General features: G+C 58.8%; 38 protein-coding genes and 1 riboswitch. Of the genes, 19 read left to right on the top strand and 19 right to left on the bottom strand.

Features of this window, described 5'->3' with window-relative positions:
- Positions 1-57 precede the first annotated feature (57 nt).
- Positions 58-252 carry a hypothetical protein gene (locus EYB53_RS17780; protein ID WP_135479755.1) on the top strand — a complete coding sequence of 65 codons (195 nt, stop codon included), beginning with the start codon at positions 58-60 and terminating at the stop codon, positions 250-252.
- Positions 253-633: 381 nt separating this feature from the next.
- On the opposite strand, the gene EYB53_RS17775 is transcribed toward EYB53_RS17780, so the two are convergent.
- From EYB53_RS17775 to EYB53_RS17765, 3 genes are all read right to left on the bottom strand, one after another.
- Positions 634-2826: an HD family phosphohydrolase gene (locus tag EYB53_RS17775; RefSeq protein ID WP_135479754.1), complete on the bottom strand. Its 2193-nt coding sequence runs from the start codon at positions 2824-2826 to the stop codon at positions 634-636.
- A gap of 84 nt (positions 2827-2910) precedes the next feature.
- Positions 2911-3462 carry a GatB/YqeY domain-containing protein gene (locus EYB53_RS17770; RefSeq protein ID WP_135479753.1) on the bottom strand — a complete coding sequence of 184 codons (552 nt, stop codon included), beginning with the start codon at positions 3460-3462 and terminating at the stop codon, positions 2911-2913.
- Positions 3463-3508: 46 nt separating this feature from the next.
- A complete protein-coding gene (locus EYB53_RS17765; RefSeq protein WP_135479752.1) occupies positions 3509-4141 on the bottom strand; it encodes a guanylate kinase in 633 nt (210 codons plus the stop codon).
- 81 nt (positions 4142-4222) lie between these two features.
- On the opposite strand from EYB53_RS17765, the gene EYB53_RS17760 reads away from it, so the two are divergent.
- Genes EYB53_RS17760 through EYB53_RS17750 form a run of 3 tightly spaced genes read left to right on the top strand, consistent with a single transcriptional unit; the run spans position 4223 to position 7211 of the window.
- On the top strand, positions 4223-6160 hold the full coding sequence (locus EYB53_RS17760; protein WP_135479751.1) for an Rqc2 family fibronectin-binding protein: 1938 nt from the start codon (positions 4223-4225) through the stop codon (positions 6158-6160).
- Positions 6160-6396 carry a hypothetical protein gene (locus EYB53_RS17755; protein ID WP_135479750.1) on the top strand — a complete coding sequence of 79 codons (237 nt, stop codon included), beginning with the start codon at positions 6160-6162 and terminating at the stop codon, positions 6394-6396. The genes EYB53_RS17760 and EYB53_RS17755 overlap by 1 nt, the downstream gene beginning before the upstream one ends.
- Before the next feature lie 5 nt (positions 6397-6401).
- Positions 6402-7211 (top strand): hypothetical protein, encoded by an 810-nt coding sequence (locus EYB53_RS17750; RefSeq protein ID WP_135479749.1) that lies wholly within the window; start codon positions 6402-6404, stop codon positions 7209-7211.
- On the opposite strand, the gene EYB53_RS17745 is transcribed toward EYB53_RS17750, so the two are convergent.
- The 3 genes from EYB53_RS17745 to EYB53_RS17735 form a co-directional block, all read right to left on the bottom strand.
- Complete coding sequence (locus EYB53_RS17745; protein ID WP_254151120.1) at positions 7206-8675, bottom strand: NAD-dependent succinate-semialdehyde dehydrogenase; 1470 nt, start codon at positions 8673-8675, stop codon at positions 7206-7208. The genes EYB53_RS17750 and EYB53_RS17745 overlap by 6 nt on opposite strands.
- A gap of 111 nt (positions 8676-8786) precedes the next feature.
- Positions 8787-9440, bottom strand: a complete 654-nt coding sequence (locus tag EYB53_RS17740) for a hypothetical protein (protein WP_135479748.1) — start codon at positions 9438-9440, stop codon at positions 8787-8789.
- 264 nt (positions 9441-9704) lie between these two features.
- Positions 9705-10466, bottom strand: coding sequence for an SDR family NAD(P)-dependent oxidoreductase (locus EYB53_RS17735; RefSeq protein WP_135479747.1), 762 nt, complete (start codon positions 10464-10466; stop codon positions 9705-9707).
- Between the two features lie 295 nt (positions 10467-10761).
- Here EYB53_RS17735 and proC point away from each other — a divergent pair, with 295 nt between their 5' ends.
- Positions 10762-11577, top strand: coding sequence for a pyrroline-5-carboxylate reductase (gene proC / locus EYB53_RS17730; protein WP_135479746.1), 816 nt, complete (start codon positions 10762-10764; stop codon positions 11575-11577).
- A gap of 65 nt (positions 11578-11642) precedes the next feature.
- On the opposite strand, the gene EYB53_RS17725 is transcribed toward proC, so the two are convergent.
- The 6 genes from EYB53_RS17725 to EYB53_RS17700 all read right to left on the bottom strand — a co-directional run bounded on the left by EYB53_RS17725 (position 11643) and on the right by EYB53_RS17700 (position 27316).
- On the bottom strand, positions 11643-12137 hold the full coding sequence (locus tag EYB53_RS17725) for an acyl-CoA carboxylase biotin carboxyl carrier protein subunit (RefSeq protein WP_135479745.1): 495 nt from the start codon (positions 12135-12137) through the stop codon (positions 11643-11645).
- A gap of 12 nt (positions 12138-12149) precedes the next feature.
- Positions 12150-13631 (bottom strand): acetyl-CoA carboxylase biotin carboxylase subunit, encoded by a 1482-nt coding sequence (locus tag EYB53_RS17720; protein WP_135479744.1) that lies wholly within the window; start codon positions 13629-13631, stop codon positions 12150-12152.
- A gap of 53 nt (positions 13632-13684) precedes the next feature.
- On the bottom strand, positions 13685-15223 hold the full coding sequence (locus EYB53_RS17715) for an acyl-CoA carboxylase subunit beta (protein WP_503827069.1): 1539 nt from the start codon (positions 15221-15223) through the stop codon (positions 13685-13687).
- A 12-nt stretch (positions 15224-15235) separates the two neighbouring features.
- A complete protein-coding gene (locus EYB53_RS17710) occupies positions 15236-16000 on the bottom strand; it encodes a 4'-phosphopantetheinyl transferase family protein (protein ID WP_135479743.1) in 765 nt (254 codons plus the stop codon).
- A gap of 69 nt (positions 16001-16069) precedes the next feature.
- On the bottom strand, positions 16070-25639 hold the full coding sequence (locus tag EYB53_RS17705; RefSeq protein ID WP_135479742.1) for a type I polyketide synthase: 9570 nt from the start codon (positions 25637-25639) through the stop codon (positions 16070-16072).
- Between the two features lie 39 nt (positions 25640-25678).
- Positions 25679-27316 carry an acyl-CoA dehydrogenase family protein gene (locus EYB53_RS17700; RefSeq protein WP_135479741.1) on the bottom strand — a complete coding sequence of 546 codons (1638 nt, stop codon included), beginning with the start codon at positions 27314-27316 and terminating at the stop codon, positions 25679-25681.
- 315 nt (positions 27317-27631) lie between these two features.
- Here EYB53_RS17700 and EYB53_RS17695 point away from each other — a divergent pair, with 315 nt between their 5' ends.
- The 10 genes from EYB53_RS17695 to EYB53_RS17650 all read left to right on the top strand — a co-directional run bounded on the left by EYB53_RS17695 (position 27632) and on the right by EYB53_RS17650 (position 39400).
- On the top strand, positions 27632-28804 hold the full coding sequence (locus tag EYB53_RS17695; RefSeq protein ID WP_135479740.1) for a Re/Si-specific NAD(P)(+) transhydrogenase subunit alpha: 1173 nt from the start codon (positions 27632-27634) through the stop codon (positions 28802-28804).
- An 85-nt stretch (positions 28805-28889) separates the two neighbouring features.
- Positions 28890-29171 carry an NAD(P) transhydrogenase subunit alpha part 2 gene (locus tag EYB53_RS17690; RefSeq protein WP_097651639.1) on the top strand — a complete coding sequence of 94 codons (282 nt, stop codon included), beginning with the start codon at positions 28890-28892 and terminating at the stop codon, positions 29169-29171.
- Between the two features lie 3 nt (positions 29172-29174).
- Positions 29175-30560 carry an NAD(P)(+) transhydrogenase (Re/Si-specific) subunit beta gene (locus tag EYB53_RS17685; RefSeq protein WP_135479739.1) on the top strand — a complete coding sequence of 462 codons (1386 nt, stop codon included), beginning with the start codon at positions 29175-29177 and terminating at the stop codon, positions 30558-30560.
- Positions 30561-30761: 201 nt separating this feature from the next.
- A complete protein-coding gene (locus EYB53_RS17680; RefSeq protein WP_135479738.1) occupies positions 30762-33308 on the top strand; it encodes an FAD-binding oxidoreductase in 2547 nt (848 codons plus the stop codon).
- Between the two features lie 172 nt (positions 33309-33480).
- Complete coding sequence (locus tag EYB53_RS17675; RefSeq protein WP_135479737.1) at positions 33481-34185, top strand: LuxR C-terminal-related transcriptional regulator; 705 nt, start codon at positions 33481-33483, stop codon at positions 34183-34185.
- A gap of 3 nt (positions 34186-34188) precedes the next feature.
- Positions 34189-35196 (top strand): DUF937 domain-containing protein, encoded by a 1008-nt coding sequence (locus EYB53_RS17670; protein ID WP_135479736.1) that lies wholly within the window; start codon positions 34189-34191, stop codon positions 35194-35196.
- 70 nt (positions 35197-35266) lie between these two features.
- Positions 35267-35755 carry a DUF1269 domain-containing protein gene (locus tag EYB53_RS17665; RefSeq protein WP_129670563.1) on the top strand — a complete coding sequence of 163 codons (489 nt, stop codon included), beginning with the start codon at positions 35267-35269 and terminating at the stop codon, positions 35753-35755.
- A 133-nt stretch (positions 35756-35888) separates the two neighbouring features.
- The gene (locus EYB53_RS17660) at positions 35889-36542 is read left to right on the top strand and encodes a hypothetical protein (protein WP_135479735.1); all 654 of its coding nucleotides are present in this window, start codon (positions 35889-35891) and stop codon (positions 36540-36542) included.
- Complete coding sequence (locus EYB53_RS17655) at positions 36542-37636, top strand: hypothetical protein (RefSeq protein WP_135479734.1); 1095 nt, start codon at positions 36542-36544, stop codon at positions 37634-37636. The genes EYB53_RS17660 and EYB53_RS17655 overlap by 1 nt, the downstream gene beginning before the upstream one ends.
- On the top strand, positions 37637-39400 hold the full coding sequence (locus EYB53_RS17650) for a hypothetical protein (protein WP_135479733.1): 1764 nt from the start codon (positions 37637-37639) through the stop codon (positions 39398-39400).
- A gap of 62 nt (positions 39401-39462) precedes the next feature.
- On the opposite strand, the gene EYB53_RS17645 is transcribed toward EYB53_RS17650, so the two are convergent.
- Together EYB53_RS17645 and EYB53_RS17640 are read right to left on the bottom strand one after the other, a co-directional pair.
- A complete protein-coding gene (locus tag EYB53_RS17645) occupies positions 39463-41664 on the bottom strand; it encodes a TRAP transporter permease (protein WP_135479732.1) in 2202 nt (733 codons plus the stop codon).
- A 105-nt stretch (positions 41665-41769) separates the two neighbouring features.
- Positions 41770-42873, bottom strand: a complete 1104-nt coding sequence (locus EYB53_RS17640) for a TAXI family TRAP transporter solute-binding subunit (protein ID WP_135479731.1) — start codon at positions 42871-42873, stop codon at positions 41770-41772.
- A gap of 495 nt (positions 42874-43368) precedes the next feature.
- Between EYB53_RS17640 and EYB53_RS17635 the strand changes: the two genes are divergently transcribed.
- The 3 genes from EYB53_RS17635 to metX all read left to right on the top strand — a co-directional run bounded on the left by EYB53_RS17635 (position 43369) and on the right by metX (position 47607).
- A complete protein-coding gene (locus tag EYB53_RS17635) occupies positions 43369-44676 on the top strand; it encodes an acyl-CoA dehydrogenase family protein (RefSeq protein ID WP_135479730.1) in 1308 nt (435 codons plus the stop codon).
- A gap of 132 nt (positions 44677-44808) precedes the next feature.
- Positions 44809-44976, top strand: a riboswitch (SAM riboswitch).
- 112 nt (positions 44977-45088) lie between these two features.
- A complete protein-coding gene (locus EYB53_RS17630) occupies positions 45089-46375 on the top strand; it encodes a homocysteine synthase (RefSeq protein ID WP_135479729.1) in 1287 nt (428 codons plus the stop codon).
- An 89-nt stretch (positions 46376-46464) separates the two neighbouring features.
- The gene (metX, locus tag EYB53_RS17625) at positions 46465-47607 is read left to right on the top strand and encodes a homoserine O-acetyltransferase MetX (protein WP_135479728.1); all 1143 of its coding nucleotides are present in this window, start codon (positions 46465-46467) and stop codon (positions 47605-47607) included.
- Positions 47608-47670: 63 nt separating this feature from the next.
- Here metX and EYB53_RS17620 read toward each other — a convergent pair whose 3' ends face one another.
- Complete coding sequence (locus EYB53_RS17620) at positions 47671-48405, bottom strand: RNA polymerase sigma factor (RefSeq protein ID WP_135479727.1); 735 nt, start codon at positions 48403-48405, stop codon at positions 47671-47673.
- Between the two features lie 147 nt (positions 48406-48552).
- Positions 48553-49512, bottom strand: a complete 960-nt coding sequence (locus EYB53_RS17615; protein ID WP_135479726.1) for a glycosyltransferase — start codon at positions 49510-49512, stop codon at positions 48553-48555.
- A gap of 98 nt (positions 49513-49610) precedes the next feature.
- On the opposite strand from EYB53_RS17615, the gene EYB53_RS17610 reads away from it, so the two are divergent.
- Positions 49611-50528 (top strand): YecA family protein, encoded by a 918-nt coding sequence (locus tag EYB53_RS17610; RefSeq protein ID WP_135479725.1) that lies wholly within the window; start codon positions 49611-49613, stop codon positions 50526-50528.
- Between the two features lie 56 nt (positions 50529-50584).
- On the opposite strand, the gene EYB53_RS17605 is transcribed toward EYB53_RS17610, so the two are convergent.
- The 3 genes from EYB53_RS17605 to mltG are packed head-to-tail and all read right to left on the bottom strand — an operon-like array spanning position 50585 to position 53289.
- Positions 50585-51331, bottom strand: a complete 747-nt coding sequence (locus EYB53_RS17605) for a prepilin peptidase (protein ID WP_135479724.1) — start codon at positions 51329-51331, stop codon at positions 50585-50587.
- A 2-nt stretch (positions 51332-51333) separates the two neighbouring features.
- Entirely contained in the window at positions 51334-52185 is an 852-nt protein-coding gene (gene aroE, locus EYB53_RS17600; RefSeq protein WP_135479723.1) for a shikimate dehydrogenase, read from the bottom strand.
- Positions 52186-52221: 36 nt separating this feature from the next.
- Positions 52222-53289 carry an endolytic transglycosylase MltG gene (mltG, locus tag EYB53_RS17595; protein WP_135479756.1) on the bottom strand — a complete coding sequence of 356 codons (1068 nt, stop codon included), beginning with the start codon at positions 53287-53289 and terminating at the stop codon, positions 52222-52224.
- Positions 53290-54395 lie beyond the last annotated feature (1106 nt).

Below are 54395 nucleotides of genomic sequence, written 5' to 3'. Positions count from 1 at the left end.
ACCACGAGCCTACCAGATTCTCCGAACCCTGTCTAGAAATAAGCGAACGGTAAGTACATGCATAGCATTATTGCCATTATTCCGCATAAAAATATGGGGGTGATGGGGCAGGGGCGATGGGGGCAGGGGCAGGGGGCAGGGGTGATGGGGGCAGGGGCAAGCCCTGCCCCTACGGTTTGGATCGATGACGGTGGTTCCGTAGGGGCAACCCTTGCGGTTGCCCTGCCCCTACGGTTTCGGATGATAATGTAGGGGCAGGGCTTGCCCCTGCCCTTCCCTACCCTGCCCGGCCCGGGACGACGACGCCTGCCCGGCCCGGGGTGATGGGGGCAGGGGCAGGGGCAAGCCCTGCCCCTACGGTTTCGACCAATGATGGTGGTTCCGTAGGGGCAACCCTTGCGGTTGCCCTGCCCCTACGGTTTGGAACGATGACGGTGGTTCCGTAGGGGCAACCCTTGCGGTTGCCCTGCCCCTACGGTTTCGGATGATAATGTAGGGGCAGGGCTTGCCTCTGCCCGGCCCGGCCCGGCCCCTGCCCGGCCCCTGCCCGGCCCTGCCCGGCCCCTGCCCGGCCCTGCCCGGCCCCCGCCCGGCCCCTGCCCGGCCCCGGCCCCGCCCTCCGCCGAGACGGTGCTACCGCCCCGTCTGCGGCGAATAATCGACGCGGGGATGGTAGATTGACTGCAAACTCGTCACGAACGCCTGCTTGATCAGGGTCAGATCGTGCATCGTCAGCGGGGCTAGATCAAGCTCGCCTTCACGCACCCGTGTCTCGATAATGCTCTTGACCAGTTCGTCCAGGGCCATTGCGCCATTCAGTCCACCCGAGACCTGGCCGTCACTGGTTCGCGATGGGGCCAGTTTGCCATTCTGTGCTTTCGAGCGCACGGTCGCCTCAACCGAGTCGGCTAACATCATGATCGCCTGTTCACGGGTGTGTGGGCGCGGTCCTGGATAACGAAAATCAGCTTCGTTGACGCTATCCTGTTGTTGCAGGGCTTGCTGGTAAAAATGGCGAATCACGCCAGTGCCATGGTGGGTCGCAATGAAATCCACGATCTGCGACGGCAACCCCTCGGCCTGCGCCATCTTCACCCCTTCGCGCACATGATCCACAATGATCTGCGCGCTCGTCATCGGGTCGAGATCGTTATGCACATTTTCGCGCCCCATCTGATTGTCGGTAAAGAAATAGGGCCTGATCGTCTTGCCGATGTCGTGATAATAGGCCCCTACGCGCAGCAAGAGCGCATCGGCCCCGACCGCCTCGGCGGCCGCTTCGGCCAGGTTGCCAACCGCAACACTGTGGTAGTAGGTGCCCGGTGCTTCCCGGATCAACTTGCGCAACAATGGCCGCGATGGGTGTGCCAGTTCCATCAATTGAAGAGGCGTAACCTGACCGGCGGCCCGGCTGACCAGGTTGAAGACCCCCAAGGCAAGGATCGTCGAGATCCCGCCATTCATTCCGGCAAAGAGCAACATTGGTATCAGGGCCGTTGAGATTGTTGCGCTCTGGAATGATGGACTGTCCATCAGCCAGAAGGCCAGGGTCATCCCAAAGGCCGTCATCGCGACACTCACACCTGCAATGAAGAAGGTCAAGATGCGATCTGCCGACCGCACCGCCAGCACCGCAACGACGCAGGTGGCAACAAGCGTGATCGCTAGCGGCAACGCATCCTGCTCCATCACCCCGATCACCGCCGCCATCAGCGCCGATGCCGTGATACTGATGCGCCCGCTAAAAACAACCGCGAAGATGATCGCCATGGTTGCCAGGGGAAAATAGTGCGGCCACGCTGGTACCAGGGGCAAGAGCAGGCGTGCGGCGATCAGGGTTGCGTTGATCAAGATGATCAAGACCACCAGCGAGCGTGGACGCATGGCAAGCGGCGCTTCGTAGATCACAGCGTAGGCCATGAATCCGGCCGCAAGCAGGGCCGAAAAGAGCCCTCGCCCTACAATATCGCTCCAACTGAGCGGACGTGGCATCGCGCCGGTGCGCTGCAGTTTCTCGATGATCTCGGGAGTGATAATTTCGCCGGTACTTACAATGCGCTCACCCGCCAGCACACGGACAGACTGCGGCGGTACGTTGTTAGAGACCTCTTCGCGGCGTTGCGCTGTGGCTGCTTCGTCAAGCGTACGGTTGACCCGCAGAAACGACTCGGTAAAGAAGGTCGCCAGATCGCGCTGTGTCGGCGAAAGATTCGTCGTGGCGAGCCAGTAGGTCAACCAGCGTTCACGCAATTGCAACAACGCCCGCTCGTCAATCGCAAAATCGTACCGCTCAATCGCCCGATCATAAAGGGCAAGGGTCTGCGTGCGCAGTTGATCCCACCGCACTTCATCGAGCGTCAGAATCACATCGGCCTGAGCCTCGCTGATCTCCAGGGCCGCATTGGGCATCTCGGCCAGCGTTGTCAGGCGCTGCGCCCGTGTTAGCGATGGGTCTTCACGAACACTCGTGATGGTATCGAGCAATACAACGAGATTCTGGCGCTGTTGCACCGGAATCTGCGGATCATAGACATAGATCAGGTTGTCAGGGCTGTTGGCGGCCTGTGCCTGACGCTCCGCCGTCAATACTTCACTGACATAACTCACTTCGTTGGGTGCCCAGATGCTGATCGGGCTCGGTACGCCAACCTCAAGTTGCCCATATTGTCCAGGTAAACTTACGGTGAGCGCGGCCCAGATGCCAAGCATCAACAGCAACCCTTCAAGCAACAGGGTTATCCGCAGACGTCTTGGCTCAGCCACGGTCTGACGTTGTGGTCGAACATGGGGAAGGCTGGCAAGCCAGCGTGGTCGCGTAGTATTCATATGCACAGAGCGCCGGCTCGGGGCCGCAGCCTCTTTCCGACGTATGTTGACTTCACGGTAGCGAAGTCGCAGGAGTGCGGTGACTTACCCGTTGGCGAGTAATTCACGCGCTACCTGGCTCAAGGCGCGTCCGTCGGCGCGCCCTTTGAAACGCTCCATCAGAGTCGGCATCAGTTTGCCCATTGCCGCCGGGCCACTCAGCCCCAATTCGGCAATCATGGCCGCAACTTCAGGCCGTAACTCTTCAACACTGAGCATACGGGGCAGATACGATTGCAAAATGGCAAGCTCAGCCTCTTCAACGGCTGCTAATTCCATGCGTCCAGCTTTTTGGTACATCTCGGCAGCTTCATAGCGCCGTTTGACCTCTTTGGTGAGCACGGCTTCTTGTTCTTCGGCGGTCAAGCTTGCGCGCCCCTGGGCATCAATTGCGGCCAGCGCCGCTTCACGGGCCACTGGATCGTGGGCGTGTTCTGCTTCAATGGCGCGCGCTGCGGTATCAAAACGCTGCTTCGCTGCCTCAAGTTGGGCACTCTGCAAGGCGGCCCGCGCACTGCGAATGGTCTCCACCCTGGTGCGCTCCCCCGCCTTCATCGCAACTTTCAAATCGGCTTCTAACCGCTCACTAATCATCATTGCTGCTTTCCTTTGCCCCCAGACCCCAGACCCTAGACCCCAGACCCTACAACGCTACCTGACGCGGAAAAACCCGTTGCTTTTCGGCGATCATAATCGAATGAATCTGATTCACGGCTTCATCGAGCTGATCTTCACGGTTGAGCACGACATAATCAAAGAGATCAAGGCGGGCCATTTCGTCTGCGGCAACCTCGAGTCGGTGCTCAAGCGCGGCAGGATCTTCGGTGCGCCGCAGCATCAACCGCCGCCGGAGTTCTTCCGGCGAGCCGGGGGCGAGAAAGATAAAGATCGCCTCGGGCGCAAGCGCTTTGATTGTCGCCGCGCCATCAACATTGATCCGTAACACGACATCACGCCCGCTTGCCATTGCTTCCCGAATCTCAAAACGCGGGATGCCTTTGTACTGCCCATAGACTTCTGCCCATTCGAGCAGTTCTTCGTTGGCGATCATCGCGCGAAAGCGTTCCTCACTCACAAAATGATAATCGTAGCCGTCAAGTTCGCCGGGTCGAATCGCCCGACTTGTGGCCGTAACGACAAAATGAAAGGGTAACCCTAGTTTCCGCATGCGCATTAAGACCGAGTCTTTGCCGACCCCCGATGGCCCCGAGATGACGATCAGCAATGGCTGGGGCGATGCTCCTGCCAGCAGTGGATTATAATGATGCTCGGTCATGGTTCTGTTCTCACGTTTGTGGTATCCTACTTCTGGGCCTCACGAGGGTGCGGCACGATCCAAGAGGAGCCAGGCGTAACGATGTATTTTGATGCGTTGACCCTTGCCGCAGTCGCCGAAGAGTTGCGAGCGACTATTCTGCATGGTCGTGTTCAGCGTGTCTTGCTGACTGGCCCGCTGAGCCTCGGGCTTGAGGTCTATGCCCATGGCCGTCGCTATCAGTTGCTTGCTTCAGCTCACCCGCAATTGGCCCGTGTCCATCTGGTCGAGGGGCGTCTGACCCGTGGTGTTCAGCAAGAGACACCACTCTTGCTCCTCTTGCGCAAGTATGTGCTCGGTGGGCGGATCACGGCCATTGAACAACCACCTCTCGAACGGGTGCTTCTCCTTAGTATAGTCAAAGCTGAGGAGATCCGCAACATTGATTTCTCCCCCGATAGCCCGTCGCCTGGGAGCGAGGGCGTCTCGCCCTCGGGGAACGTTCGAGCGCGGGACGTCCTCGCTCCCAGGGATGTTTCTCACCAGTTACCTGAGTCCTTGGATCTGCAACCTGATGATGACTTTGATGCGCTACCCGACTTTGATGATGAGACGGGTGAGGACGCCGAATTGGCGGCGTCGCCACGCCCGCGCCCTCGGCGCACCGGCAAGTTGCTGACCTGTGAGTTGATTATTGAGCCGCAGGATCGGCGCAGCAATATTCTCCTCGTTGACGATAATAATCTGATCCTCGACAGCATCAAGCGCGTGACGCCGCGGATGAGTAGCCGTGTGGTGATGCCCCGCCGTGTCTACGAGTTGCCACCGCCGCCCGACCGCCGCGATCCGACCCTTGCTACGGCGGCTGGCCTCGCTGCCCTCGCCGAGACCGGCCAATCGGATCTGGTTCGTGCCCTTGTTGCCGGGTATCGCGGTGTTTCGCCTCAGCTTGCACGTGAAGTCGTCTTCCGGGCGCTCGGACGTACCCAGGCGCGGCTTGATGAGCCGTTGCCCCACTATTTGCTCGCCGCTCGTTTACGTGAGATGATGGGGGAGGAAGCCGCCCCCTCGCTCGCCACTGGTCCCGAAGGGCCGGTTGCTTATGCCCCCTACACGTTGACCCACCTCAACCCGGTTGTGTCCATATCGTCGATCAGTGCGGCCCTCGAGCAGTTCTACGCCTCCCGCGAGGTCGTGACCGGGCATACGCAGCGCCGCGAGGCTCTCGTTCAAGCGCTTGGCACGACCCGTGACCGCCTGGCGCGCCGCCACGACCAGCTTGCAACTGAACTCGAACGTGCCCGCGAGCTCGATCAGTTGCGCTGGGAAGGCGAGATGATCTTTGCCTTTCTCCATAGCCTGCGCCCCGGTCAGACCAGCCTTGAGGTCGAAGGGCGGGTGATTAACCTTGATCCGCAGTGTTCGCCGGTTGAACAGGCCCGCGACCGCTTTCGCCAGTATGAGAAGGCCCGGAGCGCGGTCGCGGGCCTGCCTGAACGCCTTGCCGAGGCTGAAACCCAACTCACCGCGCTCGATCAACTGGTGGTGCTGCTCCAACTCAGCGATACCTATGAAGAGGTTGAACAGATCGCCCGCGAAGCCGAAGAGTTCGGTTTTATCCGTGAGCATCCCGATCCCACAACGTCCCGGCGACGCCAACGCCCTGCTACTACCCGCCCCTTGCACCTGGTCTCCAGTGATGGCTTTGATCTCTATATCGGGCGCAGCGCCCGCCAGAATGAGGAGGTGACCTTTCGGATCGGACGAAGCGACGATCTCTGGGTGCATGTGCGTACCCTGCATGGATCCCACGTGCTGGTGCGTTCGGGCGGCCGCGAAGTGCCTGAACCTACGTTGCACGAAGCAGCCTGCCTGGCCGCCTATTTCAGCCAGGCCCGCGATGAAGCCGCCGTTGAGGTTGACCTCTGTCGGCGGGCCCTTGTGCGCAAAATACCGGGTGGCCCGCCGGGTCTCGTGACCTATCGCGCCGAACGTACGCTGCGTGTTGCCCCCTGTAAGCCTAGTTTGGAGGCCTCATAATGGAAGCATCGTCTGGTGCAAATCCGTCGCGTTGGCAAAGAGAGATCAATAATATTCTTGAGGTTCAGATCGCACGGTACCCGTTTCTCGTGCAAATGCGTGCCTTGATGCGGCAACTTCAGGATGAACGGGCCAACTGGCCTGTCTTATTACCCCTCTTGTTCGTCTTCTTTGTGCTGGTTTATCGCAATGAACGCAAGAAGGTCAAGCGTCTTCTGCGTCACCTAGCTGAGTAGGATGTATGCGCTATCTGATCTTCGTCCTGGGCCTCGCCTTGCTGGGTGCCTGTGGTTCGCCAGGGGCACCTGCTGAACCGACTCCTACCCCCGCGCCTGTGAGTGTTGTTGCCAATCAGGGGGCCTATGCTGCCCTGGTTGATGAAGTCTTTAGTATGAACCTGCTGGTTGAGTTTTCGCGGCTCGATGCGTTCGAGCGCGATGCGGTCGAGGCCGTCGAGTTGACCCCTGCTTCGCCGCTGGTCGAGATCGTGAATGCTCAGACCTTCTCTCAGGCGATCGGCGGGTTGCGTTCGCGGCGCAATCTCACCCTCGACGTGCGTGCTCTTGCCCCTGGCGAGCATACCTTCACCGGGATGCTGATCCGCACCTCGACCCGTAGCTACGAGGTGCCTGTGGGCGAGTTGCGGGTCGAGATTCTGACGGGAGCGACGCCCGGCTTCTTCACGGTGTTTCAGACCCGTGGTGTCTTCGAAGAGCCGCAGCCACTTGTGACCACCCTGGTGAATCCGACGCGGACGACCTACCAGTTTCGTGGCATCATTCCGACCAATCCGGCTTTGAGCTACGGCCCCGAGGATCTCACACAGCTTGCCGCTGATGGAACGGCGACGCCCTTGCCGCCCGAAGGTCTGACCCTGGAACCTGGCGCACGCATCGAGATACGGCTTGACTGGACGCTCGACTTGCCCAGCGATGAGGGGCGCAGTGTGGAACTACGCCCCCTGGCTCTGCTCGAAGGCCCTGATGGGCCGGTCTATATTCCGATGGCGAATCTGGTCTTTCGCAACGCCCAGGCGGTGCGGCGTCTATAAGACCATCGAGACATATTTCTCTTCGAGATACTCGTCAATCCCACTCGGCCCGCCCTCGCGCCCAAGCCCGCTCTGCTTGAATCCGCCAAAAGGCGCTTGGGCGGTCGAGGGAATGGCATCGTTGATGCCGACGATGCCATACTCTAGCCCCTCGGCCATCCGCCAGGCCCGGCTGAGATCGCGGGTGTAGCAGTAGGCCGCCAGACCAAAGGGTGTTGCATTGGCATACCCAAGCACCTCGGCCTCGTCATCGAAGCCGATCAGTGGCGCTACCGGGCCAAAGGTCTCTTCACGGGCCACCAACATGGTTGGGGTCGCATGCGCCAGCACCGTTGGTGTCCAGAACTGCGTCTCGGGCGTAGCAGCGCTACCGCCAGTCAAGATCGAAGCGCCACCAGCCAGCGCATCGGCGACGTGGCGTTCGACTTTGGTGCGCGCCTGCTGATCAATGAGCGGCCCAATCACCGTCGCCGGGTCGAGCCCGTTGCCGACCTGCATCGCGGCCACCCTGGCCGTAAAGCGCTCGGCAAACGCCTCATAGATCGAGCGTTGCACAAAGATCCGATTGGCGCAGACACAGGTCTGACCGGCATTGCGAAATTTCGAGGCCAGCGCCCCGCTCACCGCCGCATCAAGATCCGCATCGGCAAAGACAATGAACGGCGCATTGCCCCCAAGCTCCAGCGAGAGGCGTTTGACGGTGGCGGCTGACTGTTGAATCAGCAGTTTGCCAACCTCGGTCGAGCCGGTGAAACTCACCTTGCGCACCCGCTCATCGTCAAAAATCGTCGTGCTGAAGGGCACCGGATCTTGGCACGTCACGATATTGCAGACCCCATCAGGCAACCCGGCCTGGCGCAAGATCCGCCCCAACTCAAGCGCCGAGAGCGGCGTCTGCTCGGCTGGCTTGATCACCGCTGTGCATCCTGCTGCCAGGGCAGGCCCGAGCTTGCGTGTAATCATCGCACTCGGGAAATTCCAGGGTGTAATCATCGCACAGACCCCAACGGGCTGCCGCAAGACAAGCAAGCGCTTGTTCGCGACACTTGCCGGGATCGTCATGCCATAGATACGCTCGGCTTCACCGGCAAACCAGGTCAAAAAACTCGCCGCATACGCAATCTCGCCACGTGCCTCGGCGAGCGGCTTGCCCTGCTCAAGTGTCATGACGGTTGCCAGGCGTTCCTGCTCTTCCAGCATCAGCCCCGCCGCCCGACGGAGGATCGCCGCCCGTGCCGGTGCAGGCACAATGGCCCAAGCGGGCAGGGCCGCCGCCGCTGCCTCAATTGCTGCCTGCACATCAGATGCATCCGCATCAGCCACCTCGGCAAGATGATCGCCCGTTGCCGGATTCGTTACCGTAAACCGACCACCACCGGTAGCCGGACGCCATCCTTCACCAATCAACAACCCATATGGCTCGTTCCCAAGCATGGTCTGGGCAAGCATACGTGCATCTGTCATCACTTTTCCTTATGGTATATTCTTGCTTGTGCTGGTGACAACGGGCAGCTAAGCTGCCCGTTGTCGCCAGCACAAGCGAGCTTGCTGGGGGCCGCCAGGCCCCCAGCAAGCTCACAACGACGCATCAGGATTGATGCGATAGCTATTAATCATCACATTCGTCACCTCAACATACTCGTCAAACCGTTCATCGGGGATCAGGGTTGTCAGAATCGAGATCTTATTGCCCCGTTGCTCAACGAAACTATTGCCCAACAAGAGAAACTTCTCACCCGAAGCCGCCGTCGCAACATAGGCCCAGGCTAACAAGATGCTTCCATCATTCTGTATTTCTGGCGTGTCAGCTTCAAATTCAGGCTGTCCACTAAAATTATTACTGAGAAATGCATCAAGAATACTCAATAATTCCTCTTCGTTATAGGCCGTCTCGTCCTCAAAGAGATTAATAATCACGCCGCCCTTGCGGGTCGTATCAGTCCAGGTCATAAAAAGCTCATCAGGCCTGCTCTGATCAATCAGGACCCAATTCGCGGGCACATCAAGCGAAAAGACGCCCGAGGGATGCTCGTAGGTGACAAGTTCGCCAAACTCAACGAAGAGCGGATCAGCCTCGGTCGTTGCCTCAAGGCTTTCTTGCTCAGAGAGGGTCACGGTCGGCTCTTCAAGCGGGGCGGGTGCCCCGTTCTGCCCAACCGCGCACGCGGCCAGCAGCATCGTTACCAGGAGAGACGCTACAAGCGTGAGCCGTCGTAGGAAGTTCGTCATGATCGTTCTTTCTATGCTTGTCTCTTCATGATCATGCTATTTTACCATTGACGACCCACAATACGCTTCGCTCGCCTGACCAAAAAAGCCAGCGTAGCTGGCTTTTTTGGTCAGGCATGGTTTCAGCATGGCGCGATCAGCTTGACCGTTTGGTAGCACCGGCTTCCAGCCAGTCAGGAAGCCCCACCGGCTGGAAGCCGGTGCTACCTTCGCTGCGAACGGTCAAGCTCGTTTGAAACATGCCTCAGTGAATGAAGCTGTATCTCAACGGGTACAAAGCATCCCGCCATCGACCACCAGCGTGGTGCCGTGGATGTAGCTTGCTTCGTCACTGCAGAGGAAGAGGATTGGCCCGGCAATATCTTCGGGTTGCCCAATGCGGCGTTTCGGAATGCGTTCGACAAAATAGCGTTCGCGCTCTTTGTCACCAAACATGCGCTGGGTCATATTGGTGACCACCATGCCTGGTGCGACCGCGTTGACATTAATATTGCGTCCTGCCACATCAACCGCAATGCCCTGGGTCATCAGCTTGGCTGCCCCTTTGCTTGCATTGTAGATGCTCTGCCCCATCGCGGCAATCTCGCCCATAATTGACGTGACATTGACAATTTTGCCATAGTCGTGCTCGAGCATAATCGGCAGCACCGCCCGGCAGAAGTAGAACGTGCCACGCAGGTTGATATCCATCACGCGGTCATACTCGTCATTCGACATCATCGGAAACGGGCTGAATTGCCCGGTACCGGCATTATTGACGAGAATATCAATCGTGCCAAAGTGCTCGCGGGTCTGCTGCACGCACCCCTCGACGGCAGCCTGGCTCCGTACATCAACCTGGAGTGCCAGACACTCGGCCCCAAGGGCAGCCAGTTCCTGGCGTGTCTCCTCCAGCCCCTCGACATTGCGATCGGCACAGATTGTCACCTTCGCTCCCTCACGGGCCAGACCGACCGCCGTTGCTCGCCCGATCCCCGATGATGCCCCCGTCACAATGGCGACTTTGTCTTGAAAGCGCTGTGTCATGCTTTTTCTCCGCAGCCAACCGGGTGTCCGCACATCCCCTGCAAGCTGGCTGTTTGCTGTACATATGAACAGACATCGTTGCTTATAGATAATAACATAGTCTCACTGATTGTGCTGTGCTGCACTGCACCAGTTGCCATTGCACGCAATCTGCGGTAGACTTCTCGCTGGTGTGATCCCAAGGCGCAGCTTTGCGCCTGTGCGTCAATAAGGGATTGCTTCGAGGGCAAAAGCGGGTGAACTGCCCGCGCTCCTGGGGTGAGGTTCGGGGCCACAGGCCCAGTGGAGAGAAAATATGCTTCATCACCTTCCAATTGCTGTGATCGGGCCTGGTGCGATGGGCGAGGCGGTTATTGGCGGTCTGTTGCGCCAGGAACTGGTCACCCCCGACCAGATTCTGGTCAGCCATCCGCGGGAAGAGCGACGCCGCGAACTGGCCGCGACCTATGGAGTGCATACCAGCCCTGATAATGCCGTGGCGGCACGCTGGGGCCGCATTGTTATTCTTGCGGTCAAACCCCAACAACTTCAGCGCGTGCTGCCACCGCTGCAACATACGTTACGCGACGATGATCTGGCTATTTCGGTCGTGGCTGGGGCGACGATCCAGAGCATCGCCGAGGCGCTCGTCCATCCGGCAGTGGTGCGCAGTATGCCCAATACTCCCGCAGTGATCGGTGAGGGCATGACGGTCTGGACGGCGGCCCACGAGGTGAGCCTTGAGCAGCGTGAGTGGGCCGAGACTGTTCTCGGTGCGCTGGGACGTGCGCTGTTTGTCGATACCGAGGCCTACCTGGATATGGCGACGGCAATCAATGGTACCGGGCCAGCCTACTTCTTCTTGATGATGGAGGCGATGGTTGATGCCGGGGTTCACCTCGGGTTGTCGCGGCGCATTGCCGAAGAACTGGTGCAACAGACGATGCTCGGCTCGGTGCGTTATGCGCAGCAGAGCGGCTTGCATCCGGCGCAACTGCGCAATGCGGTGACATCGCCAGGTGGGACAAGTGCCGCCGCCATTTCCGAACTCGAACGCGGTGGGATGCGTACCGTGCTGTCTGATGCGATCTGGGCGGCCTACCGTCGCTCGGTTGAACTTGGCAAACGGTAGTGATGGTCTGAGGGAGGGCTTGCCCTCCCTCAGACCATCAGTTGCCCTATCGGTATGACGCGATCTCAACTGATCTCGATCAGAAGTTCGTGCAGTTTCACACTCTGACCGGGCTGGATGTTGAGCATGCTGATCGTTCCGCTGCGGGGGGCCGTGATCTCGTTCTGCATCTTCATCGCTTCTAGCACCAGCACTGGCTGCCCTACTTCCACATGCTGGCCTGGTTCAACCAGGATGCGGGCGATCAGGCCGGGGATGGGGGCTTTGATGCGCCCGTCGCCACTCCGCGGCCGGGCAGTCGCCGTGTCACGGTCACGGATCTGCACACTGTGCCGCCCATGCGGGGTCTGGATCCAGTGCAGATCATGATCAAGCTGGATCTCGTGCGGTCGATTGTTGACCATTGCCCATCCGCTCTGGTCAGCGGTTGCTGACCAGGGGAGCAGTACGCGCATTGGCTCGCCATTCACCTGCACTTCGATCCATCCTTCTGCTCGGGCAACCCCCATGACTTCAACCTCAAACTCGGTCTCATCAATGGTGACAACGAAACGACGCATAGTTCCTCCTCCTCACTGTGGCAAACGACGACTATCACGGTGCCAGCCACTCGTGAAGGCTTCGGGGATCGCCGGCTGCGCCGCCTGGGTGCGCCGCAGATAGGCGAGCGCCGCAATCGCGGCCAGATCGCTCGTATCATCGCTGAGCGGTGGCATCTCCATCAAACGTCGTCGGCTGAATTCGGTGGTGTAGGTTCCCGCGATAAAGGCGTTATCATTCAGGATGAGCCGCAGTAGCGCGAGGTTTGTCTGGATACCGGTAATCTGAAATTCTTGCAGTGCCCGCTGCACCCGGTTCAGGCACTCCTCGCGGGTTGGCCCCCACGCAACCAGTTTCGCCAGCAGTGAATCGTAGCGCACAGGGACTTCGGCCCCCGCATAGACATAGGTGTCCACCCGGACATTTGGACCGCCTGGCACGCGAAAACTAGTGATGTGCCCCGGACTGGGCAGATAGCCGTGCCACGGATCTTCGGCATTGATGCGGCAGAAGATCGCATGTCCCCGCAGATGTACTTCTTCTTGCGTAAATTCGAGTGGTAGCCCTGCCGCAATGCGCAACTGTTCACGCACCACATCAATGCGCGTGACCATCTCGCTGACTAGGTGTTCGACCTGGAGGCGCGGCTTGACCTCGGTGAAGAAGTGGCGGCCTTCGCCGTCAAGCACAAACTCGATCGTACATGCACTGCGACACGAAAAGAGCCGTGCTACCTGGAGTGCCGTTGCCCAGATCGCCTCGCGTTGCGCCTGACTCAGGTTTGGCGCCGGGGTCTCCTCGATGACTTTGCGCGTATTCCGCTGGATCGAGCCGTCACGTTCACCCAGATGGATCAGGTTGCCGTGATGATCGCCCAGGATCGGCACCTCGATATACCGTGAAGGCAGCACAGCCTCTTCCAGGTAAACCTGCGGATCGAGGTAGACCGCCTGAGCCGCCGTTGATGAACGCCGCACCACGTCGAGCAGATCATCCGGGCCTCGCGCCACCGAGGTACCTCGCCCCCGTCCGCCCGCACATGCTTTGACAACCAGCGGATACCCAATCAGATCGGCCTCGTTCAACAACGCTGCGGTCTCATCGGGCATAAAGCTCCGGCTTGACGGCCGGGTTGTGGGAATGCCGGCGGCCCTGGCGTGGGCCACTGCCCCAACCTTATCACGCACGTTGGCCAGTACCGTACTCCCCGGTCCGACCACGGCGATTCCAGCCGCTTCGCATGCCTGCGCAAACCCTGGATGCTCGGAAATAAGCCCATACCCTGGATGCACCGCATCAACCTTGCTTACCCGCGCCACCGCGAGCATTGCTTCGGGGTCACGGTAGCCGAGGGGTGAGGTAATAGGATACGCCTCGTCGGCCAGGCGCACATGCAGCGCCCCTTCATCGCCAGGCTCGTAGACTGCGATCGCCGCAAGGCCCATGTCGCGACAGGCGCGCACCATGCGCACGGCAATTTCGCCTCGGTTGGCGATCAATACTCGTTTGAACATACAAGCACCTTCGTGCATACCAATGCAACTTGCATTGTCGTGCGGAACTCTTCCTACATCGGTGAAATGCCATGCTTCTTGGGCAGGTGCCGGTCACGTTTCGAGAGCGTCACGTGCAGCGCCCGCACGAGTACACGGCGGCTGTCGCGTGGCTCGATTACGTCGTCAATGAGACCACGTGCCGCCGCAACATACGGGTTGTTGAACTTCTCTTGATACTCGCTCACCAGTTCTCGACTCCGTGCCTTCGGATCATCAGCCGCCTTGACCTCGTTGCGGAAGAGGATATTGACCGCCCCTGCCGCCCCCATCACCGCCAGTTCGGCGTTGGGCCAGGCATAGAGCAAGTCGCCCCGGAGCCCTTTGCTACTCATGACGCAGTAGGCCCCACCATAGCTCTTGCGCAGAATCAACATGAGTTTGGGCACCGTTGCCTCTGAATAGGCATAAATCAGCCGCGCACCGTTGCGGATGATCCCTCCATATTCCTGACTCGTGCCAGGCAAAAAGCCGGGGACATCTTGCAAAGTGATGATCGGAATATTATAAGCATCACAGATGCGAATAAAGTGCGTCGCTTTGATCGAAGCTTTGATGTCAATCGTGCCTGCGAGATGGATCGGCTGATTCGCTACCAGCCCGACCACATACCCATCCAGGCGCGCAAAGCCCACCACCATATTCTGCGCCCAGAGCTCGTGAACCTCCAGGAAACGCCCGTCATCCACGATGCTGGCAATGACTTCCCGCACATCGTAGGGCTTCTGCGGATCAACCGGTACCAGTTCCTCAAGCTCAGGACAGCGACGCTCGGGGTCATCGTGGGGCGGTACATACGGCGGGTCACTCATATTATTCGAGGGCAGGTAGCTCAGCAATTCCCGCACCTTCAACAGACACTCCTGGTCATCGCGTGAGAGAAAGTGCGCCACCCCACTCTCTGTCGCGTGAATTCGTCCGCCGCCCAGTTCTTCCTGGCTGACCTGCTCTTGCATCACCGAGCGCACGACTTCCGGGCCAGTGATGAACATATAGCTGTTTTCGGTCATGAAAATAAAATCAGTGAGCCCAGGCGAATAGACGGCGCCGCCAGCACATGGCCCGAGGATCACCGAGAGTTGCGGAATCACCCCCGAGGCTTCGCAGTTGGCATCGAAGATCCGGGCATACCCCCCCAGACTATCAACGCCCTCTTGAATGCGTGCCCCACCCGAGTCATTTAGCGCCACAAAAGGACAGCCATAACTCAGGGCCATCCGCATCGCTTTGACGATTTTGTTCGCATGCATCTCGCCGAGTGAGCCGCCCATCACGCTGGCATCCTGCGCCGCCGCAAAGACCTGGCGCCCATTGATCAAGCCAAACCCAGTCACGACGCCATCACCAAACCGCGACCCCTTGCCACCCATATAGCTCTCGTAGCGCGGAGTCACCAGCGTATCAATCTCATTGAAACTATTGGGGTCGAACAATACCTCGATCCGCTCACGTGCCGTCAGGCGACCCTTCTGATGCTGCGCAGCGGCATCTTTTTCTGTGCCAGCCGCAATGGCTTTGCGTTCACGGAGCTTACGAACAAAATCTTCCATCATAAGTCTCGACTCTCATACTCCATACAGCGGTGACTGGATAACCGGTTTGTTGCCTACCTGTTCGGTGACGAGACGTGGGGTAATGGCGGCAATCGTCAGGACAACATGGTGATCCTGGCGCCACCAGCAGCGTACGCCAGCCGGTGGTGCGCCAAGCGACGGATCGCAGTGGGCGAGAAATGGTCGCCAGTCAGCATCCTGGTCTGCTGCGTCGGGCAGTGGTACCAGGCATTCGACAAGACGTGTATCAACCCGTAAGCCGTGTCGTAAGGCTTTTAGTACAGCCTCTTTCGTGCTCCAGATCGCATTGAGCAAGACGTTGTAGTGGGAGGGGTCAGTTGCTGCGAGCAGCGCGATCTCGCCAGGCGTGTAGTAGGTTTCGGCAAAGTTGCTATGGCGTGGTGCAATCTGCTCGATGTCGGCACCCACCGGTGCTCCCGCAGGGGCCAGCGCACAAAAGGCCTGCCCCGCACTATGGCTGATCGTGAGGCGTACCGTCCCGAGGGCCATCCGCAAGGCGGGATCAAGCGCATGAATTTCGGGTGCGCCATCAGGGGCGGGCAGAATCATCAGCTCAGTCGGGTGGGGCGCGAAGCCAAGCTCGCGTTGTGCCCAGGCCTGGATGAGCCGCCGTGCTGTCCAACGTCCGAGCAACCACTCTTCACGCCGTTTCTCCATGCGGAGTGTCCGCATCTGATCGCGTTCGGGTACACTTAGCCATAGCTCGGGTGCTACGGCCGGTAGATCGGATCGTTGTTGGATCAGCCAGTCAATCATGTCTTTCCTATGCGCCTGGTTGGGCGTTGGGCAGGCAGGAGGATCCTGCTTGCCCAACGCTATTCTTTCCTACAGGTGCGCCGTCCCCGGCAAGCGTGCTGTCCGATAGCCGTGCAGATCAAGATAGACGTTCCCCAGGTCGTCAACAACCCGGGCGTCAAAGCTCGTGCCGTTCTCGACCGGGGTGACGATGGCGTAGATCTGCGCGTCGCCAGCCTCTTCCAGATGCCGATAGACCTCAAGCGTGTCGAGTGAGGATGGCAATGCCATTGCCTCGGTCTGGACGATCTCCCACACGCCCGCCGTCTGGAAGCACAACTCCAGCAAACGTGGGTCAACCATGTGCTCGGCGTTGGCGGGAGTGCTATCGGGTGGCAGATCGCCCGCCAGCATGCCAATCGCCATCTCGTCGCTCAGCATAACCTTCTCAAGCACCTGATACGCCGGGCCGTGGAAGTAGACTTTGTAGATCTCACTTCGCTCGATCACCCGGGCATGCTCGTCCGCAATCGGTCGTTCGGTTTGCGCCGGGATCAACTCCCCACGGGTGAGGCGAACCTCGGCCCGGAAGTGTACCGTCTCTTGCGCCGGCGGTGGGGTCTGCCCCGGGGCTACCACTGGTTGGAACGTGGAGCTCAACGTGGTCTGGGCCAGCAGATCACCACCTTCGGTAGGCCGAATGACCGCCCGCAGCGTCAGCGTGCGTGGCTGGCTGCGATGGAATTTGACCGGGCTATCGAGCCGTTCATGCTCGATTCGTGCCAGACGGAAGCCAGGGGCAAACAACCCCGCTACCTCCGCAAAGCCTTCGGTGCCCATCACCCCCGGCAACACCGGTGTCCCTTCGATCTGATGATCGTACAGAAACGGTTGCTCGTGCGGGTCAAGTGAGGTCTCTGCAATGATGCCACCATACAGCCTGGCCGCTTCGACTGTGCCGACCATCAGGTATGGCCGCTCACGCGCAGCCAGCGTTGTCGCGACTTTCGCCGGGTCGAGCCCGCCTGTCGGGTCAAACTCTTCGGTGAGTACACCCAGGCGCAGCCCGACGACGATTTCGTCGCGGGTGTCGCCCGCCGTCAATTCGCGCCTGATCGTTGGGATACCAACCTCGGGGGGGAGCATATCAATCCCCGCCATCTCCATAATCCGTGGAATCGACCCACGGGTCGCCATCCCGATCCCGCCCCAGGCTGTCCAGTCAATTACGATGGCGCGTGTGTCGGGGCGCCAGCGCCGCATGCTGCTGCTGATTTTGCAGAGCAGGTCGTTGGCGGCGCTGTAGTCGGTCTGACCACTGTTGCCAAACCGCCCGGCCACGGAACTGAAGGCGACGGTTGCGCCAATCGGCAGACCCTTGGCCGCCCGCAGCATGTTGAAGAAGCCATCAGCCTTGATGTCAAAGACCCGGCTGAATTCGTCGTGCGCTTTTTCACTCAACGCTCGACTGATTTCGATGCCGCCTGCGTGCAGCAGCACGTCAATGCGGCCCTCGCGTTCGCGAATGGTGTCAATAACCCCGGCAACCGTTGCTGCATCACGCAGGTCGAGGCTGTAGTAGTTGGCTGTGCCGCCCGCTGCTTCGATCACTTCGATCACCCGCAACGCTGCCTCAGAGCGTTCCACCGCCATGATGCCCCGGTCAATCTGCACTGGCGTTGGCCGCTCGCCGCGTGCCTGGGCTTCCGCGATCAGCGCCGCCTTCAGCGCGGCCCGGTCTTGCCGGAAGAGCCGGATATGCTCGTCCGCAGGATCAGGCTCTGGCGTTAGATCGAGCAGGTAGAACGTCCCGCCCATCCCGGCTGCCGCCAGGTCGCCAATGATCGCACTCGTGATGCCCCCCGCTGCCCCCGTCACCAGATAGACCGTCTCGGGCGTCAAGACCATCCCCGAGTTGCCATTGTAGGCGTGGCGCTCTTCCAGGCTTACGCTGAGCCGTAGCCCGTCACAGTAGCCGACTTCAACGATGCCTGGATCGCTCAGTGTTTCGGCGATCAGGCTCTCGGCTGGTTCGACACTCTTGCGCCCGGTCTCGAAGTCAACCGCTTTGACGAGTACCGACGGGTATTCGCGTTTGTAGGCTTTGGCAAACCCTGTCACCGCACCGCCAAGTGGTGCCGCCGCCCCGTCGTCGTCGTAGCCATGCCGCCCGCCCATCCGCGTTCCCACCACGAGGAAAGGAATGCGCTCGGGTTGCGCCCCGACGAGCGTGTGCGTCGCCAGATGCAGATTCTTGACCCGCACACGATTCAGTTCGTACCACTCTGCTAGGTCAAGTTCTTCCAGGTCTGGCTCGACCTCAAGGGCCGGTAGCCAGTAGATGCCGTCAACCGGCCCTTCGGCAAGCATGCCCTGGATCATCGCGACAATGGCACCCTCTTCCGGTGGTGCCTCGATCGGCAGCACGGTTACACCCCGCTTTTCAAGCCGTGTTACCAGCGCTTTGCCGATGCCACTCCGATCAAGCATCACCATGACCCGTGTGCCTTCACCAAGCTCGACGTTCGTCGCTTTGCAGAGATCCAGTGGTGGCCGGAGCACTGGCGTGGCGACGCGCCGCGGCGCTCGGTTCGCTTCGCTCAGGTTGTAGGCCCCCGCAGGCGCCGCTGTGGTCGTCTGAGTTGACGCAGCCGTTGTCATCGTGTCTAGACCTTCGCTTACCACGGCTGTGCCATTTCTGGTTTCGGGGCGCTGCGTATACACAAAGCCGATGACATCACGCAGCGTCGGATAGTCGCGCAGCTTCAGGTCTTCGATGCGGGGGATGTTGAAGGCCTCGCGTACCGCCGCAAAGGTTTCGGCCTGCTTGACCGTGTCTACGCCCAGGTCGGCCTCGAGGTCGAGGTCGAGATCGAGCATTTCAATCGGGTAGCCGGTCTTGTCGGCGACCAGGTTGAGCACCGTTGTCGTGACTTGATCGCTTACTGGTGTGAGCCCTGCCACTGCTAGTTGCGCAGCCGGGGCGACCGGTGTTGCCACGGTTGCCGCTGCTGCTGCCGCCAGATCGGGGCGCTGTGTATGCACAAAGCCAATCACATCACGCAGCGTCGGATAGTCGCGCAGCTTCAGGTCTTCGATGCGGGGAATGTTGAAGGCTTCGCGTACCGCCGCAAAGGTTTCGGCCTGCTTGACCGTGTCTACGCCCAGGTCGGCCTCGAGATCGAGATCAAGATCGAGCATTTCGGTCGGGTAGCCGGTTTTCTCTGCAACCAGACCAAGAACCGTCTCGGTGATTGGATCGAGAGATGGCTGACTCACCGGTGGCGCCGCAGGTGCGACTGCTGCCGCCGGTGTCGGGGCCACCGCTGTCAGTGCTGCCACTGGCGCGGCGAGATCGGGCCGCTGTGTCCGCACAAAGCCGATCACATGCCGCATCGTCGGGTATTCGCGCAGCTTCAGGTCTTCGATGCGGGGGATGTTGAAGGCTTCGCGCACCGCCGCAAAGGTTTCGGCCTGCTTGACCGTGTCGACGCCCAGGTCGGCCTCAAGGTCGAGGTCAAGATCAAGCATCTCAATCGGGTAGCCAGTCTTATCGGCGACCAGATTGAGCACCGTGTCAGCGACGGGATCGCTCACGCTTGCTGGCGCACTGACGGCGACCGGTTGGGGCGCTGCGGCGACGGGCGCTGCCACCGGTGTTGCCACCGGCGCGGCGAGATCGGGCCGCTGTGTCCGCACAAAGCCGATGACGTGTCGCATCGTCGGGTAATCGCGCAGCTTCAGGTCTTCGATGCGGGGAATGTTGAAGGCTTCGCGTACCGCCGCAAAAGTTTCGGCCTGCTTGACCGTGTCGACGCCCAGGTCGGCCTCGAGGTCGAGGTCGAGATCAAGCATCTCAATCGGGTAGCCGGTCTTATCGGCGACCAGATTGAGCACCGTGTCAGCCACGGGATCGCTCACGACGGCTGGCGCACTGACGGCGACCGGTTGGGGCGCTACGGCGACCGGTGCTGCCACCGGTGTTGCCACCGGCGCGGCGAGATCGGGCCGCTGCGTGCGCACAAAGCCGATGACGTGCCGCATCGTCGGGTAGTCGCGCAACTTCAGGTCTTCGATGCGGGGGATGTTGAAGGCTTCGCGCACCGCCGCAAAGGTTTCGGCCTGCTTGACCGTGTCGACGCCCAGGTCGGCCTCGAGGTCGAGGTCGAGATCGAGCATCTCGCTCGGGTAGCCGGTCTTTTCGGCGACCAGCGCAAGTACCGTCTCGGCCACGGGATCGCTCACGGTTGCTGGCGCACTGACGACGACCGATTGTGGTGCTGCGGCGACGGGTGCAGCGGCGGTTGGTGCGGCGAGATCAGGCCGCTGTGTACGCACAAAGCCAATCACGTGCCGCATCGTCGGGTAGTCGCGCAGCTTCAAGTTCTCGATGCGGGGGATGTTGAAAGCCTCGCGCACCGCCGCAAAGGTCTCGGCCTGCTTGACCGTGTCGACGCCCAGGTCGGCCTCAAGGTCGAGGTCGAGATCGAGCATCTCGCTCGGGTAGCCGGTCTTGTCGGCGACAAGGGCCAGCACCGTCTCGGCGACCGGATCGCTCACCGGTGCTGGAGCCACTGGTGCGACTGGTGCCACCGGTGCTGGAGCCACTGGCGCGACTGGTGCCGCCGGTGCTGGGGCAACCGGGGGTGGCGCAACAACCGGTTTGTGCGCAACTGGTGCGGGTGCTACCGCTTCCACTGGCTTGGCTGCAACCGGGACGGGCACTGGTGCGACCGGAGCCGGGGTTGCTGGTCGACTCACCACTGCTGGCGCACTCGAACGCCCATTGCTTGCTGGCGTAACCGCCAGGTGATGTCCGGCTACATCAGGCGCAAACGCCGCCCGCTGCACCGGCCCGGTGCCAGGAACCCAGTCACTTGGCATGGGTACGCGCTTTGGCGCACCCTGGGCCTTGATCCGCAAGACACGTTTCACCACCTCGGTCTCGGCCCGGTCATAGCCACTCACCTGCGCCAGCCAGTAATCATAGCGCTGGCGCTGATCAATGCGCTCGATTGACCCTGGAATGCGTCGCAGCAAGGTCAGCGCGATCTGCGAGCCAAAGCCTGCCGCCAGGTGGATCGCATAGCGCACCGGGTAACGTCCGCCGCGGCTCAGGTTCAACTGGCCGAGTTCGGGGTCGGGCTCGCGGTAGTTGGGTACCGGCGGCACAATGCCATGCTCCAGGATCTTGACTGCGATCACATCTTCGATGCCCACCCCCATCGGGTGACCGGTGAAGCCTTTGGTGTTGGCGATGACAATGTCGCTCGCCGCTGGCCCAAAGGTGTGCCGCAAGGCGGCGATTTCGGCGGAAGCACTGCCGCCCCGGGCCGGCGTAAAGGTCTCGTGCGAGATAAAGACTGTCTGTGCGGCCATGGTGCGCCGATCCAACCCAAAGCGCTGCTCGGCGGCCCGCACCAGATTGTCAACAATCTGGCTGATGTGTTGCACATCCAGGCGCGTTCCGTGGAAGGCGCTGTTATTCGTCTCACTCGAGAGCACCTCGACAATGCCGCGCATGCCACGCTCGCGGACGGCATCCTCGCTCTCGACCAGCAAGGCACACGCGCCCATGCCGAGCAACGTGCCATGCCGACGCCGATCAAACGGCAACGCAGCCTCTTCGACAGCATCATCAGTTGCCGCTGCCCCTGTTGCGAGGAAGCCTGCGCCAACCCATTCGAGCATATGCTCGCTTGTGACATCGTCGCCGCCCACCACCAGCACGCGCCGACAGCGCCCACTGCGGATCCAGTCTTCGGCAATCGCAACAGCCTGTGCGGTCGAGGCACATGCCGCGTTGACATGCGTATTTGGCCCGCGTGCGCCGATATACTCGGCCAACTGGCTGTGACCCATCGCCAGGATGCGGAAGATGAAGCGCCGGTCAAACGTGTACGGCTTGCGTTCGATCTCGTCGCGCACCTCGTTGATCCGCCTGGTCAGGCGCACCAGCGTTGCCTCGTCGCTCGTCTCGTTGCGCAGTGCTTCCAGTTCTTGCAACAGGGCTAGTCGCCCCTCGTGCTCGTAGTAGCGCTGCAATTCGCCACTCAACTGGTCATAGCCAGGGAAGGCGCTTGCAAAGATAACGCCAGTCTCGTCACGCAACGCCTCGGGCAGCATCCAGCGCTCGGGCAAGAAGGTGCCCTTGCTCGTCTTTTTGTAGGTCTGTACCAGCGGAAGGCCGGCCTCACGCAGCGCATCAAGCCCTGCCGCCATCGCCAACTGGCTGGTGATGTCCAGCGCCTCCACGAGATTGGCTGAGACGCCGTATTCCGCCGTGAGGTCAAAGCTCCCTGCACGCCCCGCGAGCCGGATGACATCGTCGGCGTGATCAATTTCCTGGAAACTGCCACCGCCGTCTTCGCCTTTGACCACACGAGTCACATGCTTCTTGACCATCAACCGACGGAAGCGCTCGGGGATCAGATCAATCAGTTGCTCGCCACGCAGGATGCGCTCGGCGTTATCGAGCGCCATCAAGCTCTTCTCGGCCCCCGGCAAGCCAAGGCCGGTGCCGCTAATCACAATCGAGCCGGTTGGCGGCACGTTCCGGTCATAGGCTGCCGGTTGACCTGCCGGGCTTGCGCCCCCTTGCCGAAGCGCCTGTGTCAACAGGGCACTCAAGGCTTCGAGCCCGTGCCCGTTCCCGTTGCCGTGCTGCGCTCCGTGATAGTCACCCTGGCTCATCTCGCGGGTATCCTCAACCGGGCTCGCCTGCCCCATTTCGGCCTCAAGCGCGGGCAAATGCGCAACATTTGTCGTCAGACGATGGGTTACCACCGGCGTCTCGTGGGCATAGGCTGCGGCGACCTGTCGAGGCGCCGCGACTGCGACCGGCTCGGCTGCATCCAGGCCTGCCGCATAGAGCCCGCAGAGCGCCTGGTTAAAGCTGGCAATTTCACCCGTTTTGGGATGGTTGGTAAAGAGCGCAACAGCATCGCCTTTGTCACCAAGCACATCATCAACAAAGCCCTTCAACGCCTTCTTGGGGCCGCATTCGATAAAGATCCGGCATCCCTCGCGATAGAGCGTCTCGAGTCCCTTGACCCACTGCACCGGCGAGGCAATCTGGCGCTCCAGAATATCCTTGATGCCCTCAACCGTCGTCGGATAGAGTTCGCCGGTCACATTGGCAACCAGCGGCAGTTCGGGCTCACGGATGTGCAAGCGGTCGAGCACCTTGCGCAACGGCCCCGACGCCGGGGCGACAATGCTCGTATGGAAGGCATGGCTCACCGGGATGCGCTGGGCCTGGAAGCCACGACTAACAAAGAGGTCGATCGCTTGCTCGACGGCCCGGCTTGCGCCACCGATCACGGCCTGGCTGTAGCTATTGAGGTTGGCTGCAACCACATAGCCATCAACCTCTTTGAGCGTGCTCTCGATCACCTCAAGCGGGGCCATGACGGCGGCCATCCAGCCATTATCTTCCACGCTCACCCTGGTCATCTCGGCTCCACGGGCGGCTGCCGCCTCGAGCGCCTGAGCAAAGGGCATGATGCCCGCCGCCACCAGTGCTCCATACTCCCCAAGCGAATGGCCCATCACCATATCGGGACGAACGCCATACTCCGAGAGCAGCGTGAGCAGCGCGATATCGAGCGTCAGCATCGCCGGCTGGGTAATCGCCGTCTGCATCAGTGCCCGCTCGGCCTGCTTGATCACCGCCGGATCGTTGCTATCCACAAAGAGATAGCTCGTCAACGGTTGCCCAAGGATCGGTGTCATCACCGCATCGGCCTCGGCAAAGACGGCGGCAACAGCGGCTGACTGCTGGGCCAACTCACGCCCCATATTGAGGTACTGGCTACCCTGGCCGGGGAAGAGGAAGGCCACCTTCCCGGAAGCTGTGCCACTGCCCCGGAAGATGCCCTGGGCGGCAAGGGGTCGCCATGCAGCCGGATTATTCAACCCCGCTGCCCGCGCTGCCTTGCCCAGTTTCTCGGCTAGGTCACTTGCCTCGCCAAAATCCACGACGAGCCGCTCGGGTTGACGGAGTTCGGCCCGCTCCGGCGCAGCAAGCGGCGGTGTCCAACCGCCCTTTACGCGCTCAAGGGTCGCCGTGATCCGCGCTGCCAGATCAGCGCTTGTCGCTGCGCCAAGGGCCAGCATGCCCCGCAACGGTGGCTTCTGATCCACTTGAGCGGGGGCAGCATAATGTTTGCTCACACTCTTCGCCTCTCCGCCTCCGGCATCACCAGGAACCGCAGCACTCTGATAGCGGCGTGGGCCAGTGGTGATCATCCCGGGCACATATTCTTCAAGCACCAGGTGAAAATTGGTGCCCCCAAATCCATAGGCACTTACCCCAGCGCGGCGAGGGAAGGCCGCTGGCCGTTCCCACTCACGTCCCTCGTGAAGTAGACTAAACGGCGTTGCCGTGAAATCCACACTCGGGTTCGACGGTGCCGCATTGAGCGTCGGCGGCAAGATCTTCTCGTGAACCGCGAAGGCCGCCTTGAGCAACCCGGCGGCTCCGGCCCCGGCCTTGAGATGGCCAATATTGCTCTTGGCCGACCCGAGGCCGATGCGCCCTCGTTCCGCGCCCGCAAAGACTTTGCTGAGGCTTTCGACTTCCACGACATCGCCAACCCGCGTACTCGTGCCATGTGCTTCAAGCAGCGTACAGGTCGCAGGATCGAGCCCGGCGTGTTTCCACGCACGCTCGATCGCGTAGATCTGCCCGATCGGATTGGGTGCCGTAATGCCCTTGCCTTTGCCATCCGACGAAGCCCCGACCCCACGGATCACGGCGTAGATCGTATCGCCATCGCGTTCCGCATCCGCCAGGCGTTTGAGCAAGAAGGCCGCAGCGCCTTCACCCATCACAAAACCATCGGCCCCATCGCCAAATGGCCGTGTCCCAGTTGCTGAAAGCGCCCCGATCTTGCAGAACTTCACGTAGGTTGAAATGCCCATGTTGCGGTCGACACCACCGGTGATCACCGCATCAACATGGCCTTCACTCAACATCTCGACCGCAGACGCGACGGCGGCAAAGGTCGAAGCACATGCTGCATCGGTGATAAAGTTGGGTCCCCGCAGGTTAAGCACATTCGCTACCCGTCCGGCAACGATATTCGGCAACTCGCCCGGCATCGAGTCTTCGCTGATCGCGGGCAACTTTCGCCCCACTTCAGCATAAAACTGTGCCAGCATCGCCGCCTGCACCTCAGTGGGAAGCGACTTGAAGGCATCGGTACTTGCGAGATAGTTGGCAAAATCGGGGGCCACGATGCGCTGATTGGTCAGATAGTGCAACTCACCGCCCATCGCCGTGCCGAGGATAACCCCGGTATTGTCAGTATTGAGCGCACGATCAGGAAAGCCATAATCAGCCAGTACCTCGGCGGCAACCGTGACCGCCCACTGCTGACCCTCGTCCATCGCATTCGCCACGCGGGGCGGAACGCGAAAACGCTGCCAATCAAACTGAAAATCCCGTACCCACCCACCAATCTTGGTATAGGTCTTGTCGGGGGCCGCAGGATCAGGATCGTAATAATCAGCCAGGCTCCAGCGATTAGCCGGTGTCTCGCTGATACTGTAGCGCCTGGAAAGAATATTCTGCCAGAATGCTCGTGCATTAGGCGCATCAGGCAACATCGCGCCAACGCCTACGATGGCGATGGCGCACGAGGCCGAAGTGTCCATGGAAATAGCTCCTCCGGAGCGCCCCCACGCAGGGGGAAACTACTCTGCCGGGAACGCGGCATTGAGCCGCTCGGCAACGATGTTCATATCTTCAATTTGCCCAGCCTGAGCCTGATAAATCGCCGGTAGCCCGAGGCTCCCCGCCAGGTTGGGGTCGGTCTGGCCTGCACTGATGCACCAGCGGAGCCCATCGGTTGCGATCTTGAGGGCCGCTTCACGGGCGTGAATGCGCGCCATGATTCGCAGGGTTTCGGGGCTAAAGGGCACGGCCTTGCTTGGGTTATTGGCGGCACGCTCGCTAAAGATCGCGGCCGTTTCCGCCCACGCAATCAACTCACCAAGCCGGAAGAGAATATGCTGATTGCGGGTCAACCGATCAAGCCGGCAGCGTTCAAGTACCACCGCCAGTGCGCGCAACGCCAGCGCGGTTGTGGCGGCCCCGGTGTCGGGGTTGGTACGGGCCAGTTGATCGAGTTTCGCTGCCCAATCGTTGTAGTAGGCCCCACGGGTCTTCAGATGCAACTGCCACCGATCACGCGCAATTGTCCACTCCATAATCTCCGAGGTACCCTCGTAGATACAGGTAATGCGCACGTCGCGTTTGATCTTCTCGACCATATACTCTTTGGTATACCCATAGCCGCCGTGGGCCTGGATCGCATCTTCAGCCGCCTTATTGCCGCTCTCGGTGGCAAAATACTTGGCTACTGCTCCCTCGGTCTGCTGCCCAGGGTCGCCCGCATCAATATTTTCCGCAACCCACTCGATATACGCACGTGCGGCTTCCAGGCGTACCGCGTTCGGTACCAGCAGTTTGTGGGTGTAGGCCTGTTTCGTCGAAAGCAGTGCCCCACCTTGAATGCGCGTCTGCCCATACTGAATCGCCCGCTCAAGTGCGCTCCAGCCTCCACCTAACCCAAAGGCCGCGACCATCAGCCGGGTATAGCCAAAGACCGCTTGCGCCTGCGCAAGCCCCTGCCCTTCGACGCCGCCGACTAGGTTTTCGACCGGCACAAAGACCTCATCAAGGAAGAGCGCTGCCGTATTCGAGGCCCGAATACCGTGCTTATCTTCGGGCTTGCCCCAGCTAAAGCCAGGCGCACCCCGCTCGACGACAAACCAGGTTGGCCCGCCCTCGGTATTGGCAAGAATCGTATAGAGCGTTGCCACCCCACCATTCGAGATCCACTGCTTGCGCCCCGAGATCTGGTAGCCAGTGAGTTGCCCATCTTCATACACTGGCGTTGCCCGGGTTGTTAGGCTGCCAAGATCACTGCCTGCCTGCGGCTCAGTCGCCCCATAGGCCACCAGCAAGCCCTCGTCGGCAATGCGCCCCATCCAGAGCGCCTTCTGCTCGTCGGTGCCACCCACTACGATCGGGTCAGTGCCAAGAAATGTTGCCAGTACCCCCGTCGCGACCCCAAGGTCGATGCGCGCCATCTGCTCGGAAACGCGGTAAATATCGTAGGCACCCCCACCGAGTCCTCCGAACTCCTCGGGGATGAAAATAAGGTGCAGGCCAAATTTCTCAGGGTCGTAGAGATCCTTCAGCACCTCGTGCGGAAACTCGTCGCGTTCGTCCAACTCCCTCAGAAACTCGGATTTCAGTTGCCGGTCGGCATAATCACGCAGAGTCGTCAGTACCATCTCCAGCGTATCGGTATCCAGGGTCGTCATTACCTGATCCTCCGAACTAGACCCATACATAACGGAATAAAACAGGCTCTAGTGTACACCATCGCAACACGCTCTCGCCAATAAGTTGCTTAAATAATAGATAAGAGGTATTTATTGTGCGAGAAATTTCGTTCACCGTTATGTTTCTGGAGGCGTCAATTTGCGCACTTGCCTTGTCTGTGAAAACATTCTCAATTGTATCAATTCATGGTATACTAAGCCGGGGTTGCCCAGGTTTCGCTCAGTGAATGGACGTATGTTGCACAGAATAGGGCAGCCCTGCAGCGCACTCAGGAGTTCCAACAGGGAGAGTGTATGATCGTCGGCATTCCGGCTGAATTGGTGTCGGGTGAAGATCGCGTGGCGATCGTCCCCGCAGATGTGCCAGCCCTGATGAAAATGGGGTTGCAAGTCGTCGTTGAGGCAGGTGCTGGGATGCGTGCCGGGTTTCCTGACGCTGCCTATGTCGAACGTGGGGTGCGTACCGTGGCGTCGCGTACCGATGTCTATGCGCAGGCTGATATCGTGCTCAAGGTGCGGGCGGCCGGCGCTGATCCAGGTCACGCCGATAAAGAACGGGCGATGTTGCGTCCTCAGCAGTTGTTGATCGCGTTTCTTGAACCGCTGTGGGAACCAAGGTTGGCGGCGAGCCTGGCTGAGCGAGGCGTGACCGCTATGGCGATGGAGTTGATTCCTCGCATCAGTCGTGCGCAGAGTATGGACGCGCTCTCTTCAATGGCGACGGTGGCCGGCTACAAAGCAGTCCTGATTGCGGCTGCTAGTATGCCGCGGATGTTTCCGATGCTGATGACGGCCGCTGGTACGGTGACGCCCGCTCGGGTCTTTGTCATTGGTGCCGGTGTGGCTGGGCTTCAGGCATGTGCTACCGCCAAACGCCTCGGGGCGCGCGTTGAGGCGTATGATGTCCGTGCTGCGGTGAAAGAACAGGTCGAGAGCGTCGGTGCCAAGTTTGTTGAGCTGCCCCTTGAAACAGGCAGCAGCGAAGACAAAGGTGGCTATGCCAAAGCCCTTGGCGATGATTTCTATGAGCGGCAGCGCAAGTTGATGGCTGAAGTGGTGGCCCGTAATGATCTCGTCATTACAACGGCTGCCATTCCAGGTAAGCCATCACCGGTCTTGATTACGGCTGAGATGGTTGCTGGAATGCAGCCTGGTTCGCTGATTGTCGATCTCGCCGCCGAACGTGGGGGTAATTGTGAATTGACCCGGTCTGATCAGATTATCGTCGCGCATAATGTCACGATCATTGGGCCAGGTAATTTGCCCGCAACGGTGCCTAATCACGCGAGCCAGCTCTATAGCCGTAACCTGATCAATCTGCTCCGCCTCATGGTCAAAGATGGCAAACTGACGGTCAATATGGATGATGAGATTATCCGTGAGTCTACCGTCGTTCACGATGGCAAAGTTGTCAGCGCCCGGATCAATGATCTGATTGGCGCGGGTACACCGGTTGCCTCATCATAGCAGATTGCTCAACGCATCGACGCATCGGTTAGACCAGCAGCGGTCGTTCTGATCGCTTGCCCCTGGATAACAAAGGAATCTTCGCATGGAAATGCTCGTGGTCTCCTTGACCGTCTTTGTTCTGGCGCTGTTTGTTGGTGTCGAGATTATCACCAAAGTGCCCCCAAACTTGCACACGCCCTTGATGTCGGGTTCTAATGCTATTTCAGGTATTACACTTGTGGGCGCGATTCTCTCGGCAGGCTCGCTCGGTCCCCAGGTGGCGACGATCCTCGGTTTTCTGGCGGTGATTTTTGCCACCATCAATGTGGTTGGCGGTTTTATGGTGACCAATCGTATGCTTGGCATGTTTCGCCGGAAGGATTGAGCAATGGGCAGTGCGCTGATTAATCTGGCTTACCTTGCGGCGGCAACCCTCTTTATTCTGGGGATCAAGGGCCTTACCCATCCACGTACCGCCGTGCGTGGCAATCAACTCGGCGCGATCGGGATGCTCATCGCGGTGGTGACCGCTTTGGTCGATCAGCAGGTCGTTAATTATGTCTGGATCATCGCTGGTCTGGTCATCGGTTCCGGCATCGGTGCGCTGATGGCGACCCGCGTCCAGATGACCGATATGCCCCAGATGGTTGCGTTGCTCAATGGCTTCGGTGGCATTGCTTCAACGCTGGTCGCCGGGGCGGCTCTTCTGGATGCCCTCCAGATCGATGTGACCTTGGTTACGATCCAGTTTGCCATCGCTACCGCTGCCTCTGGCCTTATTGGTACGGTGACGTTCTGGGGTAGCATGGTCGCCTTTGGCAAGCTTCAGGGTATCATTAAAGATGTTCGCCTCTCGGGGGCGCAAATCATTAATGCGATCTTGCTCGTCATTGCGCTTGCGCTCTCTGTCTGGCTCGTCGTTGATCCGACGGCTACCTGGATCTATTGGGCGATTGTGCTTGTCTCGACGCTGCTCGGGCTCTCGCTCGTTTTCCCGATTGGTGGGGCTGATATGCCCGTGGTGATTTCACTGCTGAATTCCTATTCGGGAATAGCTGCTTCCGCCGCTGGTTTTGTGCTGAATAATAATGCGCTTATTATTACCGGTTCGCTTGTCGGTGCCTCCGGTATTATTCTTACCAGTATTATGTGTCGGGCGATGAATCGCTCGCTCACCAATGTGCTCTTTGGGATCTGGGTCGCCGGCGAGGAGGCCCAGAGCAGTGATGAGGTCTATGGCGGGCGCGTCAAGGCGGCCAATGCCGAAGAACTGGCAATGTTGATGGAGACAGCGCGCCGGGTGGTGATTGTTCCCGGTTATGGTATGGCTGTCTCGCAAGCCCAGCACGCGGTGCGTGACCTCGTCAATCTCCTCGAAGAACGTGGTGCTGAGGTTGAGTTCGCGATCCATCCCGTTGCTGGTCGTATGCCCGGCCATATGAATGTCTTGCTCGCTGAGGCCGATATTCCCTACGATAAGATGAAGGAGATGGATGAGATTAATCCTTCCTTCGAGCAGACCGATGTGGTGATTGTCATTGGGGCCAATGATGTTGTCAATCCGGTTGCACGTACCAATCCGAGTAGCCCCATCGCCGGGATGCCGATCCTTAATGTCGATAAGGCCCGCAGCATTATTGTGATTAAGCGCAGCCTGAGCCCCGGCTTTGCTGGCATCCCCAACCCGCTCTTTGCAGCCGATAATACGCTGATGCTCTTCGCCGACGCCAAGAAGGGTGCCCTCGATATTATGAATGCCCTCAAAGCGGTATGAACATGTAGTCTTTCAACCCGTGCTTGTGCCGATGGAAAAAGCCAGCTTTGCTGGCTTTTTCCATCGGCACAAGCATAACCTGCATCCTGCGGCCTTGACATCCTAGCCGAGATGATGCGGTTCTGGTATGATACCCAGAACCGCATTTTCGTCTCTGGCTGTTGTGCTGCCTCCGTCCAATGTTGTATGTCAGGAGCCTCCATGATTGCCCGTGAGCTTGCCCTTACTGCGCTGACAAGTCTGTTGCCGCCTGGTCGTGTTGTGACTGATCCGGTTGCGTTGCTCACCTATGAAGGCGATGCGAGCCTCGATCGCGGTCTTCCCGATGCGGTGGTCTTGCCCCAGACGACCGAAGAGGTCGCTCGCCTGGTTGCCTGGGCTTCACGCTATCGGATTCCGCTGGTGGCGCGCGGCGCTGGCACCGGCCTCTCTGGTGGCGCTGTCGCTGAACACGGTGGTGTCATTGTTGCCTTTGCCCGCATGGAACGCCTCGTTGACCTCGATCCGGTGGGCCGGAGTGCTGTCGTTGAACCTGGGTTGACCAATCTGTTGCTCGATACCGTTACCCGTGAGCACGGGCTCTATTTTCCTCCTGATCCTTCCAGTGGCCGTGCTTCAACGCTCGGCGGTAATCTTGCTGAGAATGCCGGTGGCCCCCACTGTTTCAAGTATGGCGTCACGTCCAATTATGTGACGGGTCTCGAGGTTGTGTTGCCTGATGGCCGTCCTCTGCGCCTCGGTGGCGCGGCCCTCGATTATCCCGAGTATGATCTCGCTGGTTTGCTCGTTGGCAGTGAGGGTACCCTCGGCTTGATTACCAGCGCGACGGTGCGTTTGATGCGCTATCCACCTGCCGTCAAGACGATGATGGCTGCCTTTGATTCGGTTGAGACCGCTGGTGAAGCCGTTTCCGCCGTCATCGCCCGTGGCCTTGTTCCAGCCACGATGGAGATGATGAACCAGGCGATGATGCAAATTATCGAGGCTTTTGTGCCCGCTGGTTTGCCTATTACTGCCGGCGCTGCGCTGATTATCGAGGCTGATGGCTATCCCGAAAGTGTTGGCCTCCAGATTGATGAGATCGCGACGATTCTGCGCGAGTATGGCGGCTTCAATCTCCGCATTGCGCAGAGTGCCGAGGAGCGTGACCGGATCTGGTATGGGCGCAAGAGTGCCGCCGGAGCGATGGCTCGCCTCGCCCCGGCCTTCTATCTCGTGGATGGCACGGTACCTCGCAGCAAGCTCGCAGCAACGCTCGGTGGCGTCAATGCGATCTGCGCCCGCGCTGGTCTCCAGGTCGCCTATGTCTTCCACGCCGGCGATGGCAATCTTCACCCCTTTATTCCGCTCAAAAATCCCAATGATCCGGCCCTGGTACGCCAGGTTATTGAAGTTGGCCGTGAAATCCTTGAACTCTGCGTTGGCTATGGTGGCAGTATCACCGGTGAACACGGCGTCGGCATCGAGAAACGTGATTTTATGCCGATGATGTATACCGCCGATGAGTTGGCCGTCATGCGCGAGATCCGCGATCTCTTTGATCCACAGGCAATCTATAACCCAGGCAAGATTTTTCCGCCTGCTTCGCCCACGCCAGCCCCGGTGGTTCCGGTTGACCATCCGGCCCTCACCGCAGCCCCTGAAGATCTTCTTGCCCCCACCACTGCCGCCGATGCCGCCGCAAGCCTGCATGCGTTGACGGCGACTGGGCGTTCGGTGCGCCTGGTCGGTGGTGGCTCGAAAGCGTCTTCGCCTGGTTCGGCTGATGTGACGGTGAGTAGCCGTGGCCTTGCCGGCATTATTACCTATGCCCGTGACGATCTCTATGTTGTTGCCGGTGCCGGGACTCCCCTTGCGACCTTGCAGGCCGAGTTGGTACAGGATGGGATGTGGGTGCCGCTCGTGTCGCCCTGGCCGGAGGCAACGCTTGGGGGCATTGTTGCTGCCAATTTCAATGCGCCTTTGCGCATGCGTTATGGGGGCGTCCGTGATCTCTTGCTCGCCACGACCGTCGCGTTGCCCGATGGTCGCGTGATCGGCGCCGGTCGTCCGGTGGTCAAAAATGTCGCTGGCTACGATCTTCCCAAGCTCTATGTTGGCTCGCACGGTACGCTCGGCATGCTCACCGATGTGACCCTCAAGCTCTCGCCCCTCCCACGTGCCTCGGTGACCCTGCGCGCCAGCTTTGCTAGCCTCGAGGCCGCCCTTGTAGCTGGAGCATGTCTGCTGCCGTTCTGCCTGGTCGCGTCGTCACTGCTCATCCTCAGTGAACCTGGCTCGAACACGCTCATCTATACTGCCGAAGGATATCCCGAAGATGTGCAGGCTGAACGTGCACAGGTTCAGGTGTTGCTCGCCGGGGCAACCGCGCTTGAAACCCTGACCGAGACGACCGGGTCGGCGCAGTGGGCGGCCTGGCTTGCCTCTAGCCAGTCAGCCTTGACCCTGCGTCTGGGCCTTCCTTCCCAGCGCTTGCCCGAGGTGACCCGCCTTGCCGCCCCGGCGTCTGTTGGTCTGCTCGCCGATCTCGCCAATGGGTTGCTCTATGTTCGCGATCCGGCGCACCCCTTCGCGCTTGCTCAGGCTGCACGGCAGGCCGGTGGCTATGCTGTCAGCGTCCCAGGTTGTTTGCCACCTCCCGCTGATCTCGATATCCAGGGCTATGTGTCCGAAGCTCGGGCGATCCAGCAGGCGCTGCGGAACCATTTCGGTGCTGGGGGACTTCTGAACCCCGGCGTATGGTCATAAATACTACATTTTGAGTGATGCTATTGGTATCTGCTACCGACTATACTAGCCATACACTTGATTTTGCCAACAGTGCATTGCTGTATGCCATTTGTGCATGACAAACGACGAGGCGGTACTCTCAGTAGTACCGCTTTTGGTGGGTAGATAACATGTCTTTTGTGCAGACACTATGACAATTAAACACCAGATTCGTATAGTGACTGTTGATCCACAGTCAATCTATCGTGCTGGAATACGCCATATCCTTTCCGCTCTGCCGAACATTGCTGTTGTGGGTGAGACGGGCTTTGCTGCCGATGCTTTTATGCTCTGCGAGCGTCACCGTCCTACCCTGTTGCTTCTTGATCTGACGATGCCAGGGGCACTGGATTTGCTGCGTGAGCTTCAGCAGCAGCAGCTGCCTGTGCGTGTGGTCGTCTTGACTGAGCGAGTTGAAGCAATGTTGCTGCCTGCGGCATTGCAGTATGGCATCACCGCGTATCTGCTCAAGCATGTTGATGCCTTTGAACTGGCCCAGGCTCTTCGCAATGCAGCGAATGGGGTGCTGACCCTGGCTCCCGAAGTTGCTGCCTTGCTCGCTGACGATGATCAGCAACAGGTTGCTGATCCGGATCGCCTCTCTGAACGCGAACAAGCCGTCTTTGCTCTCTTGTTGTACGGCCTCTCGAATGATGCGATTGCTGAACGCCTGTATATTAGCCGTACAACGGTCAAGTTTCATCTGCGGAATATCTATGGTAAACTTGGTGTACGCACGCGTGTGGAAGCAATCAGCAAATCCTACCGCCAGTATCATGCTACTGGGACGTCGCTGCATGATCGGTTGCCTCCTTTGTCCCGGCAGCCGTTAAAGCTCTTGATGAAAGGAATTTGATCTATGCCATCGGTGATTGACACAATTTCTAATCTGATCAGTCCGACGGTGATTGAACGTGTCGGCAAGCAAGTTGGGCTCAGTGACGAAATGACTCGCCAGGGGATCGCTTTGACAACAGCCGTGCTGGCTGGCGGTCTCGCCCGTATGGGCAATACGCCTGAGGGTGTCGAGGCCCTTGATAAGATCATTCAGGGCGCCGATACCGGTGTGCTTGGCAATCTCCAGGGTGTGCTCGGCAATGTTACCGGTGGCACACCAGCGGTCGTACAGCAGATGTTTGGCAGCAATCTTGAATTGGTTACGGGCGGCATCAAGAAGGCGACGAGCATTGATATTACGCCGTTCCTTGGCCTTGTGACTCCGGTGCTGATGGGTGTGATCAAGAATATGACGACCCAGCAGGGCATGGATGCAGCCGCCCTCTCCAAGACGTTGCAGACGGAACTGCGTGGCCTGAGCCGCCGCGATAGTACCACGAATCAGGTGATTAAAGAGGTCTTCAAGCCGCTTGAGATCCAGGATAAGCTGCGAGCCAAGTTTAGTGATGAAGACTGGGCTACGTTGCGCCAGGGCCCGATCTATGCCGCGACGCTCATTATTCTTGCCGATCTTTCAGGCAAGGGTGGCCGTGATAAAGAACTCGATGCGATGTATGCCGCCATTGATGAGGCTGTCACCAAGGCTGGCCCCACCGAATTGCTCAATATCCTCTTCAATGACGATGTGACCGCTGATGAGGTCGAGGCGATGGTCAAGACCCATAAGAAGTCTGAGCAGGCCGAGATCCAGGCGACCTTGCTCCCCCTCGTGCTCGAGTCAGTTGGTGTCGCTCGGGCCAAGGCGCCTCGCTCTGATGCGGTTGCCTATCAGGGTTTGATGCTCGCCGTTGCCCAGCACGTTGCCGCTGCGGTCAAAGAGGGTGGCTTCCTCGGGATGGGCGGTACGCCGGTGAGCGCTGAAGAGAAGGCTGCCATCGATGCCCTCGCCGCCGCGCTGGCAGCGAGTTAAGTTGTCCTTATTCCTAAGTTTTTTTCTCGTTTGTGCGATCGTGTCGTTTGCAACCTAAGGAGGTTCTTGTATGTCCGCTTTGACTGTGCTGAAGTTCCCGACCGTGGACGGTGCCGAGAAGATGCTCGATACGCTGGATAGTCTGCAGAAGCAGCAGTTGATTACCATTATTGATGCGGCTACTGTTGTCTGGGCTGCCGATAAGAAGAAACCCAAAACTCGCCAGCTCCATAACCTCGCCGGTATGGGTGCGCTCAATGGTATGTTCTGGGGCATGCTCTTTGGCCTGCTCTTCTTCATTCCGTTTGTTGGTGCCGCGATCGGTGCCGCAACCGGCGCTCTCACCGGTAGCTTCGCTGATGTTGGTATTGATGATCGCTTCATCAAGGAAGTTCAGGCCAAAGTCACCCCCGGTACCTCTGCCCTCTTCTTGATGAGCACCGGCGCGGTTCTCGACCGGATCAGTGAGGCCGTCAAGGGCCAGGAATTTGAGTTGATCGCCAGCAATCTCTCGACTGAGCAGGAAGCGAAGCTCAAAGAGTACTTCAGCGAGGAGTAGGCTCGCACATGTCGTGGATCGTATGATACGAATGATGCAATACGCAGGCATAAGCCTGCGTATTGCATCATTCGCGTCCTGACCCTGATCGTACACATGCCCAGTTCAGATACATAGAGAAAAAGGCAGTGCCGTGTTTGAATTTCTTGGCTATGTGCTCCAGGGTATCGGTGGGGCGCTTCGCCTTAATCCCCGCGTCTTTGAAGTGGTCGAAAGCTATCCTAATACCAACTGGATCATTCTGGTGATTGCGGTTCTCGGTGGGGCCTCAATGCTCGTTGGGCAGAGTGTCATTCTCTTTGTCAATCGGGTGCGGCCCGGTCGCTTTGTCCTGAGCCTGGTGGTCAATGGCATTATTTTTGCGACCTCGCTGCTTATCTGGGCGATCGCGATCTGGGTCACTGGCCAGGTGCTCTTTCCGAATGATATTCCGTTTCGTACCGTGATTCGTCTCGTTGGCCTCGGTGCTACGCCCTATCTCTTTGGCTTTCTGGTGCTGATCCCGTACCTCGGTACGTTCATTGGCCGTGTGCTCTCGGTCTGGAGCTTTCTGGTCGTACTTGCGGGCATTACCTTCCTCGCTAATGGCGCCCTCTGGCCCGCGCTTGTCTGTGTTGGCCTCGGCTATCTCCTTGTAACGGTCGGCAGTGCGACCATTGGACGCCCTATTCTTGCGGTTCGTAATTGGCTCTTCAAGACCGCTGCGGGGACGACCTTTGATCTGGCGCTTGATGATGTCCTGGATCGTTTTGCCAATGAGAAATCACCCCCCAAAGGAGGCCGCTGATGCTCTCATTCCTCTGGTTGCTCTTCATTGGTGCCGTTGTCCTGCTCTTTCTGTCGGCTGCAGTTGCTCCCTTCGAGAGCCTCGGTTGGTGGGCCGGTTGGTTTGGTGAGAGCAAAGCGCCCCCTGTGCCCGGTCACGTCACGCCTCAGTTGGCCGATATTCCTGAGAGCAAAGAGGCCCATTTTCTGGTCTATCTCTCGGGGATCGGGGCGATTGATGCGGCCGGTATTCCCCAGGAAGAGATCGATTGGGGCAAGATGGCGCTCAAGCGCCTCTCGAATACGACCGTGGTGCCTGATGTCTATCCCTATTCCGTCACCAATGCCGGTCTCACCAACGAACGCGCCTTTGCTCGTATGTGGGGATATCTCGAAAAGCGTCGTTTAAAAAATCCTTACGATTTGCTTCAATTTCTGATTAATATTCGTAATATGTTTCAAGTGGCGATCTCGGCTGATCGACGCTACGGGCCGATCTATAACCTGGGGGTGGCCAATGAGATTGTTGAGGCGCTGCAGTTGCGTGGCTATCGAATTGGCAGTGGCAAGCCCGTGACGATTATTGGTTTCTCGGGTGGGGCGCAGATTGCGATTGGTGCCGCGACGTTTCTCAAGCCGTTGCTCCGCCAGGCTCCCATCCGTGTTATCTCGATCGGCGGCGTGATGAGTGATGACATCGGCATTAAAAATCTGGCCAAACTCTACCATCTCTGGGGTGACGATGATCCCCTCCACGGTCTCGGTGAGAAACTCTATGCCGGGCGCTGGAAGTGGTTTCCGCAGAGCATCTGGAACCAGGCGCTCTACAATGGGGTCATCGAGTTTGTCCCGATGGGCAAGATGCATCACAATGGTTCGACTAACTATTTTTCCTGGGTCGCGTTTACCCCTGATGGTCACTCGCATGCTATCGCGACAATCGATACGATTGGCGATTTGCTTGTGCGTGATAATTTAATCGATGCGACCGATCTCCAGGCCGCACGCGTTGCGACTGAAGCCGAAGCTAAGGCGTATGCCGATGCCCGCGTCGCTGAGGTTGCCGAAGCCAGGGCTGAACGCGAGGCGAAAAAGAAGAAGCAAAAGGTGGCCTAAATGACGACCGTCAGCAATTATCAGCGCTATCAAGCGGCTACCTTCAATCAACCCGCTTTCTATCCGCTTCAGCAGGTACCCGATCCTATCCGCTACCAACCACTTGGGGCCTGGCTCGGACGCTTGATCTTGCCTTCGCTCGCTGAACGTGAATTGGTGCTTGGTTGTTGGATCGAGCTCGAACACGTACCCGCTGCCTATCAGGATCTCCTGGCGGCCAGGGTGCGCCTCCGCTGGCTCCCGAACCTGACGCTCAATGCGCGTTTCTGGGGGGCCACCCGCAGTGTCCATATGAGCGAAGATTCGCTTAAGGCGATCGAGGCGGGTACGGTGCTTGCCGAACGGGTCAATGGCTGGGAGTATGTCAATCCACTTGAGTCGCTCGCTGGGGCGCATCCACTCGATGATCTCACGGTGCGCCTTGAAGGCCAGGTGACGGTCGACCGTCAGCCTGCTGATGGTGGCCCCCCAATCATCTTTGTGACGACCGAACCAGTTCAGGTCACCGGTCGTTTCTATGCGCTGGTACAGTTTCTCGGGCCTTCAGGCGACGGTGATGCCTATCGTGTGCGCCACTATGATCAGGCATCCAGTTCGTTCACTGGCCCCGAAGAATTGGTGCGCATGCCCGAGGTTGTGCCCGATAGCTTCGGTGTGACCAATAGCACCGCCTCTGGCATCGAGCACTCGCCCCTCAATGCGCAAGGCTGGTATATCTATGGTGCCCAGGATGCCGAGGGTGCTTTTGTCGTACGAGCGCTGGCCCCACGCTTGATGCTGCGCCTCGAACCCCAGAGTTACGCCGATCGTACGTCGGAGTGCATGGAGTATTTGAAGCCTAAACAGTGGAAGCAGGCTGCCGTCAAGGGCCAGGCCACAACGGTGTTGCTTGCCGGGGATGGCATTACCCCTCACGCGGCTCGTGCTGCCTGGCAAGCCGGGGATCGTGCGCTGGTGATCCATCTCTTTGGCGGCATCGGGGGCGAAAAACGCGAACCCGCCGCCCGCACGCCGCTCTACTGGGGCCATGTTGCCTTTGGCCGTGCGACGGTGATCCTTGAGCCACTCGCGAATGAATTGAGCTTTGATCTGGTCTATAATCAGGTCTATGCCCACAATGTTGATGGCCTGACCGCAGGTTCGATCCACTATAGTCGTTATAGCGGCGATCGCCAGTTAGGTTGGGCCGGGGTGCGCCCGATCCAGGATGTGCTGATCAAGCACCCTGCCGTGACTGATCCGTTTGAACTCGGTGGTCAACCTCTCGCCGCACTCGATCTGATCCTGCGTCAACTAGAGGTGATGACGGCCCGGTATCGCATTGCCGATGGCCGCGGCGGTACCAGTGTCGGGGCGGCCAATAATTGTGCCCAGGACTCGGCCCAGGCGCTCTATGCGGCGATCCGCAATACCGGCCGTCTTTTGCGTGATCGGCCTGATCTCCAGGCGGCCCTTGCCAATACACCCGAAAATGCCCGCCGCCTCGAGACCCTCCTCTCGCTCGGCAGCGATGTGCGCGAAGTCCTCACGCCCTGGGGCGCACGCGAAGATTGGGAATATGATCTGCCCATCCTCGGCAGCGGTGGCACGCCACTTAAAACCCTTGGCAAAGCTGTACGGAGCTGGCGCACTGTCCTGCCGCCCGTCATTGCCCGTGCCCTGATCGAGGTTTTTCTCAAACGGGGTGCCTCGGCCTGGGTCTTGCGCAGCAGCCAGATTGGTGGTCACGACCCCAGCATCGAGCCAATTGTCCCGAACGTGTAATATATGTTAGGCACAAAAAAAGCCAGCTACGCTGGCTTTTTTTGTGCCTAAAACAATTGATCTCACGTTACTGGTTGGGCTGGGGCAACGGGTTTGCCCCGGCGCTTCACATCATAGTACTGCCAGAACCAGACCGAAGCAAAAATCGCAATCCCGATCAGATCAGTCGCCAGATTGGGCCAGAAACAGAGGAAAGCCCCGATGGCGGCAATGGTCCATTCCCACCAGGTTGTTTGCCGTACCAGATAGAACATCGAAACCGCCGAGAAGGCAATCGTGCCCATAAACCCTGAGAAGAAGGCGAGCGCTACCTCACCCCACATCATCTCTTGCAGCGGCTGACCGCCATGCCCAATCAGCAGAATCGCCGGGCTGAAGGCAAAGAGGAAGGGCATAACATAGAGTAACTTGGCAAACTTAAAGGCCGTCCAGCCTGTCTTCCAGGGATCAGCCCCGGCAATTGCGGCCCCGGCATAGGCAGCCACACAGACCGGCGGGGTAATGTTGCTATCCTGGCTAAACCAGTAAACAATCATATGCGCCGCGATCAAAGCTACCCCCAGGTCGGTCAGCGCAGGCACCATAATCACCGCCGTGATCAGATAGGCTGCTGTCACCGGGACACCCATGCCAAGCACGAGTGACGCCAGGCCAATCAGCAGGATGGCCAGCACTACGTTGCCGCCCGCAAGGTCGGTAATGATCTTGGCAAAACGCCCACCGATACCGGTGGCATAAATGGTGCCGACAATCATCCCGATCACACCCACCGTGGCCCCGATCACCAGCGTATCACGCACACCCTCTTCCATCGCCTCAATTACACTGCGTACGACGCGTACGGTACTTCGCCCAATCGCCTGCAGCATACTCCCGCCCAGCGCTGCGGGATTCTTGAAGTCAGCGGCATTGTTGGGCATCGTATACATCAGCGCCACACACGAGAGGATCGACCAGAAGGCCGAATATCCTGGCGAGAACCCCGACATCATCATAATGACCAGCACCAGCAGCGGCACCGACATATACCACTCTTTACGAATGATATCGATAGCCCTGACCCCGGTCTCAATCCCGCGCAGGTTGTACTTCTTGGCCTCAAAGTGAACCATGGTCAGCACCGAGAGGAAGTAGAGAATCGCGGGAAAGATCGAAATAAGCACAATCGTCGGATAGGGGATCGCGGTCAATTCGGCCATCAGGAAGGCACCCGCCCCCATCACCGGGGGCATAAAAGCACCACCGATGGAAGCTGAGGGCTCAATGGCCCCCGCAACGTGCGGGCGAAAGCCCGAGCGCTTCATCAACGGAATTGTAAAAGCTCCGGTACTGACGGTATTGGCAATCGCACTCCCTGAAATTGAACCAAAAAGCGCTGATGAAATGACCGCGACCTTGGCTGGCCCGCCGACCGATCGTCCCGCCAGGGCAAGGGGGAGATCAATAAAAAAGCGGCTTGCGCCTGATTTGCGGAGGAAAGCTCCAAAGAAGATGAAGAGAATAACATACGAGACCAGGACATTGGCCATGATGCCAAAGACACCCTCTTGATCAAAGAAGAGCGTGGTTGCTGTTCGCTCAGCCGAGCGTCCGCGGTGGGCAAAGGTGCTCAAAATGGGGATATCATAGAGCACACTGCCAAAACGCAGATAGAGAATGAACATACCGCCGATAATGGTCATTGACCAGCCAAGCACACGGCGGGCAATCTCAAGTGAAATCAAGAGCCCAACTGAGGCAACAATATAATCGTTGTAGTTGTAAGCCCCGGCACGAAATTGAAGTTCCTTGAAATTGAGAATGTAATAACCAACGACACCAACAGTCAAGGCCATCAAGATGAGATCAATCAAGCTTGGCCCCGAAGTTGGCGCAAGCACCATCCGCAGCCAACCTGGCAGCCGCTCAAGGATGTTCTCCATCCATGGACGTACTTTGCTTTTGCGTGGAATCGCCGGATAAAGCAGCAGAATCAAGATGAAGGTTAACATCACATACAAGCCGCGCTGCCACTGTACCGGGGCCGGTAGCGTTCCCGCAGTATAAATATAAAAACCAGCCATGCCAACCGAGATTACCGAGACAACCATTGCCCAGAACCGATTGAGTTGACGGGTGGAGGGCTCCTCTTTCTCGACAATTGCACGTAGCTTTTCGTCTTGAATCACATCCTCAGTACTCGGAGTGCTCAAGGCAGCCAGGATTGCCTGCGGATCTTCTTCGGGTTTTTTCTTTTCCGGTTCGGGGGCGGACTGTCCTGCCATCACTCCTCCTCATCGAGTTGGCCGTTAGATTGCGCAATGGTGTTACCCACCAAGCCTTGTGGATAACACCATTGCTGCGTTTAAGCGAATATACCTGTTAACCTGTTACTTCAACTCATCCGGGATCGTCACGCCCTGCTCTTCCCAGAAGCGCACAGCCCCGGGATGCAACCGACTCCCGATGCCGGTAATGCCATTTTCGAGGGCGACCTCGCTTGCCGACGGGTGGGCGGCCCGCAAGCGGCTCATCCCATCATCACCAAAGACCGTTGTCAACGCATTGTAGACAACATCCTCAGACACATCGGCATTGGCAACCCATAGCGCCGTGTCCTGGAAGCTCGGCACATCCTCATCAACACCGGTGTATGCCCCGCCAAGCAGATTGCGTGCCGAGTAGAAGGGGTAGGCCTCAAAGAAGCCACCCTCAACGCCAGGATTGTAGACGTCGATCAGTCGAATGTCGGTAACCGTGGTTGCTTCGGTCACTGAAGCATTGGGGAAGCCAGCCAGGATCCAGAAGCCATCAAGCTGACCATCGCCCATCGCCGAAGCAGCCTGCGAATAGCCGAGGTATTCAACCTGCACCTGATCAATCAGACCCATATGGGTAAAGTAGCGCTCGGCAGAGAGCGCCGCACCCGAACCCGCGTTGCCCAGCGCAATGCGCTTGCCAGGCAGATCGGCCACACTCTGAATGCCACTGCGCTCAGAGACGACCAGGTGGATCACACCACCATAGAGGGGGGCCACCGCCAGCACACTGGTGTACTGGGTCGGATCCTGGGGCAATTCGCCAGCCGCGCCAAGGGCAACGTCGCCCGCGTACACGATGCCAAACTGGAAGTCACCCGAGTTGGTGCTCCGCAGGTTCTCGGCTGAACCACCCGTACCTTCAGCCGTGATCTCTAGGTTCGGATCCGCATCAGCGACAATGATCGCTAGCGTATCGGCATACACCTGAAAGACCCCACCGACTGGCCCACCACCAAACGAAAGCCGCAACCGCTCTGTTGAAACTGGTGGCGGTTCAGGTGTGGCAGCGGGGGCTTCGGTTGGTGCTTCAGCCACGGGAGCATCTGTTGCTGCTGGAGCCGGTGCCTCAGTTGGCGTTGCAGCTGGTGTTGAACCACAGGCCGCGAGGATTAAGGCCATGACCATCATCAAGACAACGACCATCAACCCACGTGTCGAACGAAAGCTTCTCATCTAACCTACCTCCTTGTCAAATTCCTACGACCGCGTCACTGCGATAACTAGTTGGGCCGGTCTGATCTTGAATGAATCGATCAGACCCGATGAGAAAGATCTATGCTGGGGGAGGCTTGTGCATCATTATGTAAGAGAGTCTGTGTGTGTGCGGAGTATAACCCGCATCAAGTTCGCTTGTCAAGCGATGACATAACGTTGGGTGCTCGCTGGAGGCGTCAGCCCTCCCAAGAACCTTGCTTGTGCTGGCGAAAACGGCTCGCAAAGCGGGCCGTTTTCGCCAGCACAAGCAAGAATTGCCAGGCGTCAGCCCAAGCCATATAATTCCTCTCATTGACAGTTGTTATGCCGGTGTGCTATAACATGTATAACGCATTGCGTTAAATGTGTTGTCGACGCGTGATCGGCGCCTCCCAACTTATGGCGGAGCGACGATGATCCGCCGACCGACGACAGTGTTGTCGCCGGCGGCACGCTACTTATCGGAGGAGATCTATGGCTCCCGTCACGCTACCCTTTGCTGGTCTCTCACGTCTGTTTCAACAAGTGAAATTCCCTGGTGGAGTCAGTCCGCAGGAGATCGGCCTGCTGCTCAAGAGCATTACGAGCAAACGTCGTCCAAAACATTTGCCGCCGGTCAATGGTGACTTCTACGATATTCTTGATGTGTTGTCCGATGAAGAACGTGCGATCCAGATGGCAATCCGTACGTATATGGAGGAGCGCGTTCGCCCGGTGATTGGTTCTTATTGGGAACGTGGTGACTTTCCGCACGAACTCGTGCCTTCGTTTGCCGCGATGATCCAGAATACCTTTGGCTCGCGCCCCTATTCGCTTGATGCCCTTGGCCCGGTCTTGACTGGCATTGCTGCGATGGAACTCGCACGGGTCGATCCTTCGATGTACACCTTCTGGGGGGTTCATTGGGGCCTCTCAATGGGCTCGATCTGGATGTTTGGCTCGGATGAGCAAAAACAGCGCTGGCTGCCCGCGATGGAACGCTTTGAAAAGATTGGCACCTGGTCGCTCACCGAGCCTGAGGTTGGCTCGGCGACGGCTGCCGGTCTGCTGACGACGGCCCGTCGCGAAGATGATGTCTGGATTATCAATGGTGCCAAAAAGTGGTGCGGCAATGCGCCAATCGCTGATCTGAATGTGGTCTTTGCCCGTGATGTGGCTGATAATCAGGTCAAGGGCTTTGTGGTCGAACGTGGCACGCCCGGCTACCATGTCGAGAAGCTTGAAGGCAAAATCGCGCTCCGGGTGGTGCAGAATGCCAATATTCAACTCCAGAATGTGCGCGTTCCCGAGGCCAACCGGCTCCCCGGGGTCACTGCGTTCCGCGATGTCGCCCGTCAGTTGGCGATGGCTCGCGCTATTGTCGCCTGGGCAATGACTGGTACGGCTATGGGTGCGTATGAACGTACCCTCGCCTATGCCAATGAGCGCATTCAGTTTGGCCGCCCGATCACCGGTTTCCAACTCGTGCAGAGTGGCCTCGTTTCGATGCTCGGCAACCTTACCGCGATGCAGTCGCTCTGTCTGCGCCTCAGTCAGATCGCTGCCCGCGATGGCAAGCTTAGCCACGAACGGGCCTCGCTCGCCAAGGCCTTCTGTGGCGAAAAGATGCGCGAAGTTGTCGCTACTGGTCGTGGCTTGCTCGGTGGCAATGGCATTTTGCTTGAACACGATGTCGCCCGCTATTTCGCCGACGCCGAGGCACTCTATTCCTACGAGGGTACCCACGAAATGAATACCCTTATCGTTGGTCGGGCCATTACCGGCATGAGCGCCTTTATTTAGGCGCATAGCTCTTCACGCCTTGCTTTAGGGAGGGTGACGGTCATTTGACCGTCACCCTCCCTAAAATTCCCTCTTGACAATCTCGCGTCAAACTGTTATATTTGAACCCAGCACACGAACAACTAGACGCGCGGCTCATCCAGAGCGGTGGAGGGAACGGCCCTATGAAACCGCGGCAACCACCTGGAAGTCTGATGCTTTGTATACGCTCGCTTGCATATAGCGGGTAGCATATAATCTGCAAAGCGTTCTGCCCAGGCTCGGTGCCAATTCCGACAGAAAACATCTGGAAGATGAGCGGCACGCTGCGCCGATCTTCTACCTGAATCGCGAGTGTCTGCCCTCATCGAATACCGATGAGGGTTTTTTGTGTGTTGTTTTGTTCGCAATCTATGCTATAAGGGGGCTTCCTATGGCCGATGATCAGCAGTTTACCGGTTTTGAGACGCTAGCTTTGCATGGTGGGCAGGTTCCTGATCCGACAACGGGCGCACGCGCAGTGCCGATTTATCAGACGACATCGTATCAGTTCCAGGATACCGATCACGCTGCTCGCCTTTTTGGTCTGCAAGAGTTTGGTAATATCTATACCCGGATTATGAACCCAACGACCGATGTCTTCGAGAAGCGGCTCGCGCTGCTCGAGGGTGGCGTCGGTGCCCTTGCCCTCGCTTCCGGTCAGGCTGCTGAAACCCTCGCGATCCTCAATCTCGCCGGGACTGGTGATAATCTTGTTGCATCAACCGATCTTTATGGTGGTACCTATAATCTCTTCCGCCATACTTTGCCCAAACTTGGCATTACAACCCGTTTTGTTGATGGTCGTGATTATGAGGGTTTCCGTCGGGCGATTGATGGTCGTACCAAAGCCTTCTTCCTCGAACTCGTCGGCAATCCGAAGCTCGATGTGCTCGATCTCGAGCGCATTGCCGCCATTGCCCACGAGGCTGGCGTCGCGGTCATTGTTGATGCGACTACTGTAACCCCTTATCTCTGGAAGCCCATCGAACACGGGGCCGATATTGTGATCCATTCGGCTACCAAGTTTATTGGCGGCCACGGCACCAGCATTGGCGGGGTGATTGTTGATAGCGGTAAGTTCGATTGGGCCAATGGCCGCTATCCCGAGTTTACCGAACCCGATCCTAGCTACCACGGGCTTGTGTATACCCAGGCCCTCGGCAATCTCGCCTATATTATCAAGGCTCGCGTCCAGGGGCTCCGTGATCTCGGTGCGGCGATCAGTCCCTTCAATTCCTTCCTCTTGCTCCAGGGCCTCGAGACGCTGCCCCTCCGCATGGAACGCCATTGCCAGAATGCGCTCGGCGTTGCTCGCTGGCTCAGTGAGCACCAGAAGGTTGCCTGGGTCAACTACCCTGGCCTCCCCACCCATCCGAGCTATGAACTGACCCGCAAGTATCTACCGAAAGGTCAGAGTGGCATTCTTGGCTTTGGTATCAAAGGCGGGCGCGAGGCAGGCCGGACCTTTATCAATAACCTGCGCCTCTTCTCGCATCTGGCGAATATCGGTGATGCCCGTAGCCTCGCCATTCATCCCGCCAGTACAACCCATAGCCAGCTTACCGCTGAAGAGCAACAACTGACCGGGGTGTCTGATGACTATATTCGTCTTTCGATTGGCATCGAGACCCTGGATGATATCCTCGCCGATCTCGACCAGGCGCTCGCCAAGGTGTAGGTGTGATCGATGGGAACCAGTGGCGACCGAAGGGCCACTGGTTCACCCTCCAAGCAAGTAGTGTAAGTCAGTATCGTTGAGGTGTCTCTATGACTGCTGTGGCAACCGAGCGTGTTTTTGATGGTGTTGGTCTTGTCCAACGGCAATATTTTACCTGGACTGAGCCGCTCGCGCTCGAGAGTGGCAAGATGCTTGGACCTGTAACGCTTGCCTATGAGACCTATGGACAGCTCAATGCTGAGCGCAGCAATGCGATTCTCTTGCTCCATGCCCTTTCGGGCGATGCGCATGCCGCTGGTTTTCATGGCTCTGCTGAACGCAAGCCGGGTTGGTGGGACATGATGGTCGGCCCGGGCCGCCCCTTTGATACTGATCGTTACTATATTATTTGCTCGAATGTTATTGGTGGGTGCATGGGGTCGACAGGCCCTTCCAGCCGTGATCCGCGTACGGGTCGTCCCTATGCGACTCGTTTTCCTGTGCTCACGATTGGCGATATGGTGCGTGCCCAGGCCCGCCTGATCGATGCGCTCGGCATCGATCAGTTGATGGCCGTCGCCGGTGGCTCGATGGGTGGCTTTCAGGCGCTCGAGTGGATGACCAGTAACCCTGAGCGCGTTCGTAGCGCGATCTTGATTGCCACCGCTGCGCGCTCAGGTACCCAGACCATCGCCTGGAATAGCATTGCCCGCCGGGCCATTATGAGCGATCCGCGCTGGCGCAATGGCGACTATTACGGCTACGAGCCTCCCGTGGATGGTCTCGCCCTTGCCCGTATGCTCGGCCATGTCACCTATCTGAGTGAACCCGCGCTTGAGCAGAAGTTTGGGCGCCGCCTGCAGCATAATGACGATCTCGCTTTTAGTCTCGAACGCGAATTTGCCGTCGAAAGCTATCTCGATTACCAGGGCGATGCCTTTAATCAGCGTTTTGATGCGAATTCATACCTCTATATCACGAAAGCGATGGATTACTGGGACTTGCCGGGACGCTATGGCAACCTCGATGTCGCTTTCAATCGGGTAACTGGCAGCACGCTGCTCATCTCGTTCAGCAGTGACTGGCTCTATCCTACCGCTGAGTCACAGGCGATTGCCGATGCCCTCACCCGCCGTGGCCGTTTCGTCGAACACGTTGACCTCCCCGGTATTGCTGGTCACGATGCCTTTTTGCTTGATGCTGAAGCGCAGGAGCCGATCATCAACGCTTTTCTTGATGATGTTGGTTGTTAGAGATACATAGCATGCACAAACGGCGAGCTTCGCTCGCCGTTTGTGCATGTTGGGGGATCCTGGTTAGTAGAGTTCACGGAGCATCGCGTGCCGCCGCAGCCGGTTCAGGACGATCCGCTTGATTGCGTAGATCTCGTGAACATCACTGAAAAGGGTTTGCCAGCGTTCGTAGATCTCACCCGGTTTCATCCCGAGTTGGTACGAACAACGTACGACTAGACGCTCGATTTCACTGGTGAGTTGAGCTTCGATCAGTTGCCAGAATTCTTCCCGCCCCACGCGTTCCGTCGCCTCTTCATCGGCGTGCGCCATGCGCTGATCGTTCCAGTTCACCGCTTCTTCGGGCAGCAAATCGGCATAGGCCTGGCTTCGCGCTGCATCAATCACCACACACGAGGCACACCGGCGGAGATAGTTGAGCAGCGCCGCAAGATTTGGAAAGGCATCAAACCGCTCGGCTGGAATGGCCCTCCAGAAACGGGTAAAAGCTTCGCTGACAAAAAAATCACTCGTCTCGCCACTGACCGTGAAGGCTCCGGTACGACGCACCCAGTGCTCGACCAGGGGGGCATAATGTTCAAAAAGAAACGTCCATGCCAGTTCATCACGCTCAACTAGGGCGCGCCGGAAGAGTTCATAGGCAAAGCGTGCATCATACTCTTCGTGGTTGTAAAAACGACGCCCTTCCGTCTGGGCGCGACGGGCGAGACTCGTCAGATCCATCTGCCGTGGGTCATATGCCACGGTTGAAGGCGGGCTATACGTTGCGTTTGTGGTTGGTATCAGCTGCGCGTTCATTCCTGGCCTCCTCTTCGGCATTCCTGCGTGTGAGTTCTAAGACCAGTGTAGTTTGTCGGCGCAGCGATGTAGAGGCCGAAATCCTCCTGATTACCTGACGAAAAAAGGGGGAAGCCTACGTTTATTCCCCCTCGTACTATTGAACTCCTAGCGCTTGAGCCTTCGCTTCTTCAGGCGCCCTACCGGGTAGCCCGCCATTTTGGCGCTGTCGCCAACCACTCGGATCACTGGTACGAGCGCCAGGGCGGCCAATTGTTCCAATCCCGGGCGCCCCTTCAGGCGCTTGAGCAGTCGCCGGTACGGGCCATACGTGTACGCACCGAGCCCCAGGGCCAACAGTGCTGCACTCGGCCCGCGGAGCCTGGGCACGTAGCGGGCCGCCGTGAGCATCAGGGCGGTGCTGCTATAGACCAGGTAGCGGATGGCGTGGCGTTTGGGCCACAGCCCTGCCATGCCGTCGCCGCGCGCATAGAAATAGTATTGGCGGGCAAAGGCACCGAGCGAACTGCGTGGGCGAAAATAGACCAGCGCCGAAGGTGCAAAGGTACGTTTGAACCCTGCCTGCTCGGCGGCCTGGGCAAAGACCAGGTCTTCGCAGTGACTCAGCCACTCCGGAAAGCCGCCGACATGCTCCCACAGGCTCCGTCGAAAGGCCATTGATTTGCCAAAGGGCATAAAACGGGCTGGATCGATCTCGTCCAGATCACGATAATTGACCGCCCCCAGGGTCAACTCAAAGAGCGATTGAGGATCGGCCTGAAAGAATCCGCCGACAAGATCTGCTTCATCGCGCTCGATTGGTGCTACAATCGCCTCAAGCCAGCCCGGATCGAGGCGCAGGCCAGCATCCGTGCAGGCAATGATGGTGCCGCTGGCCTCGCGGATGGCATGATTGCGTCCTGATGAAATCGAATTTCCGCCTGCCACCAGGCGGATGCGTGGCTCGCGGGCGGCATACGCACGGACAATCTCTGGCGTTGGATCACGACTGAGGCAATCATTGATCACAATCTCGTCGGGAAGGCGATGTTGCGCCAGCATCGAGTCGATCAAGGCACCGATCGTTTCCGCTTCGTCACGTACGGTACAAATAAGTGAAATAGACATAACGTATTGCTCCGTGCGAGGGTGACAGCCCTCAAGTTTCTTTCTTTGGCTGGTATCAACCAGCTATGCTGGTTGGTACCAGCGCAAAAGGAGATGGTATGAGCAACCAACCAAAGCGCAAAGCCCCCAAACTTGGCCGCAATGATCCGTGTCATTGTGGCAGTGGCAAGAAGTACAAAGATTGTCACTTGCCCCTGGAACAGGCCGAACGGACTGAGCAGATGCGTTTGCATCAGGCGCAGGATACCCTCTTGCCACGCATTATCGAGGCGGCGCAGGCGTTGCCGATGCAGTTTCCCCTGGCGCTTGAGCGTTTCTGGCAGGGCAAATATCAGGTCGAGCAACTCGATGAGCTTGATACGCTGGAAGATCGAGGCGCCGAGCGCTTTCTCACCTGGTTTGCTTTTGATCTGCGCCAGGAAGATGGCCGTACCCTGGTTGAACAACTCGCGGACGATGAAGCGTTTGAGCTTGACCCCTACGAGCGCCGTCTCTTGCAGACCTGGACAACCGTCCGCTTACGCCCGTATCTTGTCGAGATGATCAAAAAGGGCAAGGGTGTTATCGCACGCGATCTGTTGAGCGACGCGACCTACGAACTCGCTGATCACAAAGCCTCGCGTCGCCTGGAGAGTGGCGAAGTTCTCGTCGGCCACCTGATCCCCGTGGAAACCCCCGTTGGCGCCGAAGCGCCCAACTATTACCTAGCAGGTGCTGCGGCGCAACTCACCGACGACACAGCTGAAACCCTGGTGGCCTTTGCCGAATTGCACCTGGCCGACCTCCGCCGGACGCTCCCTGATGCTGCCTGGGCCGACCTGATCAAGGAACGGAGTGAAATCTTCAACCATTTTGTCACCGCCTTGCCGACCGAAGAACGCGATCCGACGATCTTCGACCGCATCATCAGCGACGGTCAGATTGCCCTCAAACTCACCGCAGCTAATCTCGCCGAACTCCTCGGCCGCAAACCACCCGACGAAGAAGAAGAAGCTGACTCCTCACCCTCCTCCTAATGCTTGTGCTTGCGTTGAAAAAAGCCAGCTACGCTGGCTTTTTTCAACGCAAGCAATTACCCACCTATCCCGCCGGAGGCAATAAAGAGAATCACCCCCAGGCAAAGATAACTCCCATAGGCAATGTAGGTTGGCGTTGGCCGCCCAGTCGCCCGCACAATGAGAATTCCCGCCGAGACGATGCCCGCCAGGATCATCCCCGTAAACAGCGCTGCCCCAAGGTGCAAGAAGCCGACGGCAGTGCCAATAAAGATCGCCAGATAGACATCACCAAGGCCAAAGGGCACGCCTGCTGAAGGAAAGAGCATCCGGGCAAGGAGATAAAAGAGGAGGAAGACGAAGCCGCCCGCCAGCGCACCAAGGATCATCAGACGCCAATCGATCATGCCCGTCACCAGGCTGAAAAGAAACGCGACGATGACCCCGCCAAAGATCACCGCAGTATAAATATACCGGTAGAGCCAATCAATTGCCCCGGTGATAACTAGTACGGCGCATACAAAGGTCAGATAATAAAACGCTGGCCCCAACCCGTAGAGTTGATAGAGCCGCAGCAGCGTGAGGCCACAGACGACCTCAACAAATGGGTAGATCCAGTGCAGTGGTTGCCCGTTGCGCGCGCGACCACGTTGCAGCACCCAGCCCACAACCGGGATGAACTGCCACCATGTCAGCGCTTCACCGGTGCGTGTACAACGCGGCCATCCGAGCAGCCTGCCTTCGCGTGGAATGCGCACAATCAGCACATTCAGCAGGCCACCCAGAATCAGCCCACTCAGTATGACCAGGAGTGGGGTACCCATGCCTAACGCAACGCCCCCCACATAACCTCCAACGGCGCCTCACGTCCCGTCCAGAGCGTAAAGCCGATCGTGCCCTGATGTACCAGCATGCCCAACCCATCACGGGTCTGGGCTCCACGCGCTGCGGCTTCTTGCAGCAAACGTGTCGGGCGGTAGACCATATCATAGACAAGGGTGTGCGTCCCAACAGGCGGATCGGGCAGCGGCGTTTCGTCGCCATGCCAGCCCTGTGAAGTGGCATTGAGTAGCAGATCGCAGGTAGTCAGGTACTCGGTCAACTCAGGATCATCCAGCCCCAGGGCAATCAAGGCAGGTGGCGGTTCACCGGTTGCCGTCAGGCCATCATCATCGGTGATCGTCAGCAACAGATCTGCCAGCAACTCTTCGGCGCGTTCGGGCGTACGGTTCGCAACCACGAGCGTATCAACTTTGGCCTCGGCGAGACCGAAGGCTGCGGCGCGGGCGGCCCCGCTGGCCCCCAGGATCACCGCCAGGCGCCTCTCGGGTGCAAACCCGGACGCGGCGAGATCGGCCATCAGCCCGGGGGCGTCGGTATTTGTACCGATCAACTCACCAGCTGGACTCTTATAAATCGTATTGACTGCCCCGATCTGCGCAGCGAGCTCATCAATCCCGTCTAGGAAAGGTATCACCGCCTGTTTGTGGGGCAGCGTAATATTCGCCCCAAGGTACTCAGCGCCACGGAGGGCGGCAATCCGGGCGGCAAGCTCGGCGGCAGGTGTATGCACCGCCTCATAGCGCATCGCGAGGCCTAGGTGCGTCAGCGCCGCATTGTGCATCAGATGGGAGCGGCTGTGGGCGACCGGGTCGCCAATTAAGATAATTTTTTGCATCCTCGATCCTTTGACCTGACCAGAAGCCCGACAGGTCTACTGACAGGCCAACCACTCGGCCTCGTACTGCAAGAAGTCAGCGAATGAGGCCGCAAAATTGTGTGAACCATCAAGTTCGCAACTGGCGACAAAAAAGAGATAACCATTTGCATCATCGGGTTGAGCGGCTGCTCGTAGCGCATCAAGCCCCGGTGAGGCAATCGGACCTGGAGGGAGACCGGGGCGCAACCGTGTATTGTACGGGCTTTCAATCTGCAGGTCGGTCATCGTCAGATTTTTGCGCCACCACGTTTGTTCAACGGTACTATAGCCTACTGCATATTGTATCGTTGCATCAGCCCCAAGTAATCCGCCACCGACAATTGGTGCATTCTCGGGCTTGAGCCGGTTCCAGAAGACCCCGGCGATCAACGGCATCTCATCAACCAGGGCCGACTCGCGCTGCACAATCGAAGCCATCGTAACCAGTTGATGCACATTCACATTAGGCACCTGGACACTGCGCTCGATCGTTGCATACTGCTCGACAAAACGATTGAGCATGCGGCGGATCACGTCATTGGGATTTGCCTGTTGCGGAAAACGGTAGGTATCAGGGAAAAGATACCCTTCAAGGCTCGCCCCATCAGGCAAGCTACTCAGCAAGAAGAACTCGTTACGAAAGCGAGCGCCATCGCGGGCTGCTTGCAAAAAAACGGTCGCCTCAACAATTTCTGCCGCTTCGAGCGTGTCGGCAATCTCTTCGAGGCGCATCCCTTCGATGAACCTTACCTGCACATCCTCGATACGTGCGGTCTGCAAGGCAATAATAATCTGACTCATCGTCATCGTCGGACTCAGCACATAACGCCCGGCCTGCAGGCGCCCATCGAGATCCTGGCTACGACTGAGCCATGTAAACAGTATCGGCTGACGAATCAGCCCCTGACTCCGCAACTGGGTAGCTATTTCAGATGTACTTGCTCCTGGCCTGATCACAAATTCAACCGGCTCACCACGCGGGTCAGCCGGGGCACGTAGTTCATTCAACGCGGCATAGCCAACGCCAGCCACTACGAGCGCGATCAGGGCGACGCCCAGCATAAGGGCGCGCACGTGTCGCATCACAATAGATCCTCCTGGTACCTGTCTTGTTCTCGTTCACCACGTCATTATACCACTGACATTCAGGCCTGGGCCTGATACCTGTGACAACGAGGGTTCGCCCGCACAAGCGAGTTTCTTGGAGGCCGCAGGTCCCCTGCGCAAGCCCTGCACACAGGCCAGGGCGATTGCATCTTCCGTGCATGCACCCCACCAGGGCACCCCTTGCGGGTGCCCGTACACCGGGTCCGGCCCCCGGACCGGTAGGCTTTTGGGGGTAGGGTTTTTTATCCAAGCGCCGAGGGAGCGACATGACGTTCGTTTTTTTCGCACGAAGGTGGCGGTGTCGTTGGCCAAGGTTCGGGGCACAAGCGTCGCGGCATGGGGATGGGTTGCTGGTTCAGTGCCCGCACCAAGGGGTGCCAACGCCAGCCATGTCATTCCGAACGGCGTGAGGAATCTTCGCTGATGCCCATGGAAGACCCCTCGCTGCGCTCCTAAGCAACAAACCGTGTTGTCGGCTCCAGCGTGTCCTCTGTCATTCCGAACGGAGCCGTAGGCGCAGTGAGGAATCTGCACGGATCGTCATGGAAGACCCCTCACGTTCGTTCGGGGTGACATGGGCGGGCCGGTGCAACACACTGGTTTCTCTCGGCACCACTGGCCCGCGGGCCATTTGATACTCGGGGTGCCACGGCGAGCGCGGCGGGGGTGCCAACGCCAGCCATGTCATTCCGAACGGAGTGAGGAATCTTCGTTGCGGCGCATGGAAGACCCCTCGCTGCGCAGCGGGGTGACACGGCGGGCGCAGCGGGGTGACACGGCGGGCGCGGCGGGGGTGCCAACGCCAGCCATGTCATTCCGAACGGCGTGAGGAATCTTCACTGCGGCGCATGGAAGACCCCTCGCTGCGCAGCGGGGTGACAGGGCGGGCGCAGCGGGGTGACAGGGCGGGCGCGGCGGGGTGACACGGCGGGCGCAGCGGGGTGACACGGCGGATGCCTTGGGGTGGTTCAATGCCCGCACCAGGAGGACGCTCCACCCCAGACGAACGAGCCGGAGGCAGCGGGGACGTCCGGTCGGCGTGCTTCCCAACAGGGCGTGCCGATCCGGCCGATCGCCGCGGT

Source organism: Candidatus Chloroploca mongolica (assembly GCF_004762035.2).
In the GTDB taxonomy this organism is placed as follows: Bacteria; Chloroflexota; Chloroflexia; order Chloroflexales; family Chloroflexaceae; genus Chloroploca; species Chloroploca mongolica.
Note: the sequence above shows the minus strand (reverse complement) of the source record. Positions and strands in the feature narration are given on the sequence as shown.

Coding starts and splice junctions, on each gene's coding strand:
- EYB53_RS17705 (WP_135479742.1), bottom strand. CDS start 25,639: ATGGACACTTCGGCCTCGTGCGCCATCGCCATCGTAGGCGTTGGCGCG.
- EYB53_RS17670 (WP_135479736.1), top strand. CDS start 34,189: ATGCCATCGGTGATTGACACAATTTCTAATCTGATCAGTCCGACGGTG.
- EYB53_RS17740 (WP_135479748.1), bottom strand. CDS start 9,440: ATGACGAACTTCCTACGACGGCTCACGCTTGTAGCGTCTCTCCTGGTA.
- EYB53_RS17655 (WP_135479734.1), top strand. CDS start 36,542: ATGCTCTCATTCCTCTGGTTGCTCTTCATTGGTGCCGTTGTCCTGCTC.
- mltG (WP_135479756.1), bottom strand. CDS start 53,289: ATGCGACACGTGCGCGCCCTTATGCTGGGCGTCGCCCTGATCGCGCTC.
- EYB53_RS17745 (WP_254151120.1), bottom strand. CDS start 8,675: ATGACAGATGCACGTATGCTTGCCCAGACCATGCTTGGGAACGAGCCA.
- EYB53_RS17685 (WP_135479739.1), top strand. CDS start 29,175: ATGGGCAGTGCGCTGATTAATCTGGCTTACCTTGCGGCGGCAACCCTC.
- EYB53_RS17635 (WP_135479730.1), top strand. CDS start 43,369: ATGGCTCCCGTCACGCTACCCTTTGCTGGTCTCTCACGTCTGTTTCAA.
- EYB53_RS17775 (WP_135479754.1), bottom strand. CDS start 2,826: ATGAATACTACGCGACCACGCTGGCTTGCCAGCCTTCCCCATGTTCGA.
- EYB53_RS17610 (WP_135479725.1), top strand. CDS start 49,611: ATGAGCAACCAACCAAAGCGCAAAGCCCCCAAACTTGGCCGCAATGAT.
- EYB53_RS17715 (WP_503827069.1), bottom strand. CDS start 15,223: ATGATGGAAGATTTTGTTCGTAAGCTCCGTGAACGCAAAGCCATTGCG.
- EYB53_RS17630 (WP_135479729.1), top strand. CDS start 45,089: ATGGCCGATGATCAGCAGTTTACCGGTTTTGAGACGCTAGCTTTGCAT.
- aroE (WP_135479723.1), bottom strand. CDS start 52,185: ATGCAAAAAATTATCTTAATTGGCGACCCGGTCGCCCACAGCCGCTCC.
- EYB53_RS17750 (WP_135479749.1), top strand. CDS start 6,402: ATGCGCTATCTGATCTTCGTCCTGGGCCTCGCCTTGCTGGGTGCCTGT.
- proC (WP_135479746.1), top strand. CDS start 10,762: ATGCTTCATCACCTTCCAATTGCTGTGATCGGGCCTGGTGCGATGGGC.
- EYB53_RS17725 (WP_135479745.1), bottom strand. CDS start 12,137: ATGCGTCGTTTCGTTGTCACCATTGATGAGACCGAGTTTGAGGTTGAA.
- EYB53_RS17665 (WP_129670563.1), top strand. CDS start 35,267: ATGTCCGCTTTGACTGTGCTGAAGTTCCCGACCGTGGACGGTGCCGAG.
- EYB53_RS17650 (WP_135479733.1), top strand. CDS start 37,637: ATGACGACCGTCAGCAATTATCAGCGCTATCAAGCGGCTACCTTCAAT.
- EYB53_RS17620 (WP_135479727.1), bottom strand. CDS start 48,405: ATGAACGCGCAGCTGATACCAACCACAAACGCAACGTATAGCCCGCCT.
- EYB53_RS17680 (WP_135479738.1), top strand. CDS start 30,762: ATGATTGCCCGTGAGCTTGCCCTTACTGCGCTGACAAGTCTGTTGCCG.
- EYB53_RS17760 (WP_135479751.1), top strand. CDS start 4,223: ATGTATTTTGATGCGTTGACCCTTGCCGCAGTCGCCGAAGAGTTGCGA.
- EYB53_RS17720 (WP_135479744.1), bottom strand. CDS start 13,631: ATGTTCAAACGAGTATTGATCGCCAACCGAGGCGAAATTGCCGTGCGC.
- EYB53_RS17605 (WP_135479724.1), bottom strand. CDS start 51,331: ATGGGTACCCCACTCCTGGTCATACTGAGTGGGCTGATTCTGGGTGGC.
- EYB53_RS17695 (WP_135479740.1), top strand. CDS start 27,632: ATGATCGTCGGCATTCCGGCTGAATTGGTGTCGGGTGAAGATCGCGTG.
- EYB53_RS17710 (WP_135479743.1), bottom strand. CDS start 16,000: ATGATTGACTGGCTGATCCAACAACGATCCGATCTACCGGCCGTAGCA.
- EYB53_RS17770 (WP_135479753.1), bottom strand. CDS start 3,462: ATGATGATTAGTGAGCGGTTAGAAGCCGATTTGAAAGTTGCGATGAAG.
- EYB53_RS17645 (WP_135479732.1), bottom strand. CDS start 41,664: ATGGCAGGACAGTCCGCCCCCGAACCGGAAAAGAAAAAACCCGAAGAA.
- EYB53_RS17755 (WP_135479750.1), top strand. CDS start 6,160: ATGGAAGCATCGTCTGGTGCAAATCCGTCGCGTTGGCAAAGAGAGATC.
- EYB53_RS17640 (WP_135479731.1), bottom strand. CDS start 42,873: ATGAGAAGCTTTCGTTCGACACGTGGGTTGATGGTCGTTGTCTTGATG.
- EYB53_RS17690 (WP_097651639.1), top strand. CDS start 28,890: ATGGAAATGCTCGTGGTCTCCTTGACCGTCTTTGTTCTGGCGCTGTTT.
- EYB53_RS17700 (WP_135479741.1), bottom strand. CDS start 27,316: ATGACGACCCTGGATACCGATACGCTGGAGATGGTACTGACGACTCTG.
- metX (WP_135479728.1), top strand. CDS start 46,465: ATGACTGCTGTGGCAACCGAGCGTGTTTTTGATGGTGTTGGTCTTGTC.
- EYB53_RS17780 (WP_135479755.1), top strand. CDS start 58: ATGCATAGCATTATTGCCATTATTCCGCATAAAAATATGGGGGTGATG.
- EYB53_RS17735 (WP_135479747.1), bottom strand. CDS start 10,466: ATGACACAGCGCTTTCAAGACAAAGTCGCCATTGTGACGGGGGCATCA.
- EYB53_RS17675 (WP_135479737.1), top strand. CDS start 33,481: ATGACAATTAAACACCAGATTCGTATAGTGACTGTTGATCCACAGTCA.
- EYB53_RS17615 (WP_135479726.1), bottom strand. CDS start 49,512: ATGTCTATTTCACTTATTTGTACCGTACGTGACGAAGCGGAAACGATC.
- EYB53_RS17765 (WP_135479752.1), bottom strand. CDS start 4,141: ATGACCGAGCATCATTATAATCCACTGCTGGCAGGAGCATCGCCCCAG.